This is a genomic window from Staphylococcus sp. HMSC067F07 (assembly GCF_001837405.1).
Classification (GTDB): Bacteria; Bacillota; Bacilli; order Staphylococcales; family Staphylococcaceae; genus Staphylococcus; species Staphylococcus capitis.
On sequence record NZ_KV832235.1, the window covers coordinates 1348 to 59018 of the forward strand.

Here is a 57671-nt window from a genome sequence, read left to right on the forward strand (position 1 = left end):
GACATATTGTCATTCAGTTTTCAATGTTCATTTAACACCTACAATACATTATTGTATCGAAATCAACTTAAACTGTCAAGAATTAAATTCATTAATTTATTTCTTGTTTGTAGTTGATTAATTCAACAAATAATATCTTATAATGTTTCGCAAGAAAGTTCAATAGTCAAAATTACACTTTATTAACATTAACTTAAAGTTTTTTACTTCAAGTTTTCAATTAATTAATCTGTTTTTGACGACTTTTATATAATATCAAGTTAGCTCAATAACGTCAATTACTTTCAAAGAGTTTTTAAGTTTAAAATTACTTTATCTGTGAATAAGTTTCTTGATTAAGAATAATTAGATTTAATAGTGTAATTCGCTCTTAAGATCATCATCTAACTAGAGATATCCTAATATATAGGAAAACTTACAAATTTGCACCTAATTAATTCATAAAAAATAAGGTAGCAACCTTTAAAGGCTACTACCTTAATCTTTTAAGCTTTTAATTATTTTCGTTTTCTTTACATTCCTTACATACTCCGTATATTTCCATTCGATGATGAGTGATATCAAAATCTGTAACATGTTGAGCTAAATGTTCAACCTCATTAAGTTGAGGATAATGGAAGTCTACGATTTTACCACATTTTTCGCAAATAACGTGATAGTGATTATGTGTATTAAAATCAAATCGACTTGATGCGTCACCATACGTTAATTCTTTTACTATACCAATATCTTTGAATACTCTTAGATTATTGTAGATAGTTGCAACACTTATATTAGGAAAATCAGGTGAAAGTGCTTGGTAAATCTCATCCGCTGTAGGATGTGAATGTGAAGAAATGAGATAACGTATAATTGCTTGTCTTTGAGGCGTAATACGTATTCCTGCTTTTCTTAAAGACGCAATTGATTCTTCAAGTTCATGTTCAATTGACTCTAAATCCGCACTCATTGAATTCACCATCTTTCTAGTTAATAATAATTATTACTTAATATTAATATAACTGTTGAAGATTATAAATGTCAATAAGTACATGATGTTTTCAACTAATACCCTTTATTTGGATCTACTTCATTCTCAATTACGCTGTTCTTATTGAGAAAATGAGTTAAGTTCTTTTCAAATATTGCAGTTACATCACGATTTATATTTTTATCATTACCAGTAATATGTGCAGTAATCGTAACATTATCTAAATCATATAGCGGGTTATCACTTGATAGAGGTTCATTTTCAAAGACATCTAAATATGCATGTCTAATCAAACGATTTCGTAAAACTTCTATAATAAGTTCTTCTTTCACAATCGTACCTCTACCTATATTTATAAATAATGCTTCGTCTTTCATTTCCTCAAAATGGTGTTTTTTAAGTAGATGTATAGTTTCTTGGGTTTCTGGGAGTGAATTAACTATCACATCACCTTCCGCTAATACATCATCCATTTCTTCTATAGTATAAGTATTATCAAAGTAATCTTTCATATGTCCTGATTTACTTACACCGATAACTTTCATTCCAAATGCTTGAGCTAAATATGCAGTCTTTTGGGCAATTGCGCCAGTACCTAAAAATAGAAGTGTTTTACCGTTAACTCTCTCACCCGTTAGCTTTGAGTCATACTTATGTGCACGTTGATTTTCATAAGATGTTCTCATTTTCTTATAATCATCTAATATAAACGTCATTATAAATTCTGATAGTTGTTTTGCTTGGACACCTCTGCCATTTGTTAAAATAATGCCCCTATCATTAATATAATCTAGTGGGAGATTATTGACTCCAGTAGCATACCATGCAATCCATTTTAAGTTTTTACACTCTTCTAAAAATGCTTGATCTATATCGCCATCATAACCAATTAAAATATCTAGTGATTCTCTATCTTCAGTTGGAATAAATTGAGCTTTTTTATAAAATTTGAATTCCTGTTCAGGAAATTGTTTTATCAACTGTTCCTCTAAATCTTTTAATCTTCTTAGACTTACGATTTTCAATATACTCACTCCAAGATATTTTTTAATTCTTCTATTTGAGTTTTAACTTTAACTTTTTCAATTACGTCAATAATATACCCATTTTCATCGATTACAAATGTAGTTCTAACGATCCCCATACTCTCTTTACCAAAAGATTTTTTTAATTGATATACCCCCGCTTCATCAGCAAGTTTAAAATCTTCATCTACAAGTAAGTCAAAGTTGAGTTGATGTTTTTCAATAAAGTTTTGATGTTTCTTTTTAGAATCTCCACTAATTCCATAAACATCTACATCTAAATCATTAAATTCAGATAAGTTATCTCTAAAGTCGCATGCTTCAGTTGTGCAAGTTGGTGTATTGTCTCTAGGATAAAAATATAATATTGCCTTACGCCCTTTTAATGTCTCATTTGTAACTACTTCTCCGTCTTGATTCTCCAATGAAAATGATGGAAACTTTTCGCCTTTGGTTAACATATGCTCACCCATTTCTTAATAATGTTGATTTTATGATACGATATTAAATGAAAATATTAAATTAAAAGAGGTTGATAGATATGAATTTTACTGAAAGCGAACGTCTTCAGAAACTCTCTAATGAATATATACTAGGTGGCGTTAATTCACCTTCTCGTTCATATAAAGCTGTAGGTGGTGGTGCACCTGTAATGATGAAGGAAGGTCATGGTGCTTATTTATATGATGTAGATGGTAATAAATTCATCGATTACTTACAGGCGTATGGTCCTATAATTACCGGACATGCGCATCCACATATTACAGAGGCAATTCAAGATCAAGCTGCCAAAGGAGTGTTATATGGTACTCCTACTGAACTTGAAATTGATTTTGCTAAGAAGTTAAGAGATGCCATTCCTTCATTAGAAAAGATACGTTTTGTTAATTCAGGTACAGAAGCTGTTATGACAACTATTAGAGTGGCACGTGCCTATACTAAAAGAAATAAAATTATTAAATTTGCAGGATCTTATCATGGACATTCTGATTTAGTTTTAGTTGCTGCAGGGAGTGGCCCTTCACAATTAGGTTCTCCAGATTCTGCTGGGGTGCCTCAAAGTGTGGCACAAGAAGTGATTACTGTACCATTTAATGATATTGATTCATATAGAGAAGCAATTGATTATTGGGGCGATGAAATCGCAGGCGTACTCGTCGAACCCATTGTAGGTAACTTTGGTATGGTTATGCCTCAACCTGGATTTTTAGAAGAAGTTAATAAAATCTCACATGATAACGGAACTTTAGTCATTTATGATGAAGTTATTACAGCTTTCCGTTTTCATTATGGGGCAGCACAAGATTTATTAGGAGTAAAACCAGACTTAACTGCTTTTGGTAAAATAGTTGGCGGTGGTTTACCAATCGGTGGCTATGGTGGTCGACAAGACATCATGGAACATGTCGCTCCATTAGGTCCAGCATATCAAGCTGGTACAATGGCAGGTAATCCATTATCAATGAGAGCAGGAATTGCTTTACTAGAAGTTTTAGAACAAGATGGTGTTTATGAAAAGTTAGACAAATTAGGAAAACGTCTTGAGGATGGATTACTTAAGTTAATCGATAAACACAACATTACTGCTACGATAAATAGAATATATGGCTCTATGACGTTATATTTCACGGATGAAAAAATTACTCACTATGAACAAGTAGAAAATTCTGATGGCGAAGCTTTCGCGAAGTTCTTCAAGTTAATGTTAAATCAAGGTATCAATTTAGCACCATCTAAATTTGAAGCATGGTTCCTAACTACTGAGCATACCGAAGAAGATATTGATAAAACTATAGAAGCTGCTGACTATGCATTTAGCCAAATGAAAAATAATTAAGACTTAACCCCCTACCATTATAGGTGGGGGTATTTTTATTAGAAAAAGATTAACCAGCTAATAGGCAAATCTTTTTATGTATAAGCTTGAAAAATTTAGCGTCTCGGTGTATAACAATAATGAATGAGAGTATGTATTAATATATTTAAATTATAAATCAAAGGAGCGTTATATTTGAGACTAGGAGCTCGGATTTTCAAGACCGGTATAGCAATTATATTAGCTATGTCTATCGCTTCTTTACTTCCAGATAATATCGGCTTAAAGGCACTTGCTGGTGTCAGTGCTGTCGTAGCGATGCAACCAAGCGTTTATCGTTCAATTAAAACAGTATCTGAACAAGCGATTGGTAATATTATAGGTGCTCTACTCGCCGTTACTATGGTAACTATTTTTAGTGATAACTTCATAATAATGGGCGTAACGGTTATATTGTTAATTGCGATTTTGTTTAAATTTAACCTAGCTCATGTTGCTACATTAGCAAGTGTGACAGCTTTAATCATTATGGGTCAACATACAGGTTCCTTCTATGTAGCAGCATTCTTCAGATTCGCTCTTGTTATGATAGGTGTTTTAAGTTCCTCAATAGTCAATTTAATCTTCTTACCTCCTAAATTTGAAACCAAAATCTATTATAATTCTGTAAATATTTCTTCAGATATTTTTGTATGGTTCAAACTTGTGCTTAATGATACTTCAGAATTTCATAATATTAAGCAGGATGGTGATCAACTTAATTCACGTATCAATAAATTAGAGCAAATCTACAATTATTATCATGAAGAGAAACCTTTGACTAAAAAACATATTTATCAGCAGAATAGAAAGAAGATATTATTTAAAGAAGTAGTAGGAACGACAAGACAGGCTTACGAAGTACTCAACCGTATGTCACGTTACCAAAATGACTTACATCAACTTAATAATCAACTATTATTACAAATTAAATTAGAACTTGATTCGTTAGTAGCAGTTCATGAACAAATCTATAAGAGCCTTTCTAAAAAAGCGAGATACGATGTTACAAAACTTGATTACGAAGTAGACAACCCACTAAAGAAAAACTTGATGGACGCATTTCAACAAGAGTTAATTCAAAATCCTTACCAAACGCAATACTCTTATGCAAATGTAATGCAAATTATAGCTGCTATTGAGGAATATAGATATCACTTAGAACATCTCGATAGAATTCGATTAAGCTTCTTTAAATATCATAATTCAGATTCAGACATCGACATTTCTGATGAAGACTTTGATTTGTAACTAAAAATGCACCACCTTTACTCACATTAATTATAGTAAAGGTGGTGCTTTATCATTTTTAAGATATTTAATTATTATTGATTCAAGCAGTTTATAAATTTTGAATACTATATAAATGTTCGTACGCACCTTGTTTCTGGATCAACTCTTGATGTGTACCTGTTTCAACAATCTGACCATTTTCCATAACCACTATTTTATCTGCATGCGTAATTGTAGACAGCCTATGAGCTACAATTAAAGTTGTTCTATCTTTACTTAATACATCCAACGCCTCTTGTATAATAGCTTCACTTTCTAAATCTAACGCACTGGTTGCTTCATCTAAAATAAGTATCGGTGGATTATTTAAGAATATACGTGCAATTGAAAGACGTTGCTTCTGTCCTCCAGAAAGTTTCACGCCTCGCTCTCCGACTTCAGTGTCATAGCCTTCAGGTAAATTCATAATAAAGTCATGCGCGTTTGCCATCTTGGCCGCTTCAACTATCTCGTCATCCGTTGCATCAGGTCTACCTAATAAAATATTTTCTTTCACAGTGTCTGAAAATAAAATATTATCTTGTTGAACGAGACCAATTTGATTTCTTAAACTACCTGTTAAGAAATCTTTCACATTATTGCCATCAACTAAAATTTCACCTGACGTAACGTCATAAAATCGTGGAATTAAACTAATTAAAGTTGATTTTCCACCACCACTCATACCAACAAAAGCTACAGTTTCGCCCTTATTAATTGTTAAATTAATATCATGCAAAACTTCTAATTCATTATCATTATATTTAAAGCTGACATTCTTCAAATCGATTTGCCCTTTTTTAATTTCAATAGGTTGCGCACCGATACCATTCTTAATGTCATAATCTTCATCCATAAGTTGGAAAACTCTGTCCATTGAAGCAAAGCTTTGGGTTAAAGTAGTAAATGAAGAAACAAGTCTTCTTAAAGGTCCAAATAATTGTTCTAAGTACCCTACAAATGCTGCAAGTGTACCTACAGTAATAGCACCATTAATAACTAAGTATGCGCCAACGCCTATTACAATAATTGGCCCTAAGTCTGTTACAGTGTTTATTGCTGCAAATGAATAGGCATTCCAACGTGTATGTTGAAAGGCGCGCTTTAAAAAATGACTATTACGGTGATCAAAATTTTGAGCTTCATTATCTTCTATTGCGAAACTTTTAATCACTGACATACCTTGAACTCGTTCATGCAAGAAACCTTGAACTTCAGCAAGTGCTTGAGAACGTACACGTGTCAATTGTCTCAATCTTCCGAAGAAGAAATAAACCGTTAAAATATAGAATGGGAAAATGAAAATAGCTGCAATAGTTAATTTAACATCTAAAAAGAACATAACAGATAAAGCGATGATAATAGTAACGCAGTCTAACCAAATATTCATTAACCCTGTAAGTATAAAGTCTTTTGTTTGTTCTACGTCATTAATAACGCGAGAAATCACCTGTCCAACTTGGTTATTTGCGTAGAAACGTGCACTTAAAGCTTGTAAATGATTATATAGTTGTTTACGGATATCATATAAAATTTTGTTACTTGTCCATTGAGCTAAATATTGTCTGATATATTCAATGGGCGGACGTACTATTACAAATATAAATAGAGCAATGCCAATTGCGATTGCAAGATGACTAAACTTTTCACTATTTGATAGTGAGTGGTTATTAATTACTCCATCTATAGCGTATTTAATCAATAGCGGTATTAACATAGGTATACCAAATTTAATAATACCCACGATAATAGTTGCAATAATACGATATCTATATGGTTTGACGAATTTTAAATATCGTTTAATCATGCGCTTTTACCCCCCGTGATAAACGCAATTTATTTTTTAAAAAATGAACAGAGGTTGAATACATTTCATTCGCTTACTTTATACTCATAAGCACTGTCATGATAATGTTTCAACCTCTGATATTAAAATACAATACGAGACTTCAATATAATGTTGTAAATCTTAAAGATGTTAAACTCATTGAACTACAAGATTGCAATACATTTAAATCATGATTCTTATAATCATTCGACACTTTTAATAATATAAAGCAAAGAATCATGTATTACATCTTTTTTGCTTAATAATCTCTAATCTTTTTATAACGCTCTTTCCACACTTTAATAAAATCTGGAGCGAACGGTCCTTTCTTCTGCTCAATCCATTGCTGTAAGATGTCGACATTTCTTCTCAAAATAACGTCAATATCATGAGGATAGTTCATTTGGTTCATATGTAGTTCATACTCATCTTCATCGAGTAAGTGATACTTACCATTAGGATAAACTTTAATATCTAAATCATAATCGATATATTTTAGCGCTTCTTCATCGGACACGAAAGGTGATGATAAATTACAGTAATAATAAATCCCATCTTCTCTAAACATACAAATAACATTAAACCAATACTCCGAATGAAAATAGACAATAGCTGGTTCTCTTGTAATCCATGTGCGTCCGTCACTTTCAGTTACTAACGTATGATCATTCCCACCTATAATCACATGGTCAGTCCCTTTTAGAATTGTCGTTTCAGACCAAACACGATGTATATTGCCATCATGTTTATAACTTTGAATTTTAATCGTTTCTCCTTCTTTAGGTATGGACTCTTTAACCATACTCCACACCACCTTTATTATTTTTAGCCATTTAGATTATATCATACTTTGATACACTTGCTTAATAAATAAAGGCACTATATTAACCGCTGTATTAAGCTCTTATCCAACAATAAAACGGTATATTTTGTCCATTGATACAGGAAATGTATGATTATCCCTGTTATCTAAATTAAACCAAATCATGTTTGAGGGGAGTTCATTCTCCGAGAGATTTATAGATGTAGGTACACTATAAACTTTAATATTCCAAGTCATATGGGTAAACTGATGACGTAATTCAAAGATGGGCTCTTCTAAAGTTTCGACTTTAACTCCTAATTCTTGAGTTAATAAATTATCAGCTACACTTGCTTCCCTCATAGGAAATTGCCACATTCCGTTCAACAATTTTTCTTGTCGTTTTTCAAGTAGATATTGTCCATTATTATTTCTAATAAGAAATACTTTTTGATTGATAGTTTTCTTTTTAATATTTTTAGTTTTAATTGGAAGATCTTCAGTCGTCCCTTCATGAAAAGCCTCACAATTATCTTGCACTGGGCAAAATAAACATAAAGGAGATTTCGGTGTACAAATGAGTGCACCTAATTCCATCATAGCTTGATTAAATGTCCCTGAATCTTCTTGAACATATGGATTTAACTCTTCCTCAAACGCTTTACGTGTCGATTGTAATTTCGTATCACGATAATCATTGTTCAATCGAGACCATACTCGGAAGACATTACCATCAACAGTTGCTAAAGGTTGGTTAAACGCTATACTCATCACTGCTGCTTGCGTATAAGGACCCACGCCTTTTAATTTTTTGAAAAGATCTGGATCAGACGGGACTTCTCCACCATATTGAGATTCAACTTCTTTAACAGCTGTATGAAAATTACGAGCTCGACTATAATAACCTAGGCCTTCCCAATATTTAAGCACTTCGTCCTCATGTGCTTCGCTTAAAGCTGCTATTGTAGGAAATCGATTAACAAACCTATGATAATAGTCAATAACCGTGTTAACTTGTGTCTGTTGCAACATTACTTCACTAAGCCATATGTAATATGGATTAGTTGTTTCTCGCCAAGGCATTTCACGCTGATTTTTGTTAAACCACTCCACAATTCTCTTTTTAAAAGATTCCTCTTGATACATGCCATTTGTCCTTTCTACTTTTTCGATTGTGATGCATCTCAAATAAATCTACACTTTCAAAAGATTCGTCAATTGAAGTAAGTTGATTTTGTTATAGCGACTTTTAGATTATAATATATATTAAATAAAGATGAAAAGAGTGAGCATTTATGGATACAGCCACACATATAGTTATGGGTGTAGGTCTCACTGCATTAGCAACACAAGATCCCGTCATGGCAGGTTCATTTGCAGCAACTGCAACCACCCTTGTTGCTGGTTCATTAATACCTGACGGTGATACTGTTTTAAAACTAAAAGATAATGCGACCTATATTTCTCATCATAGAGGAATTACCCATTCCATACCTTTCACTATTTTATGGCCAATTTTGATAACCTTTTTAATATTCGTTATTTTTAACAACACTAATCCACTACATGTTTGGCTATGGGCTCAACTTGCAGTATTTTTACATGTGTTTGTGGATATATTTAATTCTTACGGTACCCAAGCACTTAGACCCATAACCAATAAGTGGATTCAGTTAAGTGTCATTAGTACATTTGACCCTATTATTTTCACTCTTTTATGTATTGGTGTATTACTTTGGGTTTTAGGCATACATCCGTATTTCGCATTCTTCCCTATCGTAGCAATACTAGTGATTTATTATGTAATACGTTTTATGATGCAATCATCTATTAAAAAAGAAGCGTTAACTCAAATTGAAAATTCTCATAATCCTGTAAAAGTGTTTGTAGCTCCGACAATGAAATTTCATGTTTGGCGTGTGGCAATTCAAACCGATAAACATGATTATGTTGGAACTGCTCGGTGGAAAGATGTAGAATTTACTGATAAGGTAAAACGTCAAGCTATGACGCCTGATTCGTTACTTTGGAAGGTTAAAGGTAATAAAGATATATTTACTTTTTTAAATTTTTCATCCATTTATCGTTGGCAAACCACACCTTTAGAAGATGGTACAACAGAAATTCGATTAATGGATTTAAGATACCTTAATAATGGACGTTATTCATTTGTTGCAATTGCACATTTAACTCACGACAATGAAATCGACCACTCTTACATCGGTTGGGTATTTAGCGAAGACAAACTACAACGCAAACTATTTTCACAATAACATATAAAGAAACCAAGGCACCCCTTTCTCCAATTAATGATAAGGGGTGCCTTGGTCTTTATCTAACTATATATCAATAACTAAATACAGTGCTATTCATTTTTACCAATCATTTCATTATCTTCATTAGCATTTTCATTATTGTTAAATACACCATCATGTTCTAATTTCTTGCCATTATCATCACTCAGATGTGTTAAATCATTTTCAAGGTGAGTGTCATTTAAACTATCATATTTATCAAAAGCGATATAGCGAACTAATGCATAGTTAATCACACACATTAATGCTAAAAAGAGAATAAAGTAAATATGATATGGAATGTTATTCATACTTACTGCACCGAATATAATAGACTGTGCACTCCCATGAACAAGATAATAAACGGGATTTAACATTAAAATATGATCTACTATCGATAAGTGCGTTTTAGGAATGAATAAAATTGGAACTATAAAGAAACAAATCGCACTCATTATAAAATAAATTGTGTCGAAACGTTTGAGTATAAATTTCAATAAACCAAAAGTAACAGCAATAACACCGATAAATATACTAGTCATAATCAAATAATAAATTAGCGACAATAAAGATGTCTCAAAGTTAATTGGCTTCAAGAACGCAATAATTAAACCAAGAATAAACATGTCTACGAATGCCAATAGTGCAATTACTATAGTAGGCGTTACTGATGAAATATGGAATGATTTCATTACCATATAATCTTTTCTATAAAACTTATAACTTAAGTATACAGAAAGTACAATGTGACCAAATACAATTAACGATGTCACTCTAAATAACCATCTTCCTTGAGCGATATCCGTATTGTGATTTATATCGAAAATGCCCTCTAAACCTAATACTAAGATAATCCCTATTACAAGGCTCATAGCAAACCATTTCCAAATTTTCTTTAACCTACGAACACAATAAGTGATAAGATGTGGCAAGTTTTTAAAGTATAGTATTATATTATCTATCATTTTCACACCTACAATTCAATATATATCCATTTGTCATCTTTCATATCAGCAATAAAATAGCCACTACCTGATTTCGTAATCCAAACATCTTTTTTAATGTTAAATTTTTTCTTTAAGTCAGTTTTATGTTCCATTGGAATTACAAAGCCTGTTAACGTATCATTGACTCCAAAAATCATATTTAGTGGTTGTTGTGTAATAGGAACTACATAACGATTATCTTTTTCTGGGACCAATGTTTTAGTCACTTTGTTATGCTTTTGATGTAAATGACTATTGAAGTATTCATAATATGTACTATAGTTTGTTTTAATGTATGGCATTAACGTTTTAAAACTATGCGATTCATATAAACCTGCAGGATTAAAATTGAATAATTCATTTTTGCCTACTGTATATATTTTATGATCCATTTCTACTCTATATTTTTTACTATTTTCACCAGTAATCGTAGCCACGCCATATTTAGGTAGAGTCGAATCTTGTGTACCACTCAATGTGGTTGAACCATCTAAAGCAATACCGTAAGTGAGTTTATCTTCATATGGATCTTTATTTTGATTTTGAATTGAAGCTTGAGTGTAATTTTCAGAAACATGAACCCTTCCTAAATCATTGAAAAGCAATATGCCCATTAACGTAAGTCCGATTAAGAAACTTGCAAACAGAGTTAATATTCTCACTAAAAATACTGGTGGTTTAGCGTGATTATAGCGCTCTATTCTCTTAAAGTTATAAGTCATCTCAGGCATACGCGTACGACTCTTTTTCCAATCTAAATCAAAATTTTCCAGTTGCGATTTTGAATCTAAACTTTTGCGGTCTTTTTCATGTTCTTTAAAAATAGGTAAAACTTGATTAAGTGAGCCTTCCTTTCTAATTTGCCCGTGAGAAACCCACGTAATATAGTTAGTCGTTTCGCTAATTTTATCAATATCGTTATCTATTAAAACGAGTGTACTATTATTCTTTATGTAATCATCTGATAATTCAATCGCTCTTTTGAAAAACACATCATCTAAATGCGAGAGTACATGACTCAATATAATAATTTTGTTTTGACAAGAACGAGCGATACTGAGAAGTAATTGCGCATATTCAGCTTCTGTTAGATTAGAAATACTATTTTCACCTTGCTCAGCTAAATGAGCCCAGTGGATAATTTGTTCAGCCTTATGACTACTCGCTTTGTAGGGAAATAGTTGCACCATCTCGTCAACATATTCTTGTACAGATTGGTGTGCTACTTTCCGGTCTTCCATATCACCGTAAAACAGATTCTCTGTTCGGGAAACCTTACCTTTATCAGGCTTAACCGTTCCACTTAAGATTCTGCCTATTAGCGTTTTAGAAGAACCCGGCTCACCAATTATTCCTAATGATTCACCTTGATATATATGTAAAGAAATATTATTTAAATTAATATCTTCTGCACCATAACCAAAAGGTAGGTACCATTTCTTTGCTCGTTTATTCCTATAATAATGCGTTACTTTTAGTAACCTTAAAACAATTGAACTTCCCATTGATTATACATCCTTCTAAATTTTTAATAATGCTAATGGTAGACCTTCTTCTGGTTCGCTACTTTTTATTCTGAAGCCCCAAGCAAAGACGCCTTTTAATCTCTCTACTTTAAAGTATTGTTCGCTGCCATCGTTCAATTTGTAAATTTTTCCAATTTCAACTTTATTACGATCAACCAGATAGCTTTCTGCAATGATGACTTTACTTTGGTACACATCGTATTCATTCATAATTCCATTCATTTCAGCTTTACGCATTTTCTCTTTGTATGTTTGAATTTCATGTCTTAATTCTTGTTCAGACATCTCACTCAATTTCTTCTGTACCATCTGTTATACCACTTTCTTCTAATTTTGATTTAATTTTATCATACTTATAACCTTTTCTCATAAGCGCTTCAATGGTTTTCATCATTAATTTTTGACCATCATATTTTTTACAATTTTTATTATAGACTTTCTCTAAATCACGTTGCAATAAATTATCTAAGGTCTCGTCATCTTGCGAAAAATTCAATTCATTCATCGTCGCTTGAATCGTCTCAAGGGTAAAACCTTTTTGCATTAAGGCTTGGGAAACCTTTTGTTTTACTTTAACCACAGGACCTTTTTTCGTTTTCATGACTTTGTTCCCCACTTTTATTACATCTTCAAGTGGTTGTTGTTCTTCATATAAAGCCGTATAATGATCGATAATCTTTGGCTCAATACCCAATTGATATAATTTCTGTTTATATATTTCAGGCCCTTTATCTGACGTTCGAATCATCGTATTTTTTAAACTTTCTGCATAATCTTCATGATCAATAAATTTTTCTCTATAACAATATTCTATTACCTGTTCGATTGCATTTTGTGAAACATCATTTTTTTCCAAATATTGACGTACTTCTTTTTCCGTGCGTTTTTTAAATGATAAATACTGAATCGCCATATTTACTCCACGACGATAGTGGTCATATTTTTGAATTTGTTCCATATCTTGAGGCTCTAACATTTGATCTTTCTTCAAATTGAATTTCACAAGCGTATCTATATCAATCCCCATTTCGAACTCTCCATCGAGATAAAGATTGAATCGCTCTTTATTCTTCTTTTGAACCTCAAGCTTCGTTATCTTTGGCATATCTCATCCCACCTTTTTCTGAAAATGGACACTATATCAATTAATATTATTATGGCACATTTGTTCCGAATTAAAAAATAAGATAACCATTCACAATAAACCTTTTGAAAATACAAAAAAGCGTCTACTTTCAACTTTTGAATGATGAAAGTAGACAACTTTATAAAAGATTAATTGCTTAATTGTGACATTGCTTCTTTATATTGCTCATCAGTAATAAAATCTTGTTGCTTCATTTTTTCCAAATTAACTTTTACACGGTTCGTATAATTAGATGACATATTATTAACATCATACACACTCGGTGCATTGACTTTACTAGCTAATATAGCACTTTGCAATACAGTAATCTGTTGCATGCTTTGATTGTTTTTATTAACAGTTGTTCCAAAATAATGATTTGCAGCACCTTCAAGTGTATATTGGTCATCACCATAATAAATATTATTAACATAAAAACTTAAAATCTCATTTTTGTTATACTGCTGTTCAACCTTGTGGGCTACAAATAACTCTTTAATTTTTCTAGTGAAAGAGCGTTCATTATCATAATAATAATTTTTTACTACTTGTTGAGTAATCGTGCTACCTCCTTGTACATCACGATCACTAATTGTTGAAAACAATGCACGTGTAGTTCCTTTTAAATCAAATCCATGATGTTTATAAAAACGTTCATCTTCCATTGAAATAAAGGCACCTTTAACATAATTAGGCATGTTATCTGCAGAAACGAAATTACTTTTATTTTCAATTGATTTTAAATCATCCACGTTAGCTCTTGAAGATAAGACATACATTGCTCCCATAAATATTGCTACGAGTACAATGACTATAATTAGTATTTTCAATAAAATCTTATTACTTTTTTTCTTTTTCGGAGGTTTACCTACTGGTTGGTAATACGTATTATAATGAGGTCTACGTGATTCAGAACGTTGCTCATTATAAGAATCCGCATATTTTTCAGTTCTTTTCATGCGTTTACTCCTTTTCTCAAACTCACCCTCTTAAAGTGAGTGTACCAGTAGTTGTATGGTTTATCTATAGCTTACGTTAAAAATCAGTCCCGAGGTGTAGCAAGTTCTAAACAACATGGCATATCTATTTCTAAGACTTTTTTAAATAATTAAAAAAGCTATCGATAAAGAATGACTTTACCGATAGCTCATATAAAATCTTATACGATATTTATAAGAATAAGAATTAAGCTTCTAATTGTTTAACAATTTCTCTATTGAAATCATCTAAATCGTCAGGTGTACGACTTGTAACAATATTTTTATCAACTACTACTGATTCATCAACCACTTGAGCACCTGCGTTAGATAAGTCTTTACGTACATTTAATACTCCAGTTAATGTACGACCATTTAAATCATCAGTATCAATTAATACTAATGGACCATGGCAAATTGCAAATGTTGGAACATCATTTTTAGTGAAGTATTTAGCAAATGTGCCGTAACGTCCTTCTGCATCTCCGCGTAAATGGTCAGGTGAGAAACCACCAGGGATTAATAATGCATCATAATCTTCAGGTTTAGCATCAGCAATACTTACTTGTACTGTAGCTTTCTCGCCATGTTTTCCTACAACTTCATGGTTTGCAGTATCTCCAACAATTTCAGTTTCAAATCCTGCATTTTCTATAGCTTCTTTTGGACTAGTTAATTCAATATCTTCAAATTCATCTGCAAGAATGATTGCTACTTTTTTAGTCATAATTAATAATCACCTTTCTCTAATTAATTCTAGTGATTATATAGACAAGATCACTCAAGTTTAAACATTAAATTAGGATACTAACTTATATTTAGAGGCTTCTTCTTCTGAATATGAAGTAAAAAAAGCAAGTGTTGATTGCTCATCATAATCAAACACTTGCTAAATCCAACTCAATAATTAAATATGAGGCTTATTTTGAAACTTGTTTTACCTTCTCTTCTAATTGATCTAACAGACCAATCCACTCATCTATATCCTCTACACGTACTTCATCAGGGTTTACATGGTCAATATCCTCAATAAATTTATTTAAACGTGTCTTAATTTGATCAATAGTTTGTTGTTCACTCATTAAAAATAAGCGCTCCTTTGTATAGATTTTTTTATGATAATCATATCCTAACACGAATTTGACAAAAAGCGATATAATCTTAATAATGTTTACTGTACTTTTTACATAATAAACAAAGTAGATGGAAAGTTTATACTTAGGAGTAATTATTAATGTTGATGACAAACAAAAAACCTATTTCTATCCAAAACGACCCATGGGAAGCTTACAATGATATTATAGATCATGGAAAGTTAACACTTAGTAACATCGAATTTACCACTACTAACCTTTGTAATATGCGTTGTAGCCATTGTGCAGTTGGTTATACACTTCAAACTAAAGATCCAGACCCCCTTCCAATGGATGTAATTTATCGTAGGCTTGATGAAATACCAAATTTAAGAACGATGTCTATTACTGGTGGAGAGCCAATGTTCTCTAAGAAATCAATTAAAAATGTGGTTAAACCTTTACTTAAATATGCATTTGATCGTGGAATTTATGTTCAAATGAATTCTAATTTAACATTACCTCAGGATAGATATCTTGAAATTGCTGAGTATATCGATGTCATGCATATTTCTCATAACTGGGGTACAATTCAAGAATTTACTGATGTAGGCTTTGGGGCTATGAAGAAGCAACCACCATTAAAAGCTAAACTTAAATTATATGAACAAATGCTTGATAACTCTCGCACTTTATCTGAACAAGGAATGTTTGTTTCTGCTGAAACGATGCTTAATCAAAGTACGCTACCTTACTTAGACAAAATTCATAATGAAATCGTAAATGATATGAAATGTAGCCGTCATGAGGTTCATCCGATGTATCCTGCTGATTTTGCCAGTCAACTCAATGTACTTTCTTTAAAAGAAATGAAAGATGCTATTAACCACTTGCTTGATATTCGAGATGAAGATATATGGATGCTATTTGGAACTTTACCTATTTATCCATGTATCAATGATGAAAATGATCAAAAATTATTGCAAAGACTAAGAGATGCTAAAAACGTGACAATGCGAAACGATCCAGACGGCCGTAGTAGATTAAACGTTAACGTTTTTACTGGTAATGTAATTGTTACTGATTTCGGTGATGAAAACGGTACAATTTCAAATATACAGAAAGATAAATTAACAGACGTATTTGACCAATGGCTAGATTCAGAATTAGCAAAATCACTCAACTGCCATTGTCCTGAATATCAATGCCTTGGACCTAACGTATTAGTAAAAAATATGTATTATCCTAAAACCGACTTCAAACATAAAGAAAAAGAAATGCATGCGCGTCATATTTTTTCTTAATAAATTCACATTATAGATGCAAAAAGCCAAAAGAAGATGAGTTCATCTTCTTTTGGCTTTATTAATATTATTTTTCAATATGTCTGACTTCAGATAAATATTCGATTGTTTTCTTACTTTCAGTGCGACGTTCTTTGCGTCTCTCTACGCGTTGTGGTGCACTTTCGTGGAACCATTTTTCTACATCTGTTTCAGGATATACGCCTGGAACATCTGTAGGTTTACCATCTTCATCAAGCGCAACAAATGTTAAAAAGCTTAATGCTGCTAAATGGCGCTCATTATTAAAAACATCATCAATGATGATTTGTACACAAATTTCCATAGAGCTTGTGCCAGCATAAGAAACCATTGCTTCATAAGACAAAATATCTCCAGTTTTGATAGGTCTCAAGAAGTCAACAGAATCAGTTGAAGCAGTAACGACTTGCGCTCCAGCATGTTTCATAGCAGTAATGGCAGCAATTTCATCAATATTTGCCATTAATGACCCACCAAACATCGTATGATGATGATTGGTATCTTGTGGAAACACTTGTCTATTTTTAATACATTTCGCTTCCGACATTGCTTTCATTTTTCTATTCTCGTTAGACATATTTAATTTCTCCCCATATTGATATACCAGAAAAAAGACTACTAGTAATTAATATCTTAATTTTTTATATCTAAAACTTGTTAAAATCTACTATAATGTTACTTACTTTGCCCAATTTCCATTTTCAAAAACTAACTCTTTAGTACCATCATGTAAGATACCATAAATCGTTAAATCAGAACTACCTATCATAAAGTCCTCATGTACATTTGAATCGTTAAGACCTGCGGCTAACTTTTCTTCAGTAGACATTTCAGTTCCACCTTTGACGTTGAAACCATACGCAGATCCAATTGCTAAATGACAAGATGCATTTTCATCAAATAACGTGTTATAAAAAATGGTACGGCGATTTGAAATTGGTGAATCATCAGGTACTAATGCAACTTCACCAAGTCTTCTTGAACCTTCGTCAGTCTCAATTAAGTCTTTGAGCACCGCTTCGCCCTTTTCGGCTTTAACATCTATAATTTCACCATCTTTAAACGTTAAAGTGAAACCATCAATAATATTCCCATTATAACTTAATGGTAACTTGTTAGTAACATAACCGTTCACATTATTTCTGTCAGGTGCTGTAAACACTTCTTCTGTAGGAATATTCGCGATAAAAGGTTGGCCGTCACCGTTGACATAACTCGTTGCATCTTCCCATAAATGTCCTTCCGGTAAACCGACTGTGAGGTCTGTACCTTCAGAAATATAATGGAGTGCCTTATAATTTTCCTTTTGTAGTCTTTCGGCATGTACACTTAAAGATTTAACATGTTTGTCCCAATTTTGAATTGGGTCATTGCCATCTACACGTACAATATCAAACACTTCATCAATAAATTTTTCATAAGCTTTTTCTTCATCCATATCTGGGTAAACTCGGCGAGCCCAGTCTTTAGAAGGAAAGGCTGCCACAACCCATGGAAATTGATTCTTCTGACTCGCTTCCATATATGGTTTGAACCCTTTAGAATACTGAGCTTGAAAAGCTTTTAATTTATTGCCATCGATACCATTTAATAAGTCAGGATCTTCCGCAATGAGTGCTAAGTTAGCTGCTCCACGTTCAACATAATCCAATCTTTCATCAACATCATACTGTTTTAAATCACTATTCTCAAAATACTCTACAGATTCATGTTCAAATTTAAGTCTCTTCAGTTTTGAGTCTGAATATTTCACACGAACATCAGAGGCACCAGCTTTATAAGCCTCTTCAACTATTAAATGCGTTAAGTCTAACGCTTCAACTGATGAACGAATAAATACAGGTTGATTTTGTTGAACATTCATCCCTACTTTAACGAGTAATTCTGCATATTGTCTTAACTTTTCATTATAGTTATCCATAATGATTCCTCCCCTAATCTTGTCTAAGTTGTCCTAAATGATCTGCAATTGCTGTCACTTCACTTGGTGAAAATGAATCTTTAGACATTACAATATCATGTATTTCAGTAATTTCTTCATGATTAGAAGACTGGAATTTATCTGGGTCAAGTAAACCTTGATTTACAATATTTAATTTCTTTCTGATTTCTGCAATCATTTCTTCATTTGATAATGACACGTGATTCACCTCTTTTGTTCAATATTCTATCAAATTACCACACTTTATTAAACTTTAATAGAATTTGAGGTTAAGTACTTTCTTATTGTTTAAATACTCTTTAAAATGGGGATATAGTTACATAGTTTGGAGGAATATAAATGGTAGACGTAGCATTTGTATGTCTCGGTAATATTTGTCGTTCTCCAATGGCTGAAGCGATCATGAGACAAAGACTACAAGACAGAGGCATTTCAGGTATTACAGTTCACTCAAGAGGAACAGGTCGATGGAATCTCGGTGAACCACCTCACGAAGGTACTCAAGCGATATTGAAAGAACATCATATCCCCTTCGATAATATGATAAGTGAACTATTCGAACCAGATGATGATTTTGACTATATTATAGCAATGGACCAAAGTAACGTGGATAATATAAGACGAATTAATCCTCATATACGCGGACAATTGTTCAAATTGCTAGAATTTAGTAACATGGAAGAGAGTGATGTACCGGATCCATATTACACTAATAATTTTGAAGGTGTATTTGAAATGGTACAATCATCTTGTGACAACTTAATTGACTATATCGTCAAAGATGCAAATTTGAAAGAGGGGTAATCAACTATGGAAAATAAATTAATTCCTGGTATTCTAATCGGTGCTATTATCGGCGGTGCTGCAACATTAGCTGATAAATCAACACGTAATTCTTTAACTCAATCATTTAAAGACGTTAAGGAAGGTAATCGTTCACGCAAACCGTCTAAAATTAATAGCATTAAAGATGAAGTAATGTATTGGAAAGATACGATTGAAGAAATCCGTCGTAACAATCCTGAATTAGAGCGTTCTATTAAAGACGCTAAAGAAACTTTTGTTAATCGTAAAAACCAACGTTTAGGTAAATAATCGGTTAATAATGAAATTTTAAACTAAAACACTGTTAAAGTTAGAGTCTTACTCTACTTTTAACAGTGTTTTTTTTATGAATTTTAATAATAAGTACTAGTACTTCAATGTGAAATAATAATTCTATATATGTAGCTAGAGCATAAATTGCTTCATAGCTATTGTCATTCGATAAATTTTAAGCGAAAATGTTGAATAACAATAATATTTAGCTATAAATGTTAAGAATACTTTTAATAAAAGTAAAGAAATTTTACATTTATTGTTTGATATCTATAGTAAATTGGGAATATATTTTCATACATTTCTCGAATTTATTAAGCAAAGGAGATAGTTATGTCAAAACAAGAAAAAACAACTTCAAAGTTCCTAAATTCGGCTAAGGAACATGAGGAACATGGGAAAGGAAAAAATGGTGAAAAAGATAAACAGATTAAAGTCGACCGTACATATATTGAACCTCAACAGTTTCAATCAAAATCACCTAAGAAAAAGAATCAAGTATTCTTTCTATCAAGGTTAAATAAACCTGCCAAATACACGAAAGATTCTAATTTCCTCAATTACTTAATTTATAGAATAGGAAAAGATGATGCTTCAGGACTAGCAGCGCAAATGACCTATCACTTCGTGTTGGCAATGTTCCCAATGCTCATTTTCTTACTGACTTTATTGGGACAGTTTATAACGATTAACACTGATCAGATTAATCAAAAGGTCAGCCAGTATGTACCTGACCAAAGTACCGCCGACGTAATCACAAAAATATTTAGTGGTATTTCTGATAGTGCTAATGGTGGCGTCCTATCAATTGGTTTAATCTTAGCCATTTGGTCAGCATCTAATGGAATGTCTGCGATTATTAATTCATTTAATGTCGCTTATGACGTTGAGGATTCTAGAAATGGCTTCGTACTTAAGATTCTAAGTGTGTTATATACACTAGTATTAGGTATTGTGTTCGTAGTGGCCATCGTGCTCATTACATTAGGCCCAGTAATAAGCAAGTTCTTATTTGGACCTTTAGGATTAGATAAACAAGTAGAATGGGTATTTGATTTAGTAAGAATCGTCTTACCTCTAATTATAATAATCATTTTATTCACTGTATTATATTCAGTGGCACCAAATGTGAAAACGAAATTACGCTCTGTACTTCCAGGTGCCCTATTTACATCAATCATTTGGTTAGTCGGTTCATTCTTATTTGGATGGTATATCTCAAACTTCGGTAATTATAATAAAACATACGGAAGTTTAGCTGGTATCATTATTTTATTCTTATGGTTATATATCACAAGCTTTATTATCATTATTGGTGCAGAAATTAATGCTATTATACACCAAAGAACAGTAATCAAAGGCCACACACCTGAAGAAGCAGCTCTTCATCACGATGATAACAACCAAAATCATTATAATGAAGACACAACATATGAATATAATAACAATACACCAGTGAATAAAGATGAAAATTATGACGTTGATAAAAATCCAAATAATGAACAACCTGAAGATCATGAAACATTTAAAGATAAAATTGTTGATAAATTAAAAAAAGATAACGACAATAGTGGTAAAAATTCATAAATAACGTTTTAAAAAAGGCGAAAGTCACAATTATTTAAGTGACTTTCGCCTTTTTCATTGTTAGTTATTGAATCAAATTATGTTGGAAAGCATAAATAACAGCTTGAGTTCTATCTTGAACTTCTAACTTACTCAATATATTACTTACGTGTGTTTTAACAGTTTTAATAGTGATATGAGAGGCGCTAGCAATTTCTTGGTTAGAGTAACCTTTGGCAATTAATAATAAAATTTCCATTTCACGCTCTGTAAGCATTTCATATAACTCAGCACGTTTTTTCATGCGGTTTCTCATTTTTACAAGTACTTCTGGTTCAAAAACAGATTCCCCTTGATATGTTTTACGTACCGCGTCAGCAATGTCACTCGCACTAGTCGTTTTTAAGATATAACTATCTACCCCAGCATCTAATGCTCGATAAACTTCTTTATCCTCGATAAAGCTTGTTAACATTACTACTCTTATGTGAGGTAAATCCTTTTTAATTTCAGTAGTAGCTTCTACACCATCCATATCATCCATAAGTAAATCCATTAAAATTAAATCTGGTTTCAACTCATGGGCTTTTTCGATAGCTTCTTTACCAGAAGCACCTTCTCCAACTACTTCAATATCCTGTTGTGTAGATAGATAGCTTGAAATACCAATTCTAACCATTTCATGGTCATCAACAAACAATACTTTAATCGCCATTTGATTCATCCTCCTTATTCAATGGTGCTTTAACTTCTATTCTCGTACCTGAATCCGGTAACGATACGATATGGAATGTGGCACCAATCTCTAAAGCACGTTCTCTCATATTTTTTAATCCATAACTCTGTTCAAATTTTTCATCTACATTAAAACCTTTACCATTATCTTGAATTCTAAGTAGTAAATAATCTTCTTTATTAAATAATTCAACTGTTACCTTAGAACCATTAGAGTGTCGTAATGTATTAGAAATAGCCTCTTGGGTGATTCTAAACAAATGATCTTCTATCCCTTTTGGTACTTTGAAATCTTGAATTTCATGAACAACTTTCATAGGGACTTTCTTTTGAAGATCAATGACTAAATCTTTAATACCCTCTCCTAATGATTTGTCTTTCAAACCAATAGGTCTTAGATGTAATAATAATGCTCTCATTTCGAGCTGAGAGTCTTGAACCATCTTCTCTAGTACAGGTATTTGTTGGTCTAAAGGTGGTTCTAATTTTGACTCTTTAATCGCTGACAACATCATACTTGCTGCAAATAGTTGCTGACTAACTGAGTCATGTAGTTCTCTTGCTAAACGTTGACGTTCGTCTTCAATAATTTTCTTCACTTTTACATCATTCATATTATAATTTTCATTGGTCATATTCTGCGTTTTCATTCTCAATCGGTGTAATTCTTGATTTAAAGGAACTAAAGTATGGTAAATTTCTAACGTTTCACTGTATAACTCTAGGTTTTGATCATTTATGCCTACTGTTTCACCTTCAATAGACCTTTCAATTTGTGACTTAAGCCAATCATTTTGTTGATTGATTTTATACGCTAACACAGAGCCAACGATAATACATAGTAAGATGATTAATATATTTAGGAATAAAAATACTGGTATTCCAAAAATTTGGGTGTAAAACATCCCTTGAAAATAAATAATATTGACGAACACCTTATCAATGAATAAAAAAGCAGTTAGCATGCTATATACAAGTATTAGCATTGAACCAATTGCTCTCAAGTAGTGATTCATCTATAAATCACCTCAACGTCTCCTATGAACGTTGAAACGTAAACATTGACAGTATAGTTGTCTTCTTTAGTTTTTTCTTCAACTTGAATATGGTTATTTTCAATTTTGTATGATTGTTGTTCTAAATAAGCAGTACCATAGAATGCAGCCGCATGTAGATTAATATTATAGTTTAGTGGAACAATCACTTGGACCTTGCCAAGAATATGACGTACTACAATCGTATTCGTTTCTTTAATATTAGCTGCTTTTGTCATATCAATATGAATATCACCGATGCCATGTTGAATCTGTACATCTTCCCACTTATAAACATAAACTGGTGTACGTTGTTCCCCGAACCACTTTTGTTTAATAAATATAGGTGACGTTACCTCTTCATCAGTTGCAATAACTTTTAATGGCTTAAATTTATAAATTAAGTAACGAATGATAAGTACCACTAAGAAAATAAAAAGAATAATAATTGTGTACTTATTAGACAATAGAGTAAACGCAATAAGCAATGCCCCTATCCAGAAGGACAACAAACCTCTTACTTTATGAAAATAGACATATCCTACATACACGAGCACACATCCTAATAATAAGACGAGAAGAAAGCCAATTTTTTCAAAAAATATATAATAAAAATTGGCGATAATCATTAAAGCTGTAAAAATTATCAACATTTCAGTTGATATATATTTGTGTGTCATGTTTCGCCACCTTTCTATGCTACAGCACTCATATGATAAATTAAGTTACACTCATTTTCTGTAGTGATTTTCTCTTTAGATTGTAAATGTAAATCTGCTTCAATTCTTGCATAATAAGCTTCAATATCATCTAACTTTGTTTTAATTTTTTCAATTTCTACATCATGAATTTCCTCTGCACAATAAATGTCATGATTATTGACGATATCGATATATTTATTTTCCAATGAGAGGGTGAGACTGTCAATTAACTTCTTTAATTGAACTCTTTTCTCACTTAAATAATTGATATAACTCTCGATACTTTTTAATTTTTTATCCAGTATCATTTTGTATTCATCAATACTATTTTTAATTGTTGATTTGAGAAATTGTTGTAAATATAAATCCATATAATTCATACTACCACCTCGTCATTAATTAAACCTAAGTATAAAACAATTCCGAAACCTAACGTAATAGGCTCCGGAACCATATTGAATTCATACTTTAGTCCGACGAGTGGTAAAGAACTCTCCGCAAGATATTAAATGTATTTTAAATTCCTAGTCATCGATTTTAGTAGTTAATAATGGACCGTCTTTAGTAACAATTACTGTGTGCTCAATCTGAGCCACAAAGCTCTTATCTTTAGTTTCAAATGCCCACTCGTTCTTTCCTTCAGTGACAAATGTAGCTCGTGATGAAATGAAAGGTTCTACTGCAATAACAAGACCTTCTTTTAATAGAGTTTTGTCTTTTGGATCATAATAATTCATTACATGACTAGGTGCTTCATGTAACGATTGACCCACACCATGACCAGTTAAGTTTTTAATTACTGTTAAATCGTTTTGACGTGCTGTAGCGTGAACCGCCTTACCAATATTACTTAATTTGGCACCAGGTTTTACTTTCGTCATGGCATTTTCAAAAGCCATTGTTGCTACATCACATACTTTTTGTTTAAGAGGATTATCTGCTTCTCCCACTACAAATGAGATGCCTGTATCAGCATAGTAACCATCTTTTAACGCTGATACATCGATATTGACTAAGTCTCCCTCACGAATAATACGTTTACCGGGAATACCATGGGCTACCTCTTCATTTACACTAATACATGTTTGCCCAGGAAAGTTTTCATCATGAATTGGGGCCGAAATTGCACCATGCTCCTCAAACAAATCTTTAGCAATATTATCTAACTCTCGTGTAGTCACACCAGGTTTAGTTGCTGCTTGCATTGTGTCTCTGACCTTAGCACAAATGTATCCTATTTCTTTTAATGCTTGTAATTCTTCATCAGTTTTAACAATCATTTTATCCCGTTCCTTTTTAAATTTTATTTCATCTTATTATAGCAAATTTTTTTTGATATACTAAACTTGAATGGTACATAATTAGATTTATATGAAATATTTTTAGAGAAAGAGAATTTGTATAAAGTATATGCTTTTCGAATTCCCTTTTCCTACTAAGGGGTCAGATAGCTATGAATGTAAAATGGTATAGACATATAATTGGAGCTAGAACGCTTAAAACAGGACTTGCAACTTTTTTAACATCATTATTTTGTATGTTGCTTCATCTCACTCCAATATTCGCTATTTTAACAGCAATTGTAACTATTGAACCTACAGCAAAGGCATCAATTAAGAAAGGCTATAAACGTTTACCCGCGACAGTTATAGGTGCTTTATTTGCTGTAGTATTCACCTATATATTTGGAGATCAATCACCATTAAGTTATGCACTTGCTGCAACGTTTACCATTTTAGTTTGTACGAAATTCAACTTACAAGTTGGTACTACTGTTGCAGTACTCACTTCAGTAGCAATGATTCCTGGTATTCATGAAGCGTATTATTTTAATTTCTTTTCAAGATTATTAACCGCTCTTATTGGACTTGTCACAGCAGGATTAGTTAACTTTATCATTCTGCCCCCTAAATATTATCAACAACTTGAAGACCAACTATCAATGTCTGAGAAAAAAATGTACGACTTATTTTATAACCGTTGCCAAGAGTTATTATTAGGAAAGTTTAGTTCTGAGAAAAGTAATAGACAACTTTCAAAATTAAACATTATTGCTCAAAAGATTGAGACTTTAACGAGTTATCAAAGAGATGAACTTCATTATCATAAAAATAAAGAAGATGATTGGAAATTACTAAATAAAATAACCAATCGCGCGTATAATAATCGTTTGTTTATCTCTCATCTATCCAATATCATTTATCTACCTAAAAATACTCATATTGCTTTCGCTCCAGAAGAAAAGATGGCGATAATAAATATTAGTAATAGTATTAGTGAAATAATAAGTCATGGAGGTTTTAAACGGCACAAGAAATCAGCTTCGACGTTAAAAACCTCTGTGAAGCGTTTAGAAGAATTTGACCAAAATCAAATGAAGAGCCACCTTATTTATGAGATACTATTAATTTATAAAATTTTAGATTCTCGCTATGCTAAATAATTAATATAACAGTAAATACCTCAGAATGGTTACTTAATCATAACCGTTCTGAGGTATCTTTATTCTAAACTTTAAAATTATTCTGTTTCACCTTGACCAATTGTCACTGAAGTAACATAACCGTTCTCTACTTTAAATTGTAATTTGATTTTATCGCCATGATATACATATACACCATCATTAGAATCTGTACTTGAGTGTGGTAAATGATTTAATTCATCATTTGAATAAACATCTTTCATTTGATCTAAAGACAATGATTGATCTGTTACTTTAAATCTGATACTTGTAGCCGTATCCTCACTTGTTGTTCTAATTTCTTGATCATACACATGCTTGTATTCAATATTATCTTCATTATCTTGTTCAATCTTATAACCATTAAAATTTAACTGCCCATTATCCAAAGCATTAACAAAACTTTTAGTTGCAAGATAAGAAGCATTTTGACCGGCATTACCATTATGTACGTATTCATCTTGATTTAATGATGATTGATGATTATAACTCGATAAGTGATTGTCCCCATTAACCATTTGTTCAGCGTGTGCAACTTGCGAAAGTGAAAAAGCAATCGATGATGCTGCAAGTGTTAAACCCATCATTTTAAAACCTTTCATTTTCTCACTCCTATAAATTGTATAAAGTAAAGTTCTCTTGTACACGCTTAGTATATCAACTATAAAACAATATCAAACCTATATTTCTTATCTTCACACTTCTATCACTTTACTGTCCTAAAATAAAATTTTAAAGACGTTCAAGCAACCTAAGTGTTGAAAATAAAAAAGAGCTAGAGAATAGCTGCTTTAGCTATTATTCTAACTCTAAATTATAATTACAATGATTTAATTCTTGCTGTTCTTAGCTCGGTTAATTAATACTTGTTTAGCTGCTTCTTCTTCAGTATTGTCTAATTCTTTAGGTTCAAATGGAATGCCTTTACGTTCACACGCTTTTTCAAGTAAATAATCTGTCATTTCATGATTTTTAGGTAATACTGGACCGTGTAAATAAGAACCTAAAAGATTTTTGTAATGAATTCCTTCTTTACGATCAGTATCATTATTACCATAACCGTGAGTCACTTGTCCAAGTGTACCAAAGTTATGATATGTTCTACCGCCATGATTTTCAAAACCAACAATGGTTCCAAATGTATCACTTTCAATCACAATATCACCTGTTAAACGGTCAGTTCGTGACTCAGTATAGAAATCAAGAACTCCTAATCCCTCAAGTTCTGTTCCATCAGGAGTAATATACTTCGTTCCTAAGAATTGGTAACCACCACAAATTGTTAGGCCTGGCATGCCATCTTCAATTGCTTCTTTAAGTGAGGTTTTAATTTTACTGAGTTCTTTAGTTGCAAGAGCTTGCTCTCGATCACTGCCGCCACCAATGAAGAATATGTCGCAATTATCGAATGTTACACCATCTGTTTCATTAATTTCTAAAACATTTAATTTGATATTTCTCTTTTTAGCACGTTGTTTTAGTGCGATGATATTCCCAATGTCACTGTATAAATTTAATTTATCAGACATAAAATGATATACCGTAAGTTCATTCATTTACGACTGACCTCCTTCAAATGAGCGATTTAATTGCTCTAGCATCGGCGCTAAAGAAGTATAATTTGGAATAGCTACCGTAAATGATGTATAGTTCATTGTTTTAGCCGTAGCTTTATAGATATCATTCTCAACAATTATAGGAACATCCACTTCAGCAAGTTTTAAACGTAGTTGTAGTTCTTCAGCACGTGTACCAGTGACAATGATAGCTTCAATATCTTGATTGCTTAACTTCTCAAAGTCAGCATCGTAAATCCATGATGTATCACGGCCATCCGCAGCATTATCGTTCAAGCTAATTACATAAACTTTCTTACCTTCAAGCTGTTCACCAACTGATAAGCTAGCATTCATTCCTGCAGGGTTCTTAGCAAGATTTATCATTGCTTCTTTATTCCCTTTAGAAAAATATTGCATACGGCCATTGTCAGAAGTATATGTTTCAAAACCTTTTTGAATTGATTCGTCATTAAGTCCCAATTCTCTTAATACTGAATATGCCGCTAAAGCGTTAAATGCATTGAAGTCACCTGCAATTTTCATATTAAAAGTAAAATGATTAATCGTCATATTGATAAATGGTGAAACTTCAAAATTTGAAACTTCATATGTAGGTTCTTCACGTTTAAATCCACATTCACAATGATAATGACCAATTTGATTATAATGAATATAATCATACTGTAATAATCGCCCACAATTTGGGCAATATTTACTTTCGTTCATGGTGCTTTGTTCAAATTCATGTGCATGTGCTTTCATACCATAATATACAAGAGAATCACTTGCGATTTTCAATCGACTTACGAATGGATCATCAGCGTTTAATAATAATTTAATACCTTTATTGCTTATCGATTTCGCTATATTATTTACCATAATATCTATTTCGCCAAATCTATCCATTTGGTCTCTGAAAAAGTTTGTAAATACCATCATTGATGGCGTAACCTCTTTAAGAACTCGAGGTATTGAGCCCTCATCAATCTCAATGATAGCAATTTTAGTGTCTTTTGAAATTTGCATAATGAATGCAGACGTAATCCCTGCAGCCATATTTGCACCTTCATTATTATGAATAATTTTAATTTGATTTTCTTTTAAAGTATGCCCTATTAAGTTAGATGTTGTTGTTTTACCATTAGTACCACTAATAAATACGATATCATCAACTTGTTCAGACAATTTTCTTAATATATTTTGATCCACACGTCTTGCAATTTGCCCTGGCAAGTCTGTTCCCTTCTTACCAACAGCTCTGCTTGCCTTACGAGCTAACTTAGCCATGTGAGTTGCAGTCCATTGTCTCATGCGTTTCCTCCTCTTAATTCCACTCGCATAATTATAACATGTAAAGGGTATAACAAAAAAGATTCTCAATTCGAAAAGAATAGCCGTTTTACAGATTAGAATAATTTTAATCTGCAAATGAGAATGGTTATCTCTAGATTAGAATAATTATTATTTACTATTGAGAAAAGGTTTGTTATACTCATATATGTAATTAATTAATTCAATTTTTATAAGAGGTGATTGAGATGTTAAGTAAAGAATTACTTGAAGCATTAAACGAACAAATGAACCACGAATATTTCTCTGCTCATGCTTATATGGCAATGGCAGCTTATTGCGATAAAGAATCTTATGAAGGTTTTGCTAACTTCTACATTGAACAAGCTAAAGAAGAACGATTCCACGGTAAAAAAATCTATGATTATATTAACGATCGTGGTGAACATGCAGTTTTTGATACAATTAAAGCTCCTAAAGTAGAATTCTCATCTATTTTAGAAACATTTAAAGATGGTTTAGAACAAGAAAGAGATGTTACTAAACGTTTCTATAACCTATCTGATTTAGCGCATAAAGATAAAGACTATGCTACAATTTCATTCTTAAATTGGTTCTTAGATGAACAAGTTGAAGAAGAATCAACATTCGAAACACACATTGATTACTTAACTCGTATCGGTGACGATTGCAATACATTATACTTATATGAGAAAGAACTTGCTAATCGCTCTTTTGACGAAGAATAATTCGTAACTCTTGTCTTAAATTCAACAAGATATGATAACTATGACATTAACCTTAGTTATTAACATATCCTTATAGCCCAATCATGTGATTCATTAAAACGCATGGCTGGGCTAATTTTATATATATTATTTAAGAAAACATCTATAGAACTTACAAGAACTCACAAATTTTAACTAATGAAATTAGAGTTAGTTTATAAAAGTAGATCAAATTAAAACCACTTTACTAGGAAAGTAAAAAGAAGTGTTATAAAATATATAATTAAAGAATTTATATTAATTGAAAATGATACAGGAAGGAAAATATGAATGGCTGATAATGCTTTTGTAGCGTTAGACTTTGAAACCGCAAATGGTAAGCGTACGAGTATTTGTTCAGTTGGTATGGTTAAAGTCATCAATAATAAAATTACTGAATCATTCTACACACTAGTAAACCCCTTTGATTACTTTACTGAAACAAATATAAATGTTCATGGTATTAGACCTGAGGACGTTGAAGATGCACCAAGTTTTGAATATGTTTACCCTTATATGCTTCAATTCATAAATGAATTACCTGTTGTTGCACACAATGCGGCTTTTGATATGAATGTCTTACATCAGAGTTTAAAAAGCTTAAATATTGAAACACCTTCGATGACTTATTTTTGTTCATATCAGCTAGCCAAACGAACAATTGATGCTTACAGGTATGGTCTTAAGCATTTGATGAATCATTATCAATTAGATTTCCACGGTCATCATGACGCACTCAATGATGCTAAAGCGTGTGCAATGATTACATTTAGGTTACTCAAACACTATGATGATTTACCAAGTATGCTTTCAATCTACGGTAAGAATCTTAAAGATAAAGGCTGATTGTACACTATAACTAAGTGAACATCAGCCTATTTTTATATAAAATCATATATTGTCATATTTCGATAACTTGATTGCTCTAAATTTCCCACTGTTACGCCTATAAGTCGAATAGGTATATCAGGATCTTTTAAATCATTATAGAGTGTATAAGCTATATTATAAATGTCGTTTTCTGATTGAACAGAATCTCTTAAACTTGTTTGTTTCGATAACGTCTCATATTTAAAGGTTTTAATTTTTACTGTTACTGTTTTACCGGATTTCTGTAATTTGTTTAATCTTTCTGCAGTTTTACCAGAAAGTTCCCATACTTTCCTCAAAATTTCATCGTCATCATTTACATCAGTTGAAAAGGTGCGCTCAGTTCCTACTGATTTTCTCACTCGGGTAGCTTTCACTTCATTGTTATCAATACCTCTAGCTTTATTATATAAACCGCGGCCTCTTTTCCCGAATAGACGAATTAGTTCAAATTCATCTTTGTCGTACAAATCTTGCCCTATAAAGATGCCATTATCATGCATAACTTTCTTTGAAGCTTTCCCAACGCCAGGAAATTCACCTATGTCTAAATTCATTAATATCTCATATACATTTTGATAGTCTATAACGGTCATACCATTTGGTTTATTCATACCACTCGCTAATTTGGCTAAAAATTTATTATATGATACACCAGCTGAAGCAGTTAATTGCGTTTGTTCGTAGATATCACGTCGAATATAGTTCGCAATTCTAGACGCGGGCATATCTGGTCGAACAAGATGTGTGATATCTAAATATGCTTCATCTAATGACATAGGTTCTACAATTTCTGTGTAAATTCGAAAGATATCCATAATCTGTTGTGAAACTTCTCTATATGCACCAAAACGACTTGTTACGTAATATCCATTTGGGCAAAGTTTATGAGCTTGAGACATTGGCATTGCTGAATGCACACCATATTTCCTTGCTTCATAAGATGCAGTTGATACTACGCCACGATGACTCGCTTTACCCCCTACAATGACTGGTTTGCCTTTAAGTTGAGGATTATCTCGCATTTCTACTTGCGCAAAGAAATAATCCATATCAATGTGAATAATCCTTCTCTCTGCCAAAGTCTCACCTCACTTTCCATTTTTTAAAATAGCTTGATATTATTATACGCTTTAAATAAATATTTTACATGTATTGTGCACACTTTAAAATGTATGCTCTAGAATGGTTTCAATAATAAAAACCACCTGCTCGTCTATTTGAACAAGTGGTTAATCTATTATTCATGATTTGCTTGGGTTGGTTTACTTTGATATAAGTATAATCCTTCATCATATTTTTGAACGTATTTAAATTTACTAGTTAATGCAAGTGCTACTAGAAATACATCTATCATACAGTAACTCATATGTATACTAAACATGAAAATGAGTGATGAGTAAGAATACATTTGAATAAGTATAAGTAATGTTAAACTAATAATCACAAGTGGCGCTAACATAATTGTTGTAAATTGCCATCTATTAAAACATGTATTGGAGAATTGCATGATGATGGATCGTTTATTGTATTTAATTGAAGGTTTTTCATCTTTTGAAAATAGTATAAATAGTAATCTGTGAATAAGCTCATGAACAATTAATAATATAATAAAACCTATGAATCCATAGAACAGGTTCATCACTATATTTTGTTCAATCAGATGAGTCACTTTATAAGCCCATTTATAAGTAAATAATACGACAAATAATCCAAATACAATTTGCAATAAAATAAATCGCTGAAGTTGAAATTTATTCTCTGATAAATCTATTTTATGCACAACCAACCCTCCAATTCGCTATTTTTCAACCATAGTATACATCTTTTAATTTGGTTAAAAAAGACTCTTTTCAAGAAAGTAAGTTGCTTGTAATAATACCTTAACATTCAATACACATTTGCAATTAATTGTATTCTATCTTTGAGATTTTTTAATTCTCTTTGCGTTCAAATAAGGCCACAGTTTCTATATGTGTTGTTTGTGGGAACATATCCACTGGAGTTATTTCAACTAAATGATAATTATCTGATAATAATTGCGCATCTCTTTGTTGAGTAGATGGATTACAGGAAATATATACAATGCGTTTGGGATTTAATTTGAGCAACGTTTTAATAAACGTCTCATCGCAACCTTTTCTTGGTGGATCAACCATCACTACGTCAGGTTTTATTCCTTGTGCTTTCCATTCTAAAATAACATCTTCAGCTTTCCCACATTCAAAAGTCGTATTGTTTAATTGGTTTTTAGTCGCATTCTCCTGTGCGTCTTTAATAGCAGATGGTACTACTTCAACACCATAAACATGCTTAGCTTGAGGAGCCATATACAAACCTATTGTACCAATACCGCAATAAGTGTCTAATACAATTTCCTCTCCTGTTAATTGAGCATAATCAATCGCTTTTTGATAGAGTTTCTCAGTCTGGGCAGAATTTATTTGATAGAAGGATTGATCTGATATATTAAATGTAACCTCACTTAACTCATCAACAATTTTATCTTTACCATACAACGTTACAGATTGAGGTCCCATAATGACATTTGAATGCGTATCATTAATATTTTGTTTAATGCTTGTTATATTTGGAAATTCTGAGATAAGTTTTTGCACTAATACATTCGCATTTTTAAATTTCTTACCATTTGTAACAAAGATGACCATTATTTCATCAGTATGATACCCCGTTCTAATGACTAAGTGCCTCATTAAACCTCTTTTATTTTTTTCATCATAGATACTCATATTAAGTTCATTAAACCAATGTTTTACATAGTTCATAATATTTTGGTGTTGTTCATCTTGAATTAGACAACTATCCATATCGATAATGTCATGACTTCGTTGTCTATAGAATCCCATGATAGCTTTATTATCTTTATCTTTCCCTACTGGAATCTGAGATTTATTACGGTATCTCCATGGTTGTTCCATTCCTAACGTAGGCTGAATCGGTGTATCTTCGAAAGGACCTTTACGATGAAATAGATTAACAACTTGTTCTTTTTTCATATTTAATTGAGCTTGATAAGTCATATGTTGCAACTGACATCCACCACATTTGTAATAATATACGCAAGGAGGCTCAACTCTATCTTTACTTTTATTTTTTACTTCAAGAAGTTTACCAATTGCAAAATTCTTTTTCACTTTAATCAATTTGTATTCTATCTCTTCTTCTATAAGAGCATTAGGCACAAACACTGGATAACGATCAATTTTTACAACGCCATGCCCTTCATGCGTTAAATCGATAACTTTTCCAGTATGCACCTCATTCTTTTTTAATGTTTCCAAAATATTTCCCCCACATACAAAAAGGTTAGGATATCAATTCTGGGTCTCCTAACCTTCTTATTAATATTCTAATTGCTCAGTTATAGTTTACTGCTTTTCAGTGGTAATATCAGGTGTTGAACCATTATCTAATAATTCTTCATTAAAGACATCTTTAGGCGTAAATACTTCAATATGACGTTCTAAATTTAAGAAATTCGCTGGCAATTTACCACCATATTCACCATCAACATTTAATTGCATTTCGGTATATGATGAAATATTAATTGACTTAGCTTTTTCATAAATTACTTTAGGATGTTTTGTATGTTCACCACGGGAAGCTAAAGTCATGATATGTCCTAGCTCAGCTAAATTGGCTTTTTCCACAATAATTAAAGTGAAATATCCATCGTCTAATTTTGCATCAGGTACTAACTTTTCAAATCCTGCCATAGAATTCGTCAGACCAAGTAAGAAGAGCAATGCTTCCCCTTGGAATACCTTATTATCATATTCAATACGAATATCTACAGCCTTCATTTGTGGTAACATTTCAAACCCTTTAATGTAATATGCAAAAGGTCCAACAATAGATTTAAGTTTACTTGGCGTCTCATAAGAGACTTGAGTGAGTCTACCTCCTGCTGCCAAATTAATAAAGTAACGGTTATTCATCTTACCGATATCTACTTTAGTAGTATGACCCTCTATGATAATATCAACAGCACCCATAATATCATTTGGTAAATGTAATGCACGCCCAAAGTCATTGACAGTGCCCATTGGAATGATTCCTAATTTAGGACGATTTGGTTGCTCAGCGATACCATTAACAACTTCATTTAAAGTACCATCACCACCTGCTACAATTAACAAATCATAATGACTACTCAATGCTCTTTCCGCTTCTATTGTTGCGTCGCCAGCTTTCTCAGTAGCAAACGCACTTGTTTCATAGCCAGCTTTCTCTAATTTAATTAATACATCTGGTAATACGCGTTTAAATAGTTCTTTCCCTGATGTCGGGTTATATATAATTCTTGCACGTTTTCTCATAGTTAATCCCTCGACTTCATATACTCATACATTATATTAAATGATTTAAACATCAGTTAAAAGTATTTATTACTAATTCTCTCAACTTATCGACAATATTAATTTTAGAGAGGCTCAAAATGATTTTATTTTTAAGAATTTTAACATCAAAGATGTTTATTTGGATCTTTTAATCTAAAAAAGCTTCTATCACATGTTTGTTGACATGTAATAGAAGCTTTGAAAATGATATGTGACGGATTAGCGTTTATCTAATTCTTGTTTTAATAAACCATTAACTTTTTGAGGGTTAGCTTGGCCTTTTGAAGCTTTCATAATTTGTCCAACTAAGAAGCCCATAGCTTTGCCTTTACCGTTTTTATAGTCTTCTACAGATTGAGGATTATTATCTAAAGCTTCATTAACGAATTTTAATAACGTCGCTTCATCTGAAATTTGTACTAAACCTTTATCTTCCATAATTTGTTTAGCATCTCCACCATTTTCTGCAAGTTCTGGGAAGACTTTTTTAGCAATTTTACTACTCATAGTACCGTCTTCAATCAATTTGATCATTCCTGCAAGATTTTCAGGTGTTAATTGTGTATCTTGTAATTCGACTTGATTTTTATTTAAATATTCATTTACGCCACCCATTAACCAGTTAGACGTTAACTTAACATCAGCACCATGTTCAATAGCACCTTCAAAGAAATCTGACATTTCTTTGGTAAGTGTTAAGACATGTGCATCGTATTCAGGTAAACCTAAATCATTCACATATTTAGCTTTACGCTCATCTGGCAACTCAGGAATCGTTTGACGTACACGTTCTTTCCATTCTTCATCAACATATAAAGGTACAATATCTGGCTCTGGGAAATAACGATAATCATCAGAACCTTCTTTAACACGCATTAAAATAGTTTTACCAGTTGATTCATCAAAGCGACGTGTTTCTTGCCCAATTTCGCCACCATTAAGTAATTCTTCTTCTTGGCGTTTTTCTTCATATTCTAAACCTTTTCTTACATAGTTAAATGAGTTAAGGTTTTTCAATTCAGTTTTGGTACCAAATTCTTCTTGTCCATAAGGGCGTAATGAAATATTAGCATCACAACGTAGTGATCCTTCTTCCATCTTACAATCAGAAACACCTGTATATTGAATAATTGAACGTAACTTTTCTAAATAAGCATAAGCTTCTTGAGGTGAACGAATGTCAGGTTCAGAAACAATTTCAATTAAAGGCGTACCTTGACGGTTTAAGTCAACTAGAGAATAACCATCTTTATGTGTTGATTTACCCGCATCTTCTTCCATGTGAAGACGTGTAATACCAATACGTTTAGTTTCTCCATCTACTTCAATATCAATATAACCATTTTCACCAATTGGTTCATCAAATTGAGAAATCTGATATGCCTTTGGATTATCAGGATAGAAATAGTTTTTACGGTCAAATTTAGAATTTGTAGCGATATCCATATTTAAAGCCATTGAAGCTCTCATAGCCCAATCTACTGCACGTCTATTTACAACCGGTAATACACCTGGATATGCTAAGTCGATAACATTTGTATTTGAGTTAGGTTCAGCTCCAAAATGTGCTGGTGATGGAGAGAACATTTTTGAGTCTGTTTTTAACTCTACGTGAACTTCAAGTCCTATAACTGTTTCAAAATGCATGGTTTCCACTCCTTATAATTTTTCGTATGCGTCATGTAAGTTGTAATGTGTTTCATATTGATAAGCTACACGATATAACGTCTTTTCATCGAAAGGTTTACCGATAAATTGTAAACCAATTGGTCGTCCGTTAAATTGTCCGCAAGGAACAGAAATACCAGGTAAACCAGCTAAGTTAACTGGTGTTGTTAGTAAATCATTTGCATACATAGTTAATGGATCATCAATTTCTTCGCCTAAATTAAATGCAGTTGTTGGCGCAGTTGGTCCTACCACTACATCATATTCTTCAAATACTTTATCAAAATCATTTTTAATTAATGTTCTCACTTTTTGAGACTTTTTATAGTAAGCATCGTAGTAACCTGAGCTTAAAGCGAATGTTCCTAAGAAGATACGACGTTTAACTTCAGCTCCGAAGCCTTCAGATCTTGACATTTTATATAACTCTTCTAACGATTGAGCTTCTTTTGAATGGTAGCCATAACGGATGCCATCAAAACGAGCTAAGTTTGCAGATGCTTCAGATGATGCAATTACATAATAAGAAGGAATACCATATTTAGTGTTAGGTAATGAAACTTCTCCTACTTCAGCACCTAAAGATTTTAACGTCTCAACAGCTTCTTTAACAGACGTTTTGACTTCTTCACTTACACCTTCTCCTAAGTATTCTTTAGGTAAAGCTACTTTAAGACCTTTGATATCTTTACCAATATCTGAAGTGAAATCAACATCTTCTACTGGTGCACTAGTTGAATCATTTGCATCTACACCTGAAATAGTTTCAAGTACAATTGCGTTATCTTTAACGTTGCGTGTAATAGGACCAATTTGATCTAAAGAAGAAGCAAAAGCCACTAACCCAAAACGTGATACACGTCCATATGTAGGTTTCATACCTACGACACCACAATATGCTGCTGGTTGTCTGATAGAACCTCCTGTATCAGATCCTAAACTAAATGGTACTAAACCTGCTGCAACAGCTGCCGCTGAACCACCAGAAGAACCTCCAGGTACTGCTGTATGATCGAATGGGTTTAACGTTTTCTTAAAGTAAGATGTTTCAGTTGAACCACCCATTGCAAACTCATCCATATTTAATTTACCAATAAGTACGGCATTTTCTCCATGTAATTTATTCATTACAGTAGACTCGTATATTGGTACGAATCCTTCAAGCATTTTACTCGCACATGTAGTTTCTACATCTTTGGTAATAATATTATCTTTAATTCCCATAGGAATACCGAATAATTTACCGTCCATTTGATCCTTTGCTTGTAAATCATCTAGTTCTTCTGCTTTTTTAATAGCATTCTCTTTATCTAAAGCTAAGAAAGATTTGATAGTTGGGTCTGTTTCTTCAATAGCTGCATAAATATCTTTAACAACTTCAGAAGGTTTAATTTCTTTGTTCTTAATCATTTCTGTTAATTTTTCAACAGATTCATAGCGAATACTCATCTTAAGCGTCCTCCCCATTCATGATGGATGGCACTTTAAATTGTCCATCTTCTGTTTCTTTTGCATTTTTCAATGCTAATTCTTGAGGAATGCCCTCGATTGCTTTATCGTCACGTAACACGTTTTGTAAATCTAATACGTGATAAGTTGGCTCAACACCTTCAGTATCAGCACTATCATTTTGTTTCGCAAAATCTAAAATACTTTCTAAGGTATTAGCCATTTCTTCTGTTTCTTCAGAAGAAATTTGAAGTCTAGCTAAATTAGCAATATGTTCAACTTCTTCACGTGTAACTTTAGTCATTAAATAAAAGCCTCCTTAATACTCATTCATCATCAAATTGTATCAAATTTCGCTATAAAAATCTAAGTTTTTATAACGATGTTAGATAAAATAAAGGCTTGATATATCAGCCTTTATAAACTTCCTTAAATTAGGTTACATATTTAAGTTAATTCAATCTTACATAATAACATTCATACAACTTCTACTTTTAAATTTTAAATAATATGCAATTTTATACAATCGAAAGTTAATTTCAAACTTTCGAGTAAGCGCTTTCTATACTGGTATTAAAGCTATTATTTTACAAATATTGAATTTTTACTTTTCTGAACATTTCATTATCATGTATAATATTACAAATAACTTATTTAAAAACAAAGTAAAGGGAGTGTTTCATATGCTGACATTAGGTTCTACACTCAGTAACCAAGTCGATGCGAATTGGCAAACATACATTATGATTGCTGCTTACTTTATTATTCTGCTCGTTATCGGCTTTTACGGTTACAAACAAGCTACGGGCAATTTAAGTGAATTTATGCTAGGAGGACGTAATATAGGACCATATATTACAGCTCTATCAGCAGGTGCTTCTGATATGAGTGGCTGGATGATTATGGGACTTCCAGGTTCAGTCTATAGCACAGGTCTTTCTGCCATATGGATAACAATAGGTTTAACACTTGGTGCTTATATAAACTATTTCGTCGTCGCTCCTAGATTACGAGTCTATACAGAAATTGCTGGGGATGCCATCACCTTACCTGATTTCTTCAAGAATAGATTGAATGATAAACAAAATGTGATTAAAATTATTTCCGGATTAATTATTGTTGTCTTCTTTACTTTATACACTCATTCTGGATTCGTTTCAGGTGGTAAATTATTTGAAAGTGCCTTCGGACTTAATTACCATTTTGGATTGATATTAGTTGCAGTCATCGTTATCCTATACACCTTTTTCGGAGGTTATTTAGCTGTATCAATAACTGACTTTTTCCAAGGCGTGATTATGCTTATAGCAATGGTAATGGTACCTATTGTTGCCCTTTTAAAATTAAATGGATGGGACACGTTTCATGAAGTGGCACAAATGAAACCAACAAATTTAGATTTATTTAGAGGGACAACTGTAATTGGTATTATATCTCTATTTTCTTGGGGGCTTGGTTACTTTGGACAACCACATATCATAGTACGATTCATGTCTATTAAATCTCATAAGTTATTACCTAAAGCAAGACGTTTAGGAATTAGATGGATGGCAGTAGGTTTACTTGGTGCAGTGGGAGTTGGTTTAACAGGTATCGCGTTTATTTCTGAAAAACACATCAAATTAGAAGATCCAGAAACACTATTTATTGTTATGAGCCAAGTTTTATTCCACCCTCTTGTTGGTGGTTTCTTGTTAGCGGCAATTTTAGCTGCAATTATGAGCACTATTTCTTCCCAACTATTAGTAACATCTAGTTCTTTAACTGAAGATTTTTATAAACTTGTACGGGGTGAAGATAAAGCAGTAGCTCATCAAAAAGAATTTGTAATGGTAGGCCGTTTGTCAGTACTAGTTGTTGCCATTGTTGCAATAGCTATCGCTTGGCATCCAAATGACACAATTCTTAACCTTGTGGGTAATGCTTGGGCAGGTTTTGGTGCTGCATTTAGCCCACTTATACTATTTTCACTGTATTGGAAAGACCTCACACGTGCTGGAGCCGTGAGTGGTATGATTGCAGGTTCTCTAGTCGTTATCATTTGGATAGCATGGATTAAACCACTTGCTTCGGTCAACGAATTATTTGGAATGTACGAAATTATTCCAGGCTTTATCATCAGCGTAATGGTTACTTATTTTGTAAGTAAATTAACTAAGAAGCCAGATACTTTCGTTGAAAATGATTTAAACAAAGTGAAGCAAATCGTTCGAGAATAAATTCTAAATTAAACATTAAAATAGGCGCCTTCGACTTTATCACTTATACTAGTCGAAGGCGCCTATAACTATATTAATTATGATAGATATGAACTTGTGGTTCTTTATCATCTTTCGATTTGCTAATTAATGCACGAGGTGTATTACCATCTTTGATGCGAATTTCATACTCATCAATATTATCAAAATATTTTTCAGCTTGCTCTGTAACATATTGAGTAATACCAATAGTTTCAGCTTGCCCATAATAATCGATTGGTAAATCAACAGTTAATTGTTTTGGTTTCTTATTAATAAATTTCACTTTACCTACTGCTTGAGTAAAGTTAGAGAAGTAAGATTGTAAATTATCATTAAATTGTTTGAAATTATTATTTAATGTTTCATTATAATCCTCTGCAGTTGAGGAAGGAAGCAAGGCTGATTTTTCTTTAATAGCGTCCCATTCATTAATTTTTGTTTTACCATCATCTGCAGTTGCACCAGCAATAAATTCACCTGGTGTAATAGAATCTTGGCCTGATTGTTTATAAATTGCAAAATGAATTGGTATATCTTTTAAATCGCTATTTTCACGTAAGCGAGATAACATTTCACTTGCCATTTGTTTACCTTGTTTTTCAATTTCTTTATCATCTAATTTTTTACTATATGTTTCTCCATCTTTTTCTTTTTGATAATAGTAAACACTATTCATAGCTAGTCCAATCGTCATGCCTTTGATATTTTTAGCTTTAGAATCATTATTACCATAAAAATCTTGTTCTAGTATATTTGAAAGATAAGCTGGTGATTGTTTTGCTATTTTTTCTTCGTCTGTTTCACCATTGTGTGAAGGATTAAGACCAAGGTTTTCATTCGCTTTCTTACTTTTCTTCTCGTTCTCACTCATCTTATCAATTTCTTTTTTCGTGTATTTAGGATTTAAATAGGCATTAATTGTCTTCTTATCTAAATACTGTCCATCTTGGTAAAGATATTTATTTGTCGGGAATACTTCTTTACTTAAAGTCAATAAGCCACTTTCAAAATCTTCACCGTTATAGCTATTTGCCATATTATCTTGCAAGAGACCTCTCGCTTGGCTTTCTTTAAAAGGTAAAATTGTTCTATAATTATCTCCTTGAACATTTTTGTCTGTTGCAATTTGTTTTACTTGGTTCGTATTTTGACTATTCTTACTTCCACTTTCATCTTTATCAGATTGGTTATCTTTTTGATTGTTATTACATGCAGCTAATAAAAATATTGTCGAAATGAGTAAAATAATTGTTCGCTTCATCGACGTACTCCTCTAATTATTTAATTCTTTTTGTTTTTTAGCAAATTCATCTTCAGTCCAAATTTCTGTACCAAACTTTTCAGCTTTAGCAAGTTTAGAACCTGCGTCAGCACCGGCTATAACAATATCTGTACTTTTAGTAACACTACTTGTTACTTTAGCCCCTTGCATTTCTAACCATTGTGTAGCTTCACTTCTTGTCATTTGTTCTAGTTTACCAGTTAATACAATAGTTTTACCATTAAATTCAGGATGGCCCTCAATTTCTGTAGTTTTAATTCCTTTATAATTCATATTAACATTTTTGTCTTTTAATTTTTGAATTAAAGCACGAATATCTTGATTTTCTAAATAAGTGACAACAGATTGAGCTAGTTTATCACCTATATCATGTATCGCTACAAGTTCTTCCTCAGTCACATTTAATAAACGATCCATCGTTTCATATTTCTCTGCTAGAACTTGGCTTGCTTTAACACCTAAATGTCTGATACCTAGACCAAATAATAAATGTTCAAGTGAGTTATCTTTAGCTTTCTCTATAGCAGCTAATAGATTCTCAACTTTTTTATTACCCATACGTTCTAAAGGAAGCAAGTCTTCTTCTTTAAGATAAAAGATATCTGCAACATCTTTGATTAACTCATTTTCATATAATTGTTGAATAATTTTTGTTCCAAGTCCATCAATGTTCATTGCTTGTCTAGAGACGAAATGTATTAGTCCTTCTATAAGTTGTGCTTGACATTTAGGATTGATGCAACGAAGTGCAACTTCACCCTCTATTCTAACCAACTCATGATCGCAACTTGGGCAATGTGTTGGCATATGATATGTCTTGGCATCCTTTGGTCGTCTATCTAATATGCTCTTGACTACTTCAGGAATGATGTCACCAGCCTTCTTAACTACTACACTGTCACCAATACGAATATCTCTTTCATGTATGAGGTCCTCATTATGTAAAGACGCTCTAGAAACAGTTGTACCTGCTACTCTAACGGGTTCAAGAATAGCTGTTGGAGTTACTACACCAGTTCTCCCTATGCTTAACTCGATATCTAATAGTTTTGAAACGACTTCTTCAGCAGGAAATTTGTAGGCAATTGTCCATCTTGGAGATTTCTGTGTGTACCCCATTTCCTCTTGTTGATCTAAATCATTTACTTTAATAACAATACCGTCAATATCATATGATAAAGACTCTCTTTTCTCAGTCCATTTCTCTATATAGTCGAGAACACCATCAATATCAGCTACTCGTTCTCTTTCTTGGTTTGTTTTAAAACCTAAGTCATCAAGTTCTTGTAAAGCCCCACTTTGAGTTGTTGCATCAAACTCAGTTAAATCATTTACGCTATACAAGAAGACACTTAACTTTCTTTTGGCTGCAAGTTTAGAATCAAGTTGTCTTAAAGATCCTGCTGCTGCATTTCTTGGATTCGCAAAAGGTTGTTCACCATTCTCTTCCTTTTCCGCATTTAGATTCATAAATGATTGTCTAGGCATATAGGCTTCTCCACGCACCTCAAAATTAAGTGGTTCCTTAATTTTTAATGGTATAGCGTGGATAGTTCTTAAATTCTCAGTAATATCCTCTCCAGTAGTGCCATCACCTCGTGTCAATCCTTGAACGAATCTACCATTTTGATACTTGAGAGAAACAGCTAATCCATCGATTTTTAGTTCGCACATATACTCGACGTTTCCGATATTTTCTCTAATACGTTGGTCGAACTTTCTTAAATCTTCTTCATTAAATGCATTCCCTAAACTTAACATTGGTGTATCATGATTTACCTTTTCAAATGAGGACTGCGCCTCTCCACCTACACGTACAGTAGGTGAATCAGCAGTCTTATATTCGGGATGCTTCTCTTCAATATCTATAAGTTCATGTAATAATTTATCATATTCACTATCTGGTACAGATGGATTATCCTGTACATAATATTCATAGCTATATTGGTTTAATAAATCATGTAGTTCATTTACACGAGATTGTAAATCTTTCATCCCCTTATTAGTCCTCCTTCTTCTCTATTGGCGCAAATTGAGCAAGTAAACGTTTAGGTCCTTCAGATTTAAATATGATATCCAATTCTACCGAACCATTTTTCTCATTTACATTGCTAACCATTCCTTCACCCCAAGCTTTGTGAGTCACCTTGTCTCCTACTTTCCATTCTGAAGATGAAACTTGTTTCTTAGGTGAAGTCATTCGTTTGCTAAATCCTCTTTTCTGTTGTGGTTTAGCTTTTGGTTGTTGGATTGTTTGTCGTTTATTACCAGTATGACTTTCAAGTAACTCTTCTGGAATTTCCTTTAAAAATCTAGAAGGCATATTGGATTGTGAACGTCCAAATAACATTCTTGTAGTGGCATTCGTGACATATAATAATTCTTCAGCACGGGTAATTGCCACATAACAAATTCGACGTTCCTCTTCCATTTCATGATCATCATCTGATTTAATAGCTCGAATATGAGGGAATAGTGATTCTTCCATACCCATAATAAAAACAATTGGAAACTCTAAACCTTTCGCAGAGTGCATAGTCATCATCGTTACACCACTTTGCGTATCTGCTTCATCTATATCAGCGACAAGTGATAAATCAGTTAAGAAATTGATTAAAGATTGTTCTTCTAATGGTGTATTTTCCTCATAGTCTTTCGGTACAGACATAAATTCATCTAAGTTTTCTAAACGACTACGTGATTCAAGTGTCTGTTCTCTCTCTAACATGTCACGATAACCTGATTTTTTTAAGACTTCCTCTACAATTTCACTTATTTCAAGAAATTCTTGTTCCTTTATTAAATGAGTTATTGTCTCATAAAAGTTAATGCATTCCTGTGTAACTTTCTTAGAGAGACCAATAAAGTCCACTTCTCCTAATGCATCGAACATACTTATATTGCTTTGAACTGCATAGGTTTGAATCTTCTCAACTGAAGAAGGCCCTATCCCTCTTTTAGGAACATTAATAATACGCTGTAAACTAATATCATCGTTACTATTCGCAATTACGCGTAAATAGCTTAGTAAGTCTTTGATTTCTTTACGGTCATAGAACTTTTGACCTCCAACCATAGTGTATGGAATGTTAGATTTCATGAATGTTTCCTCTAGTACACGTGATTGTGCATTAGTTCTATAAAGTATTGCCATATCGCTATACTTCTTACCATTTCTTTGATGTTTCATAATTTCTTTCACAACATACTCAGCTTCATCACGTTCTGTCATCGCTTCATAATATTGGATTTTGTCTCCACCTGTATTTGCAGTCCATAATCCCTTAGGTTTACGTTCTGAATTGTTCTTAATCACTTCATTAGCTGCATTTAATATATTTTTAGTAGAACGATAATTTTGCTCTAGGAAAATGGTCTTCGCTTCAGGATAATCCTCTTCGAAAGATAAAATGTTTTGTATATCAGCGCCACGCCAACCATAGATAGATTGATCTGAGTCACCTACAACGCAAAGATTTTTAAATTTATTAGCAAGTAATTTCACTAAAGTGTACTGCGCTTTGTTTGTATCTTGATATTCATCGACATGAATATATTGAAACTTATTTTGATAATATTCTAGCGCATCAGGAACACGTTCAAAGAGGTTTATTGTAGTCATTATTAAATCATCAAAGTCTAATGCTTCATTTCGTGATAATTGTCTTTGATAACCTTTGTATACAGTAGCAACCATTTGTGAGTGAAAGTCATTTGCTTCTTTTTGAGCATCATCTGGTGTTTTCAATTCATTTTTAAGATTACTTATTGCTCCAATGAACATTCTTGGTTCAAAACGCTTGCTATCTATGTTTTCATTTTTCAAAACATCTTTAATAACAGATTTTTGGTCAGTAGGATCAATGATAGTGAAATTGCGTTCTATTCCAATTCTATCTGCATCCCTTCTTAAGATGCTCACGCACATAGAATGGAATGTGGACATCCAAATAACTTGAGCCTCTTCTCCGACCAATTGTTCAACACGTTCTTTCATTTCTTTAGCTGCTTTATTCGTAAAAGTAATCGCTAAAATATTGTAAGGAGACACATCTTTTTCATCTAATAAATAAGCAATACGATGTGTTAATACGCGTGTTTTCCCTGACCCCGCGCCAGCCATAATAAGCAATGGCCCTTCAGTCGTTCTTACAGCTTCACTTTGTTCTGTATTCATATTCTTTACTAGCGAATTCATTAATTAGACTCCTTTATTTTTACAGTTTTTAGCGCTTTTTTAATATCAGTATATATAATATTTCCTACGATAATCGTATCTGCAAAGTCAGCCATTTCTTGAGCTTGACCTAAATTTGAGATACCCCCACCATAGAAGAGTTGTGTTTCAGTAAGCATTTGAGATACGGCCTTTACTTTTTCTATGTCACCATATGCCCCACTATATTCTAAATACATAACAGGGAAATGATAGAGTTCATTAGCCATCTGCGCATATGCTTCAACATCTTCAATATTTAATTCCGTTTGAGCTCCAGTTTTGCGTGCAACTTTACTATCTGAATTCAGTATTAAATACCCTTCAAATATTACTTCCTCAAAGTTTATTACATGACCAAATTGTTTGAGAGCTTCTAATAAAATACCATTATGATATGTTGTATCATTACTATTCATCACTGTAGGAATAAAATAAAAATCAAATCCAGGCATTACACTTTCAACATTTGAAACCTCTAATGCAAGTGGTAATGGATAACGTCTCACTCTACTCATTAAATGAATGACATTATCCTCGGTTACATTATCCGTACCACCAATCATAATTGCATCTGTATTTGACATGCATATTGCTTCTAAATCATCGTCAGATATTGACTTAGCCGGATCTAGTTTAAATATATGTTTCCACTTTGTTATGTCATACATTTTCTGAAACTCCTTTATTTAACATACCCTAAATTATAGCATTTTTAAGTGTTAAGTTCTAAAGAGTAAAAAAGATAATAATACATCATTTCAGATAAAACTTAATGATTTTAAAGATAACTGAATCTTAGATTTTTCAAAGTTAAATCTTTATATCTTGCACATCTTGATAATATATTTGATTAACCACTTATTACCACAAATATTAAAAAGACTTCAAAAAGTGGATTAACACTTCTTGAAGCCTAAATATATAAAACATAAAAATTAATTCTTAGAACATTTACTAAATCATTCAAATGCTTTTATGACTTTGTTTCTATATTAAGTCTATCTAAAATCATAGTATATGCATCATTACCCCATTGTAACGAACGCTTAACTCTAGATATCGTTGCAGTTGATGCACCAGATTCGTCTTCAATCGTTGCATACGTATAACCTTGTTTAATCATTTTAGCAACTTGAAGTCTCTGAGATAGCGACTGTATTTCATTCACAGTGCATAAATCATCGAAAAACTGATAGCATTCTTCTCTATTTTCTAGCGCTAGGATCGCATCAAATAATTCATCCAATGCTTGCCCACGTAATTTTTCAATTTGCATCTCGAACAACCCCTATACACTTATTATTTTATCATTTTAACGTACTAATTAGTTAAAGTGTAGTAGATTCAATGAAAAAAGTATAGGATTTAAGTCGCATTTATCACATTTAGTTTATCATTTTTATTCTAATCCAGCACGCTCGAAAATTGTATCAACTTGATTAAGATGGTGTTTAGGATTGAAACACTCGTCCAATTCTTCTTTAGATAGAACATTTGTGATGGTATCGTCTTGTTCAATTAATTCTCTAAATGGTGTTTTAGTTTCCCAAGATTCCATTGCTTTTGGTTGAACTTTATCATAGGCTTCTTCCCTAACCATTCCCTTATTAATTAAAGCTAATAATACACGTTGTGAGAAAATCAAACCAAATGTTTTATCAATGTTAGTTCTCATATTATCTTCAAATACAGTAAGGCGATCTACAATATTTGTGAATCGGTTTAATGCATAATCTAAAGCAATTGTTACATCTGGTAACATGATTCTTTCTGCAGATGAATGAGAAATATCTCGCTCATGCCAAAGAGGTACATTTTCATATGCTGTAGTAATATATCCACGAATTACTCGTGAAATACCTGTAATATTTTCAGAACCAATAGGGTTACGTTTATGCGGCATAGCCGATGAACCCTTTTGTCCTTTAGCGAAAGCTTCTTCTACTTCACGTGTTTCTGTTTTTTGTAGGTTACGGATTTCCACTGCAAATTTCTCTAAGGAAGTAGCAATTAACGCTAGAGTAGCAATATAGTATGCATGTCGATCTCTTTGTAATGTTTGAGTAGAAACTGGTGCAGTATCAATGCCTAAGTGCTTACAAACATATGCTTCAATTTCGGGAGGAATATTAGCAAATGTACCTACTGCACCACTCATTTTACCCACTTCAATCTCTTTACGCACTTCTTTAAAGCGTTTAAGGTTACGTTTCATTTCTGTATACCAAAGTGCCATTTTAACACCGAAAGTAGTCGGTTCAGCATGGACACCATGTGTGCGCCCCATCATTAATGTATATTTATAATTCTTAGCCTTATTAGCTAATACTTCAATAAATCTTTCTAAGTCTTTCTCAATAATTTCATTCGCTTGTTTAACAACAAAGCTTAATGCGGTATCTACAACATCTGTTGAAGTAAGACCATAGTGAACCCATTTTCTTTCTTCACCAAGCGTTTCAGACACTTGTCTTGTAAAAGCTACAACATCATGACGTGTTTCCAGTTCAATTTCTTTTGCACGATCAACGTCAACTTTAGCATTTTCACGAATTTTTTTGACATCTTCTTTAGGGATATATCCTAATTCACTCCATGCCTCGCATGCTAATATTTCTACTTCTAACCATGCCTCATAGCGATTTTGATCTGTCCAAATTTTAGACATTTCTTCTCTTGAATAGCGTTCAATCATTCTTTAATAACTCCAATCGTATGTATTATTGCAGATTTTAAAAACTGTACATTAAACTTGATTTTTTCAAAAAAGTTCGTATTTAACTCGTTGGTTATAGTTTAACAAAACTATAGCTAAATGTATAAATGTTTTTTCCTTATATTCATATTTTATTGTAATTACTTTAGAAACTCAATTAACTATAAAAAAAGAGTAGAATAGATATCTGACTTTCAAAACAAATATCCGTTCTACTCAAAATTTTAAAAAGCACCACAATTGAAATTTGCATTATGGATTTAATTAATAGGTTTACCCACAAAAATTATATCCTGTTTGAGCACTTCTATACTTCCATCTTTATTTTCTTTATAGACTGGTTTTTCCATTCTACGAGTTGGCATAAAACCTTCTTCGCGCATACGAGCTAAGCAATCAGCAATGGTCTCATTATCTTCAACTTTAAACTTTTTGCTCATTTGTCTTCGCACTTTCTAATTCTTCATGTTCTACTACAACATCTAGATGTTCTGGCTCGTAAGCTTTAAGTTTACGTCTGCGTACCCCTTTAACCCAGAATCCACCATGAATATTTCTAGGTTCATAAGCAATGATAAACGCTTTAGGGTCAAGGTTTTTTATGGTATCCATAAGCTTAAATTCATATTTACGTGGCGTTAAAATTTGCATAACCATTCGACTACCATCACGTCCAAACGCTTCATAGTGAGTTACACCATAACCTAAATTTCTTAATTCATTAGGTAAATCTAATTCATACTCTGACGAAGTCACATTGACTACGGTATAACCTAACGCTAGTTTTTCTTCTATCTTCATACCAACGATGATTCCAACTGAGAAGCCTAATGCATATGCAAAAATGTTTTGGATTTGATCTAAACTAGACATAACTAATCCTAAACCAACAACATATACAAGTACCTCAAGGAAACTTACCACTGCAGCAATGTAACGATAGCCTTTCAATGTTAAAATGGTTCTCATCGTCAAGAATGTGACATAACAGACATTGATTACAAATATGGCCAATACCATTAGCCATGGATTATGAGCGATTGCCGACATATTATTCCTCTTTTCTAACTATAAATCCAAATCATTTTACCAGTCACACATTATTTTGTCACTAAGAATAATTTTATTTCAAATTTTAGTTTTTAGGCCAAGTATATCTAGTATATGCAAGTTCACGTTTGTGCGCATTTCTAACATAATGTTTCTCAATAGTTTCTCGCGCTTCAGCGGGTATATCTTTACCTTCGAGATAATCATCTATTTGATCATAAGTCACACCTAGAGCTTCCTCATCAGGTAATTGTGGCTTATCATCTTCTAAGTCTGCAGTTGGTACTTTCTCATATAAATGTTTTGGTGCATTTAAATACTTTAATAACTGCTTACCTTGTCTTTTGTCCAATCCAAAAATTGGAGCAATATCAGCCGCACCATCACCATATTTAGTATAGAAACCAGTAATGTTCTCAGCAGAATGATCAGTTCCAACAACGATTCCACTTTGGTTTGAAGCAATCGAAAATTGAACTTTCATACGTTCTCGAGCTTTTTCATTTCCTCTTTGAAAATCTGTCAATTCGATACCCGCTTCCTTAAGAGATTGGACGCTTTGGTCTACTGCAGGTTTGATATTAACTGTAACTGTTTCATCAGGTTCTATAAATTGCAGTGCATCTTCTACTTCATCAGCATCCTTTTGTACACCATACGGTAATTTAACTGCTATAAACTTACATTCACGTCCCTCAGAGCGTAATTCATTTACAGCTAACTGTACAATTTTTCCTGTTAATGTAGAATCTTGTCCTCCAGAAATTCCAAGTACTAGCGATTTAATAAAAGAATGAGATTGAACATAAGACTTAATGAAATGTTTGATTTCATTTACTTCTTTTTCACTATCAATCTGTTGTTTAACTTTCATTTCTTTAACAACAATATCTTGTAATTTACTCATGATCTTCCTCCATCTCTTTAACACGTTCTGCTACTTCAAAGATACGTTTATGTTTGTTTTCCCAACATTTAGCACTTAAATCTACAGGATATTCTTGAGGGTTTAAGTAACGCTTATTTTCCTCCCAAAGTGTATCTAAACTTTTAGTTAAATATGCCTGAGCTTCACGTTCGGTAGGAAGTTGATATACTAACTTACCAGCTTCAAAGATGGTATGATGTAAATCTTTCGCTTCAAATGATTTAATAAATTTCATTTTATACGTATGTACTGGATGGAATAGTTTGAGAGGTTTTTCAGTTGATGGATCTTCTCCTTCAAGCGTAATATAGTCACCTTCTGCTTTTCCAGTCTTTTTATTAATAATACGATAGACATTCTTCTTACCAGGAGTCGTTACTTTTTCGGCATTATTAGAAAGCTTGATTCTATCACTAAAAGTACCATCCTCAGTTTCAATGGCTACTAGTTTGTATACTGCACCGAGTGCAGGTTGATCATAACCAGTAATTAATTTAGTTCCCACACCCCATGCGTCCACTTTAGCTCCTTGTGCTTTCAAACTTGTTATTGTTTGCTCATCCAAATCATTTGAAGCAATAATTTTAGCTTCTGTGAAGCCAGCTTCGTCTAACATACGTCTTGCCTCTTTAGATAAATAAGCAATATCTCCAGAATCTAATCTAATTCCAATAAAGTTGATAGTGTCACCCAACTCTTTAGCTACTTTTATTGCTGTAGGCACACCCGATTTTAATGTATGGAAAGTATCTACCAAAAAGACGCAATTTTTATGTCGTTCAGCATATTTTTTAAATGCTGTATACTCCTCACCATATGTTTGAACTAATGCATGCGCATGCGTACCTGAAACTGGTATATCGAATAGCTTACCCGCTCTTACATTACTAGTTGAGTCAAATCCACCAATAAAGGCTGCGCGAGCCCCCCATAAGCCAGCGTCAATTTCTTGACCTCTTCTAGTTCCAAATTCCATCAATGTATCATTCATAGCGATTTGTCTGATTCTGCTCGCCTTAGTCGCTATAAGTGTGTGGAAATTAATTATATTTAATAAAATTGTTTCAATAAGTTGAGCTTGAATTAAAGGAGCCTCAACTCTTATTAATGGCTCATTACCGAAACATAATTCCCCCTCTTGCATAGAGCGAATATTACCTGTAAATTTTAAATTCTTTAGATAACTTAGAAAATCATCTTTATAGCCTATTGTTTTTAAATAGTCTATATCAGCATCAGAGAAACCAAAATTCTCTATAAAGTCAATTACACGTTTTAAACCATTAAAAACCGCATAACCACTGTTGAAAGGCATGTTTCTAAAATATAAATCAAAAATAGCAGTTCTTTCGTGAATGCCGTCATTCCAGTAGCTTTCCGCCATATTAATTTGATATAAGTCATTTTGTAGCATTAAGCTGTCATCTTTAAATTGGTACACTCAAATCTCTCCAATCAACCGAGTCATTTACGACTAGTTTATCATAATTCACATTGTGAAAGTAAACGACTTACCTAAGAAGTCAGAATGTTATAATAGTTTTTAAATTTGGTTGTCACAAAACTCTCAACGACAAATTCATGACAATTGAATATTTTAACTGAGTATTTTTAAAACCTCGATTATAATACGGATGAGGTGTTTTAAATGTTATTAGATGAAGCTAAATCATTTATTCAAACCATGTTTAATGAATTAAATTATAGCTCAAGTGAAACTCAACAAAGACTTAATGAAATTGAAGAAGAAATTAAAGAAACAGGAAGCTACACCCATACTTATGAAGAATTGGTATATGGATCGAAAATGGCATGGAGAAATTCTAATCGTTGTATTGGGAGACTATTTTGGGAATCTCTAAATGTGGAAGATGCGCGTCATGTTGAAAATGAAGAAGAATTCATTGATACAATTCACCAACATATAAATAAAGCGACTAATAATGGTAAAATCAAGCCACTTATTACAATTTATTCACCCAAAAATGGCCCTAAAATATATAATAATCAGCTTATTCGTTACGCAGGTTATGACAAAGCAGGAGATCCATCTGAGAAAAAAGTGACACGATTGGCTCAACATCTAGGATGGAGCAGTGAGGGTACAGATTTCGATATATTACCTTTGATATATCAAATGCCTAATGAAGCACTAAAATTTCATGAGTATCCAAAATATCTTATTAAAGAGGTACCTATATTTCATGACCAGTATCCAAAATTAGCACATTTAAATTTAAAATGGTATGCAGTGCCAATCATTTCCAATATGGATTTAAAAATTGGCGGAATCATTTATCCTACTGCACCGTTTAATGGATGGTATATGGTAACTGAGATAGGTGTACGTAATTTCATAGATAGTTATCGTTATAATCTTTTAGAAAAAGTTGCAGAAGCCTTCGAATTTGATACACTTAAAAATAATTCATTTAATAAGGATCGAGCACTTTTAGAATTAAACTATGCCGTATATCATTCCTTTAAAGCTGAGGGCGTTTCTATTGTCGACCATTTAACTGCCTCAAAGCAGTTTGAAATGTTTGAACGAAATGAACTTAAGCATGATAGACACGTGACTGGTAAATGGTCATGGTTAGCACCACCTTTATCGCCAACGTTAACATCTAACTATCATCATGGTTATGATAATACGATGCGATCAACTAATTTCTACTATAAAAAGAATGAACCTATGAAGTGCCCTTTTCATTAAAATTTTAGGAGTGAAACATGCGATTATATTATTTAGGACCTAAAGGAACTTTCTCTTATCTCGCTTCACAAAAACTTATTTTAGAAAATGATATCGAATATTTAGCTAAGTCAAACCTTCACGAAGCGATCAAAGCAGTCTCAAGTGACGATAACTCAATCGGTATCGTTCCCATAGAAAATTCTATCGAAGGTACGATTAACATCGTAGCTGACGCATTAGCTGAACAAAAAATTTATGCTCATGGTGAAATTCACTTAGATATTGATTTTGCATTGTATGGCTATCCTTCTGATAGTTTACATGACATTAAAAAAGTCTACTCAATCGCGCCTGCTATCAGTCAAACAACCAATTATATACACCAACATCAATTTCTGTACGATTATACAGACAGTACAATTCAAAGTTTAGATAAAATAGCCAAAGGTATAGGTGCTATTGCGCCTTTAGGTAGTGGAGAAACTTATGGATATCAACCTATTGATTTGCATATTCAAGATTATCCGCATAATGTCACACGCTTTTTAATTGTTAAAAATCATACACACTTTGAAGATGATACTAATACAACCATGTTCTTAATTACCCCTCAGTATGATAAACCTGGTTTGTTAGCGAGTGTATTAAATACCTTTGCATTATTTAATATCAACCTCTCATGGATTGAATCACGACCTTTAAAAACTCAATTGGGAATGTACCGCTTCTTCGTACAAGCAGACACACCTGTAACCAACGATGTTAATAAAGTAATTACTATTTTAAAAACGTTAGATTTTACAGTGAATTTAATAGGTTCGTTTAATAAAAGATTTTAGAAATTCAAATATTTAAATAACCCGCTAAACAAAAGTTATTTAGCGGGTTTATTGTTTAATTTATTTATTTTTTAATGATGCTTAAGATTTATTAATATAGTTGCATAGCTATTCGACATTAATTTTTTCGACTTTTAAAAATTCCTCTTCCTGATTAAGAGTTAGATCTTTTATATCCTCTAGATGTAGAGTTTGCGTTGAATCATCGAAATGATTACCTGCTATAAATACATGTTGATGTTTCACATCATTATAACTCCTTATATGAACTGCATCTCTCTCCATCTTTCCTGTAAAGGTATTACCAATCACATTGAAATTTTCCCCTGCTTGTGTACCCATAACTTGACCTGTTTGAGGGTCTGCTGCATTTTTACCATCTTTCACGCCAAGAAATCGTATACCACCATTACATGATTTGAATTCATTTTTTGAAATAAATGTATTCTTAGACTTTAGCGGTGTTAAAGCAAATTCTTTTAGTTTATCAAACACATTATTTCTAATATGAATATTGTCATAAAATTTATTATAGCGACTTGCGTGTGAACCTATTGCACGATTCCATGCTTTCATTTTCGGATGATCAGAATTACCAAAATAACAATTCTCTATAACAACATTCTTAGTAATTGTACCATCAGTTGTGCCAAATTTAGGAAATGCACCTGGCACTTGAATGTCTAATTGAACTGCTTCTGAAAATGAACGATCTCCATCTATGTCGAGAAAACCCTCGAATGAACAATCTGTAATATGTAAGCCATTTAAACCACATGCATCTAATGCATGTCCACCAACTATATTTTTAAAGGTTACGCCGATAAGTTGAATATCTTCAGCATGACCTATACTCATAGCAGTATTGTTGTATGGAAAGTCGCCCCCATTCATATCAAACGTGCCACCTTTAATATAAATATGACTATTTCCAGAATATTTATGGTAAAAAATATAAGGTTTACCATTTTTTAGCAATGCATCTTTCCCTACTCGCAAAAGAACTGCCTCATCATCGAGTAGCAACGTTGTAGAATCATAAATGACTAAAGCTTTTCTAATATGATATGTACCTTTAGGGATAAAAACAGTGTGTTTACCTTTTTTGGCATAATTTAATGCTTTTTGAATTGCTCTTGTGTCTTTATATTTATTTTCTCCAGTTAAACCAAATTCCCTGGCATTAATGAACATTCGGTAATCCCCCCCGTTTTATAAAAAATAATGATTGTATGCTTGATGTGAACTCTATATACTAAAGTTATATTTCATTAATGATATTGTATTTATTTTAAAAATTAATTTTAGTATAAATACACATCAAAAAGTCTTATTTATATATAAATATACCAATATAGTGCTTTTTAAACACATTAGAGGGAGGATGTTTTAATGAATAAAAACGCACTAATTATAGTGGATTATTCTATTGATTTTATTGCGAATGATGGAAAACTTACTTGTGGGAAGCCTGGTCAAGAAATAGAGGATTATATTTTAAGAAGAATTGAAACGTATCTTAACCATCAAGAAGATATCTTTTTTACAATGGATGTCCATTATGAGAATGACCTATACCACCCTGAGACACAACTTTTTCCACCTCATAACATTTATGGAACAAATGGCCGTAGTTTATATGGAAAAGTTGGTGAAATATACGAGAAAAACAAGCATAATTCACAAGTCCATTACTTGGATAAAACAAGATATGATTCATTTTATGGTACACCATTAGATAGTTTGTTGAGGGAACGTGATATTAAAAATGTAGAAATTGTAGGTGTTTGCACGGATATATGTGTGTTACATACAGCGATTTCAGCCTATAACTTAGGTTATAACGTCACAATTCCAAGCCGAGGTGTAGCATCCTTTAACCAAGAAGGGCATATTTGGGCACTAGCGCATTTCCAAAACTCACTAGGTGCTAAGGTAGAAGATTAAACTAAAATCATGCTAAAATGTGATTAAATATAAATGAATAAGGAGATATTGAAAATGACAAAAACTTTTATTTTTGGGCACAAAAATCCAGATACAGATGCAATTTCTTCAGCTATTATCATGGCTGATTTTGAACAACAAACTGGTAACTCTGAAGCAAAAGCTTACCGATTAGGTGAAGTTAGTGCTGAGACACAATACGCTTTAGATTACTTTAAAGTAAAAGCCCCAGAATTATTATCTGAAGACTTAAATAATGAAGATGTTATTTTAGTTGACCATAACGAATTTCAACAAAGTGCTGATTCAATCGCTGACGCATCTGTAAGACACGTGATTGATCACCACCGTATCGCAAATTTCGAAACAGCTTCCCCACTTTATTACAGAGCTGAACCAGTGGGATGTACTGCTACTATTTTATACAAAATGTATAAAGAACGTGGATTTGAAATTAAACCTGAAATTGCTGGTTTAATGATTTCAGCTATAATTTCAGATAGCTTATTATTTAAATCACCTACATGTACTGAAGAAGATGTTAACGCAGCTCAAGCATTAAAAGAAATTGCCAATGTTGATTTAGATAGCTATGGTTTAGATATGCTAAAAGCTGGTGCTTCTACTACTGATAAATCTGCAGAAACCCTATTAGGTATGGATGCTAAATCATTTACTATGGGCGACTATGTCACTCGTATCGCACAAGTTAACACTGTAGATATCGACGAAGTACTTAACCGTAAAGATGAATTAGAAAAAGTAATGTTAGAGATAAGCGCAAACGAAAAATATGACTTATTCGTACTTGTAGTAACTGATATTATCAACAGTGATTCTAAAATTTTAGTTGTCGGCGCTGAAAAAGATAAAGTAGGCGAAGCATTTAATGTTCAATTAGATGATGGTATGGCCTTCTTATCTGGCGTAGTTTCTCGTAAGAAACAAGTGGTACCTCAAATTACTGAAGTATTATCATAATTATTTGAATTAATTTTAAATGAATTTGGGAGCATTTTAAAATGCTCCTTTTTTATTATAAAAAATAACATTAATAGAGCTTTTTTGGGGTATAAATTTGTTAAGTGTCTTATTGTTTTCCTAATTAAAAATTTAAGTGAGTACATAGACCTCTTTTACTACCATAAAAATTTCAGGGAGGTAAAACTTTAAAATGAACGATATTGAACAA

58 protein-coding genes (1 of these 58 running past the window's edge) are annotated in these 57671 nt (G+C 32.5%); 16 read left to right on the top strand and 42 right to left on the bottom strand.

Annotated elements, in window-relative coordinates:
- Window positions 1–493 precede the first annotated feature (493 nt).
- The 3 genes from perR to bcp form a co-directional block, all read right to left on the bottom strand.
- A complete protein-coding gene (gene perR, locus HMPREF2706_RS06690) occupies window positions 494–949 on the bottom strand; it encodes a peroxide-responsive transcriptional repressor PerR (protein ID WP_049427735.1) in 456 nt (151 codons plus the stop codon).
- A gap of 95 nt (window positions 950–1044) precedes the next feature.
- The gene (locus HMPREF2706_RS06695) at window positions 1045–1995 is read right to left on the bottom strand and encodes a phosphoglycerate dehydrogenase (RefSeq protein ID WP_037551210.1); all 951 of its coding nucleotides are present in this window, start codon (window positions 1993–1995) and stop codon (window positions 1045–1047) included.
- Between the two features lie 5 nt (window positions 1996–2000).
- Window positions 2001–2456 carry a thioredoxin-dependent thiol peroxidase gene (gene bcp / locus HMPREF2706_RS06700; protein WP_049427733.1) on the bottom strand — a complete coding sequence of 152 codons (456 nt, stop codon included), beginning with the start codon at window positions 2454–2456 and terminating at the stop codon, window positions 2001–2003.
- 80 nt (window positions 2457–2536) lie between these two features.
- On the opposite strand from bcp, the gene HMPREF2706_RS06705 reads away from it, so the two are divergent.
- Both HMPREF2706_RS06705 and HMPREF2706_RS06710 read left to right on the top strand, forming a co-directional pair.
- Complete coding sequence (locus HMPREF2706_RS06705) at window positions 2537–3832, top strand: glutamate-1-semialdehyde 2,1-aminomutase (protein ID WP_002435901.1); 1296 nt, start codon at window positions 2537–2539, stop codon at window positions 3830–3832.
- 174 nt (window positions 3833–4006) lie between these two features.
- Window positions 4007–5101, top strand: coding sequence for an FUSC family protein (locus HMPREF2706_RS06710; protein WP_002435931.1), 1095 nt, complete (start codon window positions 4007–4009; stop codon window positions 5099–5101).
- A 91-nt stretch (window positions 5102–5192) separates the two neighbouring features.
- Here the strand turns inward: HMPREF2706_RS06710 and HMPREF2706_RS06715 are convergent, their stop codons facing one another.
- From HMPREF2706_RS06715 to mutY, 3 genes are all read right to left on the bottom strand, one after another.
- Entirely contained in the window at window positions 5193–6929 is a 1737-nt protein-coding gene (locus HMPREF2706_RS06715) for an ABC transporter ATP-binding protein (RefSeq protein WP_070862280.1), read from the bottom strand.
- A gap of 280 nt (window positions 6930–7209) precedes the next feature.
- The gene (locus tag HMPREF2706_RS06720; RefSeq protein WP_002435932.1) at window positions 7210–7752 is read right to left on the bottom strand and encodes a nucleoside tri-diphosphate phosphatase; all 543 of its coding nucleotides are present in this window, start codon (window positions 7750–7752) and stop codon (window positions 7210–7212) included.
- 102 nt (window positions 7753–7854) lie between these two features.
- A complete protein-coding gene (gene mutY, locus HMPREF2706_RS06725) occupies window positions 7855–8898 on the bottom strand; it encodes an A/G-specific adenine glycosylase (RefSeq protein ID WP_030063572.1) in 1044 nt (347 codons plus the stop codon).
- A 149-nt stretch (window positions 8899–9047) separates the two neighbouring features.
- On the opposite strand from mutY, the gene HMPREF2706_RS06730 reads away from it, so the two are divergent.
- On the top strand, window positions 9048–10025 hold the full coding sequence (locus HMPREF2706_RS06730) for a metal-dependent hydrolase (RefSeq protein ID WP_002435893.1): 978 nt from the start codon (window positions 9048–9050) through the stop codon (window positions 10023–10025).
- A gap of 92 nt (window positions 10026–10117) precedes the next feature.
- On the opposite strand, the gene HMPREF2706_RS06735 is transcribed toward HMPREF2706_RS06730, so the two are convergent.
- The 7 genes from HMPREF2706_RS06735 to HMPREF2706_RS12095 form a co-directional block, all read right to left on the bottom strand.
- A complete protein-coding gene (locus HMPREF2706_RS06735) occupies window positions 10118–11011 on the bottom strand; it encodes a membrane protein (RefSeq protein ID WP_049427726.1) in 894 nt (297 codons plus the stop codon).
- An 8-nt stretch (window positions 11012–11019) separates the two neighbouring features.
- Complete coding sequence (locus HMPREF2706_RS06740; RefSeq protein WP_049427724.1) at window positions 11020–12537, bottom strand: ATP-binding cassette domain-containing protein; 1518 nt, start codon at window positions 12535–12537, stop codon at window positions 11020–11022.
- 15 nt (window positions 12538–12552) lie between these two features.
- Window positions 12553–12867, bottom strand: coding sequence for a YfhH family protein (locus HMPREF2706_RS06745; protein ID WP_002445497.1), 315 nt, complete (start codon window positions 12865–12867; stop codon window positions 12553–12555).
- Window positions 12845–13663, bottom strand: coding sequence for a recombination regulator RecX (gene recX / locus HMPREF2706_RS06750; RefSeq protein WP_002435941.1), 819 nt, complete (start codon window positions 13661–13663; stop codon window positions 12845–12847). Before recX ends, HMPREF2706_RS06745 begins: the two co-directional genes overlap by 23 nt.
- 170 nt (window positions 13664–13833) lie before the next feature.
- Window positions 13834–14643, bottom strand: coding sequence for a monofunctional peptidoglycan glycosyltransferase SgtB (gene sgtB / locus HMPREF2706_RS06755; protein ID WP_070862281.1), 810 nt, complete (start codon window positions 14641–14643; stop codon window positions 13834–13836).
- Between the two features lie 226 nt (window positions 14644–14869).
- A complete protein-coding gene (locus HMPREF2706_RS06760; RefSeq protein ID WP_049427720.1) occupies window positions 14870–15388 on the bottom strand; it encodes a type 1 glutamine amidotransferase domain-containing protein in 519 nt (172 codons plus the stop codon).
- Between the two features lie 193 nt (window positions 15389–15581).
- Window positions 15582–15743: an SE1561 family protein gene (locus HMPREF2706_RS12095; RefSeq protein WP_001830395.1), complete on the bottom strand. Its 162-nt coding sequence runs from the start codon at window positions 15741–15743 to the stop codon at window positions 15582–15584.
- A 158-nt stretch (window positions 15744–15901) separates the two neighbouring features.
- Between HMPREF2706_RS12095 and yfkAB the strand changes: the two genes are divergently transcribed.
- Window positions 15902–17038, top strand: coding sequence for a radical SAM/CxCxxxxC motif protein YfkAB (gene yfkAB, locus HMPREF2706_RS06765; protein WP_165764342.1), 1137 nt, complete (start codon window positions 15902–15904; stop codon window positions 17036–17038).
- A gap of 67 nt (window positions 17039–17105) precedes the next feature.
- Here the strand turns inward: yfkAB and HMPREF2706_RS06770 are convergent, their stop codons facing one another.
- The 3 genes from HMPREF2706_RS06770 to HMPREF2706_RS06780 all read right to left on the bottom strand — a co-directional run bounded on the left by HMPREF2706_RS06770 (window position 17106) and on the right by HMPREF2706_RS06780 (window position 19200).
- Entirely contained in the window at window positions 17106–17636 is a 531-nt protein-coding gene (locus tag HMPREF2706_RS06770) for an acyl-CoA thioesterase (RefSeq protein ID WP_002453596.1), read from the bottom strand.
- A gap of 102 nt (window positions 17637–17738) precedes the next feature.
- A complete protein-coding gene (locus HMPREF2706_RS06775; RefSeq protein ID WP_049427715.1) occupies window positions 17739–18980 on the bottom strand; it encodes an aminopeptidase in 1242 nt (413 codons plus the stop codon).
- Between the two features lie 13 nt (window positions 18981–18993).
- Entirely contained in the window at window positions 18994–19200 is a 207-nt protein-coding gene (locus tag HMPREF2706_RS06780) for a DUF1128 domain-containing protein (RefSeq protein WP_070862282.1), read from the bottom strand.
- A 140-nt stretch (window positions 19201–19340) separates the two neighbouring features.
- On the opposite strand from HMPREF2706_RS06780, the gene HMPREF2706_RS06785 reads away from it, so the two are divergent.
- The 3 genes from HMPREF2706_RS06785 (at window position 19341) to HMPREF2706_RS06795 (ending at window position 21686) form a co-directional block, all read left to right on the top strand.
- Window positions 19341–19805 carry a low molecular weight protein-tyrosine-phosphatase gene (locus HMPREF2706_RS06785; RefSeq protein ID WP_002435947.1) on the top strand — a complete coding sequence of 155 codons (465 nt, stop codon included), beginning with the start codon at window positions 19341–19343 and terminating at the stop codon, window positions 19803–19805.
- A gap of 6 nt (window positions 19806–19811) precedes the next feature.
- The gene (locus HMPREF2706_RS06790; RefSeq protein ID WP_002435890.1) at window positions 19812–20096 is read left to right on the top strand and encodes a hypothetical protein; all 285 of its coding nucleotides are present in this window, start codon (window positions 19812–19814) and stop codon (window positions 20094–20096) included.
- Window positions 20097–20432: 336 nt separating this feature from the next.
- Window positions 20433–21686: a YihY/virulence factor BrkB family protein gene (locus HMPREF2706_RS06795; RefSeq protein ID WP_070862283.1), complete on the top strand. Its 1254-nt coding sequence runs from the start codon at window positions 20433–20435 to the stop codon at window positions 21684–21686.
- A gap of 64 nt (window positions 21687–21750) precedes the next feature.
- On the opposite strand, the gene vraR is transcribed toward HMPREF2706_RS06795, so the two are convergent.
- The 5 genes from vraR to map all read right to left on the bottom strand — a co-directional run bounded on the left by vraR (window position 21751) and on the right by map (window position 25415).
- Entirely contained in the window at window positions 21751–22380 is a 630-nt protein-coding gene (gene vraR, locus HMPREF2706_RS06800) for a response regulator transcription factor VraR (protein WP_002469716.1), read from the bottom strand.
- Complete coding sequence (locus HMPREF2706_RS06805; protein WP_002435929.1) at window positions 22370–23416, bottom strand: sensor histidine kinase VraS; 1047 nt, start codon at window positions 23414–23416, stop codon at window positions 22370–22372. The genes vraR and HMPREF2706_RS06805 overlap by 11 nt, the downstream gene beginning before the upstream one ends.
- Window positions 23413–24114 carry a cell wall-active antibiotics response protein VraT gene (gene liaF / locus HMPREF2706_RS06810; protein ID WP_002435891.1) on the bottom strand — a complete coding sequence of 234 codons (702 nt, stop codon included), beginning with the start codon at window positions 24112–24114 and terminating at the stop codon, window positions 23413–23415. Before liaF ends, HMPREF2706_RS06805 begins: the two co-directional genes overlap by 4 nt.
- Window positions 24115–24128: 14 nt before the next feature.
- Complete coding sequence (locus HMPREF2706_RS06815) at window positions 24129–24515, bottom strand: hypothetical protein (RefSeq protein ID WP_002453601.1); 387 nt, start codon at window positions 24513–24515, stop codon at window positions 24129–24131.
- 144 nt (window positions 24516–24659) lie between these two features.
- Window positions 24660–25415, bottom strand: a complete 756-nt coding sequence (map, locus tag HMPREF2706_RS06820) for a type I methionyl aminopeptidase (RefSeq protein WP_002435911.1) — start codon at window positions 25413–25415, stop codon at window positions 24660–24662.
- A 173-nt stretch (window positions 25416–25588) separates the two neighbouring features.
- On the opposite strand from map, the gene HMPREF2706_RS06825 reads away from it, so the two are divergent.
- Window positions 25589–26578: an FUSC family protein gene (locus HMPREF2706_RS06825; RefSeq protein WP_002435886.1), complete on the top strand. Its 990-nt coding sequence runs from the start codon at window positions 25589–25591 to the stop codon at window positions 26576–26578.
- 77 nt (window positions 26579–26655) lie between these two features.
- Here HMPREF2706_RS06825 and HMPREF2706_RS06830 read toward each other — a convergent pair whose 3' ends face one another.
- The 3 genes from HMPREF2706_RS06830 to HMPREF2706_RS06840 form a co-directional block, all read right to left on the bottom strand.
- Complete coding sequence (locus HMPREF2706_RS06830) at window positions 26656–27198, bottom strand: immunodominant staphylococcal antigen IsaB family protein (protein WP_002435927.1); 543 nt, start codon at window positions 27196–27198, stop codon at window positions 26656–26658.
- 228 nt (window positions 27199–27426) lie between these two features.
- Complete coding sequence (locus HMPREF2706_RS06835) at window positions 27427–28152, bottom strand: lipid II isoglutaminyl synthase subunit GatD (protein WP_002469718.1); 726 nt, start codon at window positions 28150–28152, stop codon at window positions 27427–27429.
- Window positions 28153–29466 (bottom strand): lipid II isoglutaminyl synthase subunit MurT, encoded by a 1314-nt coding sequence (locus HMPREF2706_RS06840; protein ID WP_002435902.1) that lies wholly within the window; start codon window positions 29464–29466, stop codon window positions 28153–28155. It abuts the gene before it with no gap.
- A 227-nt stretch (window positions 29467–29693) separates the two neighbouring features.
- Between HMPREF2706_RS06840 and ftnA the strand changes: the two genes are divergently transcribed.
- Window positions 29694–30194 (top strand): H-type ferritin FtnA, encoded by a 501-nt coding sequence (ftnA, locus tag HMPREF2706_RS06845; RefSeq protein WP_023350029.1) that lies wholly within the window; start codon window positions 29694–29696, stop codon window positions 30192–30194.
- Between the two features lie 309 nt (window positions 30195–30503).
- On the top strand, window positions 30504–31058 hold the full coding sequence (locus HMPREF2706_RS06850; RefSeq protein WP_070597655.1) for a 3'-5' exonuclease: 555 nt from the start codon (window positions 30504–30506) through the stop codon (window positions 31056–31058).
- A gap of 35 nt (window positions 31059–31093) precedes the next feature.
- On the opposite strand, the gene dinB is transcribed toward HMPREF2706_RS06850, so the two are convergent.
- The 7 genes from dinB to gatC all read right to left on the bottom strand — a co-directional run bounded on the left by dinB (window position 31094) and on the right by gatC (window position 38864).
- Window positions 31094–32164, bottom strand: a complete 1071-nt coding sequence (gene dinB, locus HMPREF2706_RS06855) for a DNA polymerase IV (RefSeq protein ID WP_049427702.1) — start codon at window positions 32162–32164, stop codon at window positions 31094–31096.
- Between the two features lie 158 nt (window positions 32165–32322).
- Window positions 32323–32865, bottom strand: a complete 543-nt coding sequence (locus tag HMPREF2706_RS06860; protein ID WP_049427700.1) for a DUF3267 domain-containing protein — start codon at window positions 32863–32865, stop codon at window positions 32323–32325.
- Window positions 32866–33016: 151 nt separating this feature from the next.
- The gene (gene rlmD / locus HMPREF2706_RS06865) at window positions 33017–34384 is read right to left on the bottom strand and encodes a 23S rRNA (uracil(1939)-C(5))-methyltransferase RlmD (RefSeq protein WP_023350025.1); all 1368 of its coding nucleotides are present in this window, start codon (window positions 34382–34384) and stop codon (window positions 33017–33019) included.
- A gap of 87 nt (window positions 34385–34471) precedes the next feature.
- Window positions 34472–35422: a diacylglycerol kinase gene (locus tag HMPREF2706_RS06870; RefSeq protein ID WP_002435922.1), complete on the bottom strand. Its 951-nt coding sequence runs from the start codon at window positions 35420–35422 to the stop codon at window positions 34472–34474.
- A gap of 240 nt (window positions 35423–35662) precedes the next feature.
- Complete coding sequence (gatB, locus tag HMPREF2706_RS06875; protein ID WP_002435944.1) at window positions 35663–37090, bottom strand: Asp-tRNA(Asn)/Glu-tRNA(Gln) amidotransferase subunit GatB; 1428 nt, start codon at window positions 37088–37090, stop codon at window positions 35663–35665.
- A 12-nt stretch (window positions 37091–37102) separates the two neighbouring features.
- Window positions 37103–38560, bottom strand: coding sequence for an Asp-tRNA(Asn)/Glu-tRNA(Gln) amidotransferase subunit GatA (gene gatA / locus HMPREF2706_RS06880; RefSeq protein WP_049427691.1), 1458 nt, complete (start codon window positions 38558–38560; stop codon window positions 37103–37105).
- Window position 38561: 1 nt separating this feature from the next.
- Window positions 38562–38864 carry an Asp-tRNA(Asn)/Glu-tRNA(Gln) amidotransferase subunit GatC gene (gatC, locus tag HMPREF2706_RS06885; protein ID WP_002435888.1) on the bottom strand — a complete coding sequence of 101 codons (303 nt, stop codon included), beginning with the start codon at window positions 38862–38864 and terminating at the stop codon, window positions 38562–38564.
- 379 nt (window positions 38865–39243) lie between these two features.
- Here gatC and putP point away from each other — a divergent pair, with 379 nt between their 5' ends.
- Window positions 39244–40779 (top strand): sodium/proline symporter PutP, encoded by a 1536-nt coding sequence (gene putP, locus HMPREF2706_RS06890; RefSeq protein WP_070862284.1) that lies wholly within the window; start codon window positions 39244–39246, stop codon window positions 40777–40779.
- Window positions 40780–40852: 73 nt separating this feature from the next.
- Here putP and HMPREF2706_RS06895 read toward each other — a convergent pair whose 3' ends face one another.
- The 10 genes from HMPREF2706_RS06895 to HMPREF2706_RS06940 all read right to left on the bottom strand — a co-directional run bounded on the left by HMPREF2706_RS06895 (window position 40853) and on the right by HMPREF2706_RS06940 (window position 52436).
- Window positions 40853–42061: a CamS family sex pheromone protein gene (locus HMPREF2706_RS06895; protein WP_023350021.1), complete on the bottom strand. Its 1209-nt coding sequence runs from the start codon at window positions 42059–42061 to the stop codon at window positions 40853–40855.
- Window positions 42062–42073: 12 nt separating this feature from the next.
- A complete protein-coding gene (gene ligA, locus HMPREF2706_RS06900; RefSeq protein ID WP_070862285.1) occupies window positions 42074–44077 on the bottom strand; it encodes an NAD-dependent DNA ligase LigA in 2004 nt (667 codons plus the stop codon).
- A 7-nt stretch (window positions 44078–44084) separates the two neighbouring features.
- Window positions 44085–46280: a DNA helicase PcrA gene (pcrA, locus tag HMPREF2706_RS06905; protein ID WP_070862286.1), complete on the bottom strand. Its 2196-nt coding sequence runs from the start codon at window positions 46278–46280 to the stop codon at window positions 44085–44087.
- Window positions 46280–46969, bottom strand: coding sequence for a heptaprenylglyceryl phosphate synthase (locus HMPREF2706_RS06910; protein WP_002435967.1), 690 nt, complete (start codon window positions 46967–46969; stop codon window positions 46280–46282). Before HMPREF2706_RS06910 ends, pcrA begins: the two co-directional genes overlap by 1 nt.
- Window positions 46970–47274: 305 nt before the next feature.
- Entirely contained in the window at window positions 47275–47577 is a 303-nt protein-coding gene (locus HMPREF2706_RS06915) for a YerC/YecD family TrpR-related protein (protein WP_002435940.1), read from the bottom strand.
- Between the two features lie 123 nt (window positions 47578–47700).
- Window positions 47701–48996: an adenylosuccinate lyase gene (purB, locus tag HMPREF2706_RS06920; protein ID WP_002435899.1), complete on the bottom strand. Its 1296-nt coding sequence runs from the start codon at window positions 48994–48996 to the stop codon at window positions 47701–47703.
- Window positions 48997–49277: 281 nt separating this feature from the next.
- Window positions 49278–49457: an NETI motif-containing protein gene (locus HMPREF2706_RS06925; protein ID WP_002469715.1), complete on the bottom strand. Its 180-nt coding sequence runs from the start codon at window positions 49455–49457 to the stop codon at window positions 49278–49280.
- A complete protein-coding gene (locus HMPREF2706_RS06930; RefSeq protein WP_002453623.1) occupies window positions 49441–50067 on the bottom strand; it encodes a DUF2179 domain-containing protein in 627 nt (208 codons plus the stop codon). Before HMPREF2706_RS06930 ends, HMPREF2706_RS06925 begins: the two co-directional genes overlap by 17 nt.
- An 85-nt stretch (window positions 50068–50152) precedes the next feature.
- Window positions 50153–50974, bottom strand: coding sequence for an ammonia-dependent NAD(+) synthetase (gene nadE, locus HMPREF2706_RS06935; RefSeq protein WP_047796465.1), 822 nt, complete (start codon window positions 50972–50974; stop codon window positions 50153–50155).
- The gene (locus HMPREF2706_RS06940) at window positions 50967–52436 is read right to left on the bottom strand and encodes a nicotinate phosphoribosyltransferase (protein WP_049427683.1); all 1470 of its coding nucleotides are present in this window, start codon (window positions 52434–52436) and stop codon (window positions 50967–50969) included. The genes nadE and HMPREF2706_RS06940 overlap by 8 nt, the downstream gene beginning before the upstream one ends.
- A gap of 207 nt (window positions 52437–52643) precedes the next feature.
- On the opposite strand from HMPREF2706_RS06940, the gene HMPREF2706_RS06945 reads away from it, so the two are divergent.
- Both HMPREF2706_RS06945 and HMPREF2706_RS06950 read left to right on the top strand, forming a co-directional pair.
- Window positions 52644–53711: a nitric oxide synthase oxygenase gene (locus HMPREF2706_RS06945; RefSeq protein ID WP_070862287.1), complete on the top strand. Its 1068-nt coding sequence runs from the start codon at window positions 52644–52646 to the stop codon at window positions 53709–53711.
- A 17-nt stretch (window positions 53712–53728) separates the two neighbouring features.
- Window positions 53729–54532, top strand: a complete 804-nt coding sequence (locus HMPREF2706_RS06950; protein WP_070862288.1) for a prephenate dehydratase — start codon at window positions 53729–53731, stop codon at window positions 54530–54532.
- 108 nt (window positions 54533–54640) lie between these two features.
- On the opposite strand, the gene HMPREF2706_RS06955 is transcribed toward HMPREF2706_RS06950, so the two are convergent.
- On the bottom strand, window positions 54641–55726 hold the full coding sequence (locus tag HMPREF2706_RS06955; protein ID WP_002469717.1) for a glycosyl hydrolase family 28-related protein: 1086 nt from the start codon (window positions 55724–55726) through the stop codon (window positions 54641–54643).
- 198 nt (window positions 55727–55924) lie between these two features.
- Between HMPREF2706_RS06955 and HMPREF2706_RS06960 the strand changes: the two genes are divergently transcribed.
- The 3 genes from HMPREF2706_RS06960 to HMPREF2706_RS06970 form a co-directional block, all read left to right on the top strand.
- Window positions 55925–56479 carry a cysteine hydrolase family protein gene (locus HMPREF2706_RS06960; protein WP_049427679.1) on the top strand — a complete coding sequence of 185 codons (555 nt, stop codon included), beginning with the start codon at window positions 55925–55927 and terminating at the stop codon, window positions 56477–56479.
- A 54-nt stretch (window positions 56480–56533) separates the two neighbouring features.
- The gene (locus HMPREF2706_RS06965) at window positions 56534–57460 is read left to right on the top strand and encodes a manganese-dependent inorganic pyrophosphatase (RefSeq protein ID WP_049427677.1); all 927 of its coding nucleotides are present in this window, start codon (window positions 56534–56536) and stop codon (window positions 57458–57460) included.
- Window positions 57461–57653: 193 nt separating this feature from the next.
- Window positions 57654–57671, top strand: partial view of an aldehyde dehydrogenase gene (locus HMPREF2706_RS06970; protein ID WP_049427675.1) — the 5' portion only. Its footprint extends 1362 nt past the window's final position; only the first 18 of its 1380 coding nucleotides appear in the window; its start codon is at window positions 57654–57656; its stop codon lies beyond the right edge, outside the window.

Excerpts from the sequence above, each read along its gene's own strand:
- HMPREF2706_RS06745 (WP_002445497.1), bottom strand. The coding sequence starts at position 12,867 with ATGGTACAGAAGAAATTGAGTGAGATGTCTGAACAAGAATTAAGACAT.
- gatB (WP_002435944.1), bottom strand. The coding sequence starts at position 37,090 with ATGCATTTTGAAACAGTTATAGGACTTGAAGTTCACGTAGAGTTAAAA.
- HMPREF2706_RS06950 (WP_070862288.1), top strand. The coding sequence starts at position 53,729 with ATGCGATTATATTATTTAGGACCTAAAGGAACTTTCTCTTATCTCGCT.
- HMPREF2706_RS06925 (WP_002469715.1), bottom strand. The coding sequence starts at position 49,457 with ATGAGCAAAAAGTTTAAAGTTGAAGATAATGAGACCATTGCTGATTGC.
- HMPREF2706_RS06915 (WP_002435940.1), bottom strand. The coding sequence starts at position 47,577 with ATGCAAATTGAAAAATTACGTGGGCAAGCATTGGATGAATTATTTGAT.
- putP (WP_070862284.1), top strand. The coding sequence starts at position 39,244 with ATGCTGACATTAGGTTCTACACTCAGTAACCAAGTCGATGCGAATTGG.
- HMPREF2706_RS06840 (WP_002435902.1), bottom strand. The coding sequence starts at position 29,466 with ATGAGACAATGGACTGCAACTCACATGGCTAAGTTAGCTCGTAAGGCA.
- HMPREF2706_RS06740 (WP_049427724.1), bottom strand. The coding sequence starts at position 12,537 with ATGGGAAGTTCAATTGTTTTAAGGTTACTAAAAGTAACGCATTATTAT.
- HMPREF2706_RS06825 (WP_002435886.1), top strand. The coding sequence starts at position 25,589 with ATGAATGTAAAATGGTATAGACATATAATTGGAGCTAGAACGCTTAAA.
- HMPREF2706_RS06835 (WP_002469718.1), bottom strand. The coding sequence starts at position 28,152 with ATGAATGAACTTACGGTATATCATTTTATGTCTGATAAATTAAATTTA.
- HMPREF2706_RS06770 (WP_002453596.1), bottom strand. The coding sequence starts at position 17,636 with ATGTCTAACGAGAATAGAAAAATGAAAGCAATGTCGGAAGCGAAATGT.
- HMPREF2706_RS06930 (WP_002453623.1), bottom strand. The coding sequence starts at position 50,067 with ATGTCGGCAATCGCTCATAATCCATGGCTAATGGTATTGGCCATATTT.
- HMPREF2706_RS06715 (WP_070862280.1), bottom strand. The coding sequence starts at position 6,929 with ATGATTAAACGATATTTAAAATTCGTCAAACCATATAGATATCGTATT.
- purB (WP_002435899.1), bottom strand. The coding sequence starts at position 48,996 with ATGATTGAACGCTATTCAAGAGAAGAAATGTCTAAAATTTGGACAGAT.
- HMPREF2706_RS06955 (WP_002469717.1), bottom strand. The coding sequence starts at position 55,726 with ATGTTCATTAATGCCAGGGAATTTGGTTTAACTGGAGAAAATAAATAT.
- HMPREF2706_RS06910 (WP_002435967.1), bottom strand. The coding sequence starts at position 46,969 with ATGTATGACATAACAAAGTGGAAACATATATTTAAACTAGATCCGGCT.
- liaF (WP_002435891.1), bottom strand. The coding sequence starts at position 24,114 with ATGACACACAAATATATATCAACTGAAATGTTGATAATTTTTACAGCT.
- vraR (WP_002469716.1), bottom strand. The coding sequence starts at position 22,380 with ATGGCGATTAAAGTATTGTTTGTTGATGACCATGAAATGGTTAGAATT.
- HMPREF2706_RS06850 (WP_070597655.1), top strand. The coding sequence starts at position 30,504 with ATGGCTGATAATGCTTTTGTAGCGTTAGACTTTGAAACCGCAAATGGT.
- HMPREF2706_RS06735 (WP_049427726.1), bottom strand. The coding sequence starts at position 11,011 with ATGATAGATAATATAATACTATACTTTAAAAACTTGCCACATCTTATC.
- HMPREF2706_RS06730 (WP_002435893.1), top strand. The coding sequence starts at position 9,048 with ATGGATACAGCCACACATATAGTTATGGGTGTAGGTCTCACTGCATTA.
- map (WP_002435911.1), bottom strand. The coding sequence starts at position 25,415 with ATGATTGTTAAAACTGATGAAGAATTACAAGCATTAAAAGAAATAGGA.
- ftnA (WP_023350029.1), top strand. The coding sequence starts at position 29,694 with ATGTTAAGTAAAGAATTACTTGAAGCATTAAACGAACAAATGAACCAC.
- HMPREF2706_RS06945 (WP_070862287.1), top strand. The coding sequence starts at position 52,644 with ATGTTATTAGATGAAGCTAAATCATTTATTCAAACCATGTTTAATGAA.
- ligA (WP_070862285.1), bottom strand. The coding sequence starts at position 44,077 with ATGAAAGATTTACAATCTCGTGTAAATGAACTACATGATTTATTAAAC.
- gatC (WP_002435888.1), bottom strand. The coding sequence starts at position 38,864 with ATGACTAAAGTTACACGTGAAGAAGTTGAACATATTGCTAATTTAGCT.
- recX (WP_002435941.1), bottom strand. The coding sequence starts at position 13,663 with ATGCCAAAGATAACGAAGCTTGAGGTTCAAAAGAAGAATAAAGAGCGA.
- yfkAB (WP_165764342.1), top strand. The coding sequence starts at position 15,902 with ATGACAAACAAAAAACCTATTTCTATCCAAAACGACCCATGGGAAGCT.
- HMPREF2706_RS12095 (WP_001830395.1), bottom strand. The coding sequence starts at position 15,743 with ATGAGTGAACAACAAACTATTGATCAAATTAAGACACGTTTAAATAAA.
- HMPREF2706_RS06895 (WP_023350021.1), bottom strand. The coding sequence starts at position 42,061 with ATGAAGCGAACAATTATTTTACTCATTTCGACAATATTTTTATTAGCT.
- pcrA (WP_070862286.1), bottom strand. The coding sequence starts at position 46,280 with ATGAATTCGCTAGTAAAGAATATGAATACAGAACAAAGTGAAGCTGTA.
- HMPREF2706_RS06790 (WP_002435890.1), top strand. The coding sequence starts at position 19,812 with ATGGAAAATAAATTAATTCCTGGTATTCTAATCGGTGCTATTATCGGC.
- HMPREF2706_RS06960 (WP_049427679.1), top strand. The coding sequence starts at position 55,925 with ATGAATAAAAACGCACTAATTATAGTGGATTATTCTATTGATTTTATT.
- HMPREF2706_RS06720 (WP_002435932.1), bottom strand. The coding sequence starts at position 7,752 with ATGGTTAAAGAGTCCATACCTAAAGAAGGAGAAACGATTAAAATTCAA.
- nadE (WP_047796465.1), bottom strand. The coding sequence starts at position 50,974 with ATGAGTAAATTACAAGATATTGTTGTTAAAGAAATGAAAGTTAAACAA.
- HMPREF2706_RS06830 (WP_002435927.1), bottom strand. The coding sequence starts at position 27,198 with ATGAAAGGTTTTAAAATGATGGGTTTAACACTTGCAGCATCATCGATT.
- sgtB (WP_070862281.1), bottom strand. The coding sequence starts at position 14,643 with ATGAAAAGAACTGAAAAATATGCGGATTCTTATAATGAGCAACGTTCT.
- HMPREF2706_RS06805 (WP_002435929.1), bottom strand. The coding sequence starts at position 23,416 with ATGAATCACTACTTGAGAGCAATTGGTTCAATGCTAATACTTGTATAT.
- HMPREF2706_RS06870 (WP_002435922.1), bottom strand. The coding sequence starts at position 35,422 with ATGAGAAAACGTGCAAGAATTATATATAACCCGACATCAGGGAAAGAA.
- HMPREF2706_RS06815 (WP_002453601.1), bottom strand. The coding sequence starts at position 24,515 with ATGAATTATATGGATTTATATTTACAACAATTTCTCAAATCAACAATT.
- HMPREF2706_RS06705 (WP_002435901.1), top strand. The coding sequence starts at position 2,537 with ATGAATTTTACTGAAAGCGAACGTCTTCAGAAACTCTCTAATGAATAT.
- HMPREF2706_RS06785 (WP_002435947.1), top strand. The coding sequence starts at position 19,341 with ATGGTAGACGTAGCATTTGTATGTCTCGGTAATATTTGTCGTTCTCCA.
- HMPREF2706_RS06795 (WP_070862283.1), top strand. The coding sequence starts at position 20,433 with ATGTCAAAACAAGAAAAAACAACTTCAAAGTTCCTAAATTCGGCTAAG.
- gatA (WP_049427691.1), bottom strand. The coding sequence starts at position 38,560 with ATGAGTATTCGCTATGAATCTGTTGAAAAATTAACAGAAATGATTAAG.
- mutY (WP_030063572.1), bottom strand. The coding sequence starts at position 8,898 with ATGTATCAAGAGGAATCTTTTAAAAAGAGAATTGTGGAGTGGTTTAAC.
- HMPREF2706_RS06965 (WP_049427677.1), top strand. The coding sequence starts at position 56,534 with ATGACAAAAACTTTTATTTTTGGGCACAAAAATCCAGATACAGATGCA.
- HMPREF2706_RS06775 (WP_049427715.1), bottom strand. The coding sequence starts at position 18,980 with ATGGATAACTATAATGAAAAGTTAAGACAATATGCAGAATTACTCGTT.
- perR (WP_049427735.1), bottom strand. The coding sequence starts at position 949 with ATGAGTGCGGATTTAGAGTCAATTGAACATGAACTTGAAGAATCAATT.
- HMPREF2706_RS06760 (WP_049427720.1), bottom strand. The coding sequence starts at position 15,388 with ATGACTAAAAAAGTAGCAATCATTCTTGCAGATGAATTTGAAGATATT.
- bcp (WP_049427733.1), bottom strand. The coding sequence starts at position 2,456 with ATGTTAACCAAAGGCGAAAAGTTTCCATCATTTTCATTGGAGAATCAA.